The following is a 56,230-nucleotide window of genomic DNA, read 5'->3' on the forward strand; positions in this document are numbered from 1 at the left end:
CGGCCATCCCGCTGGTGTGCGTCGTGCTGTTCTTTGTGTTCGGCGGTGTGGTGGCCGCCGCGCTGCCCGGGCTGATCGGCGCCCTGACGATCGCGGGCGCGCTCGGCATCGTGCGCCTGCTCGCCGAGTTCATGCCCGTGCACTTCTTCGCCCAGCCGGTGGTGACGCTGATGGGCCTGGGCATCGCGGTCGACTACGGGCTGTTCATGGTGAGCCGCTTCCGCGAGGAGATCGCCGAGGGTTACGACACCGAGGCCGCGGTGCGCCGCACGGTGATGACCTCCGGGCGCACCGTCATGTTCTCCGCGGTGATCCTGGTGGCGTCGTCGGTGCCGCTGCTGCTGTTCCCGCAGGGCTTCCTCAAGTCGATCACCTACGCGATCATCGCCTCGGTGATGCTGGCGGCGATCCTGTCGGTCACCGTGCTGGCCGCCGCGCTGGGCATCCTCGGGCCCAACGTCGATGCGCTCGGGGTGCGCACGCTGCTGCGGGTGCCGTTCTTCCGCAACTGGAAGCCGATGCGCGTCTACCTGGAGTGGCTGGCGGAGAAGATGCAGAAGACCAAGACCCGCGCCGAGGTCGAGAAGGGCTTCTGGGGCAAGCTGGTCAACCGGGTGATGAAGCGGCCGATCGCGTTCGCCGCGCCGATCGTGATCGCGATGATCCTGTTGATCATTCCGCTGGGCAGCCTGTCGCTCGGCGGCATCAGCGAGAAATACCTGCCGCCCGACAACTCGGTGCGCCTGGCGCAGGAGGAGTTCGACAGCAACTTCTCGGGGTTCCGCACCGAGCCGTTGACGATCGTGATGGAACGCCAGGACGGCGAGCCGATCACCGATCAGCAGATCGCCGAGGTGCGCAACAAGGCGATGACGGTGCCCGGGTTCATCGCTCCCGACGGCGACACCGCCAAGATGTGGCAGGAGCGCGCCGTCCAGGAGGGCGGATCCGAGGATCCGTCGGTGCGGGTGATCCAGAACGGCCTGGAGAACCGCAACGACGCGGCGAAGAAGATCTCCGAGCTGCGGGCCCTGTCACCGCCGCGGGGCATCACCGTATCCATCGGTGGCACACCGGCTTTGGAGCAGGACAGCATTCACAGCCTGTTCGACAAGCTGCCGCTGATGGTGACGCTGCTGATCGTGACCACGACGATCCTGATGTTCCTGGCGTTCGGATCGGTGGTGCTGCCGATCAAGGCCGCGGTGATGAGCGCGTTGACGCTCGGTTCGACGATGGGTGTGCTCACCTGGATGTTCGTCGACGGGCACGGCTCCGGGCTGATGAACTACACCCCGCAGCCGTTGATGGCGCCGATGATCGGCCTGATCATCGCCGTGATCTGGGGTCTGTCCACCGACTACGAGGTGTTCCTGGTGTCGCGCATGGTGGAGGCCCGGGAACGCGGCATGTCCACCGCCGAGGCGATTCGGATCGGCACCGCGACCACCGGCCGGTTGATCACCGGTGCCGCGCTGGTGCTGGCCGTCGTCGCCGGTGCGTTCGTGTTCTCCGACCTGGTGATGATGAAGTACCTGGCGTTCGGCCTGCTGATCGCGCTGCTGCTGGACGCCACCGTGGTCCGGATGTTCCTGGTGCCCTCGGTGATGAAGCTGCTGGGCGACGACTGCTGGTGGGCGCCGCGCTGGATGAAGCGGATCCAGGAGCGTCTCGGGTTGGGCGAAACCGATCTGCCCGACGAGCGGAAGCGGCCCGCCGTCCGCGAGACCGCGGAGAGCCCGGAGGCGTTGGTGGGTGCCGGCGCGCCGGTGCCGCCTCGCCCGCCGGTGCGGCCGCGGCCACCGCATGACCCCACGCATCCGGCGCCCGAGGGGCCGTCACGCCCGGGGGCGACCACGCGGATCGCCACGCCGCGCTCCGCTCCGTCGGGCGCGGGCACCACCCGGATTCCCGGCGCGCAGAAGGCCGAGGAGCCGCCGACCACGCGGATCGCGATGGCCCGCAACGCCGTACGCAACGTGGTGAACAGCGCGGCCGCCGCCACCCGGCAGGCCGCCAAACCACCGGCTCCGCGGCCGCCGGCCCCGCAGGCGCCGCGAGAGGACCGCGAGATCGAGTCGTGGCTGGGTGAATTACGCGGCACCGCAACGCCTCCCGGCCCGCCGCCGCCGAGCCCGGTCCCGCCTCCTGGCGGTGGGCGGCCGTCGGCCGAGGCCACGCGTGCCATGCCGCGGCCACCGCGGCAGGAGCCCGGCAACGAGCCCACGACCGCGATCCCGGTGCCGCCCAACGCGTCACAGGACGTCGACGATGCCACGACGGCGCTTCGCACTCCGCCGGTGGAGACCTCCCAGGAGGGCAACGGAGATCCCGAGGCCACGGAGAAAATCGACACGCGGGACGACGAGACGCCCAAGCGCCGCGGCGGCGGTGTGAGCGCGCAGGACCTCCTGCGTCGCGAAGGCCGCCTCTAGATCTACGCTTTTCCCGCCCAAAGGGACATTGGGGCGGGAAAGTGCGAGAAGATTTCGCCGTTTCGTCGGTGTCGGCGCGGGGCGAGGGCGCGAGCGCGGAGGGCGCTATTCCTGCGCGGGAACGTCGTCGGGTTCGGCTTCGACCCGGGTGCCTTCCTCGGCGGCCAGCGCGGCTTCTTCGGCCGCCGGGTCACTGGCCGTCAACACCCGCACGGCGCTGTTGAGAAACGCCATCACCGGCACAGCGAGCAACGCCCCGACGATGCCTGCCATCACCCCGCCCGCGGCGATCGCGAGCACGATGGCCAGCGGATGGATCGAGACCGCGCGGCCCATCACCAGCGGCTGCAGCACATGGCCTTCCAGCTGCTGCACGGCGATGACCAGGCCCAGCGTGATCAACGCGTAGATCCAGCCCTTCGCGATCAACGCGACGATCACCGCCAGGAAGCCGGTGATCACGGCACCGACCAGCGGAATGAACGCGCCGAGGAACACCAGCGACGCCAACGGCAGCGCCAGCGGCACCCCCATGATCGCCAGGCCGGTGCCGATCCCCACCGCGTCGACCAGCGCGACCAAAAACGTCGCCCGCACATACCCGATCAGCGAACGGAACCCGGCCTTGCCGGCGTCACGCACCCGGTCGCGGACATGGTCGGGAAAGATCTGGGTGACGAACGCGAAGATGTTGCGCCCGCCGTGCAGCAGAAAGATCAGCGTGAACAGCACGAGCAGCGCACCGGTGACGATCTCGGTCACCGTCGTCGCCGTCGACAGCGCACCGCTGGTCAGCCGCTCCTGGTTGTTGCGCAGCGCTTCCACCGCCGCGGTGCGCATCTGGTCGATCTGCTGGTCGCTGACCCCCAGCGGGCCGTCGGTCAACCAGTTGCCGACGCCGTCGATGCTCTGGGTCACCTGCTCGACGAGCGCCGGCGCCCCCTCGATGAACTGGCTGACGACGAACGTCATGATCCCGCCGACGACCGCGAACCCGCCGAGCAGCATCAGCGCCACCGCGCCGCCGCGGGGCGCACCGCGCCGGTGCAGGAAGTCGACGGCCGGCAGCAACAGCGCGGCCAGGATCGTCGCCAGCGCGACGGGGACGACGATGATCTCGAGCTGCTTGACCACCCAGAGCAGGGCCACGACGGCAGCCGCTATCACCAGCAGTCGCCACGACCATGCCGCGGCTTTACGGACGAGCGGGCTGACCGCCTCGTCATCCACAGATAGACCCGCGGGCATCCCGCTAGCGTAACGGCCGCAGGCGGGCACCCGCCGAACGGCGATCGGTCCCGGAATCCGGCCCGCCACGATCTACCCTGTAGGTCGTGTCTCACGACGCGACGGCGAGCGAGGCGCGCAGCCAGGGGCGCCCCGCACGCGGTAAGTACTGGTGGGTGCGCTGGGCGGTCATCGCCGTCCTGGTCGTCGTCCTCGCCGTCGAACTGGGGCTGGTGTGGGATCAGCTGGCCAAGGCCTGGCACAGCCTGTACACCGCCAAGTGGGCGTGGGTCGCGGCGGCCGTCGGCACCGCGATGGCCTCGATGCACTTCTTCGGTGACATCCAGCGCAAGCTGCTGCGATCGGCGGGTGTTCCGGTGCGGCAGTGGCGATCCCAGGCAGCGTTCTACGGGGGCAACTCGCTGAGCACCACGCTGCCCGGCGGTCCGGTGCTGTCGGCGACGTTCATCTACCGGCAGCAACGCATCTGGGGCGCGACGCCGGTCATCGCGTCGTGGCAGTTGGTGATGTCCGGTGCGCTGCAGGTGATCAGCCTGACCCTGCTCGGGTTGGGCAGCGCGTTCTTTCTCGGCGCGCGGCAGAACCCGTTCTCGCTGATCTTCACGCTGGCCGGGTTCGTCCTGCTGATCGTGTTGGCCCAGGCGGTCGCCTCACGGCCGGACCTGCTCGACGGTATCGGCGTGCGCGTGCTGTCGTGGGTCAACTACCTGCGCACCAAACCGTCGGACAACGGCGTCAAGAAGTGGCGCGAGACGCTGGCCCAGCTCGAGTCGGTCAAGCTGACCCGCCCGCAGCTGGGCGTCGCGTTCGTGTGGTCGATGTTCACCCTGGTGACCGGCGTGGCCACGCTGCTGTTCTCCTGCTACGCCGCCGGTGGCCGGCCCTCACTGCTCGGGGTGGTGGTGGCCTACGTCGCCGCCCGCGCGGTCGGCTCGATACCGCTGATGCCCGGCGGGCTGCTGATGGTCGAGGCGGTGCTGGTGCCCGGGCTGGTGTCGAGCGGGATGACGTTGGCCTCGGCGATCTCGGCCATGCTGATCTACCGGTTGATCAGCTGGGTGTTCATCGCGGCCATCGGCTGGGTGGTGTTCTTCTTCATGTTCCGCACCGAGTCCGAGATCGACCCCGACGCCATCCCCGATGCCGCCCAGGCCTGATTGGAGCCCGCATGCCGCCGCTTGCCGATGAGCAGACCCGCCCCGCGCTGACCGCGCTGGCGACCGACCTCGCCTGCGTCGTCGTGTTCTGCATCCTCGGCAGGCGCAGCCACGCCGAGGGCCTGAACCTGGCCGGGATCGCCGAGACGGCGTGGCCGTTCGTGTCCGGCGCCGCGGCGGGCTGGGTGCTGTCGCGCGGCTGGCGCAAACCGGTCGCCTTGGTGCCCACCGGCGTGGTGGTGTGGGTGTGCACGATCGCGGTGGGACTGCTGCTGCGCAAGGTTACCGGGTCCGGCATCGCGCCGAGTTTCATTGTGGTGGCTTCGATTTCGACCGCGGTGCTGCTACTCGGCTGGCGGGTCGCGGTCGCGGTCATGGTGAGCCGCCGCTGACGCCGACACGGTCAGGGTGGCACGTAACCCGCCGAGCGGGCTGTCGGACAGCTCGATTCGCCCGCCGTGCAGCCCGGCCTGCTGCGCGACGAGCGCCAAACCGAGCCCGGAACCGCCGGGCGCCGCGGTGCTGCCGCGGGCGAACCGGCCCAGCACCGATCGGTGCTCGTCGGCGGGAAGACCGCGCCCGTTGTCGTCGACGACGATCGTCACCGCGGTGTCGTCGCGGTGCGCGGTGAGCACGATGCGCGTCGCCTCGCCATGTCGGATCGCGTTGCGCACCAGGTTGTCCACCGCCAGCCGCAGGCCGCTCGGCCAGCCCCAGACCGAGCCGAGTCGCTCGTCGGCCTCCACCACGATCTGCACGGCGCTGCCCGGTCGGGTGTTCTCGCGCGCGACGCGGTCGAGCAGGTCGGTGACGTCGATGAGCTCGCGGTCCTTGGGCTGCGCCAGCTGGCCCGAGGCCAGCTGACCGAGCGCGGTGATGATCGCCTCCACGCGGCGCTGGGCGCGGGCCAGATCGGCGACCACCTCCTGGCGCTCCTCGGCGGGCAGATCGTGGATGCGCAGGGTGTCCAGATCAGCGCGCATCGCGGTCAGCGGGGTACGCAGTTCGTGCGCGGCGTTGGCGGCGAAGTCCCGGGCGGCCTGCAACGAGTTGCTGGTGGACTCCTGGGCGGCTGCCAGCCGGCGCAGCATCCCCGACATCGCCTCGGACAGCTCCTCGGCTTCGCGCACCCCGTGCACCTCGGGCAGCTTCTCCGTGCCCTTGCCGAGGCGCTTGGTGTGCTCGGTCAGCTTGCGCAGCGGGCGGATCGCCGGTCCCGCGAGCAGCCAGCCCAGCCCGCCCGCGATCGATACGGTGATCGCCCCGACCGCGACGTACCACGGAATCCGCGAGGGGCTCAGCAGGATGGTGTCGGCGCGGATACCCACCGACATGAGAAGCCCGCCCTGCCGCTCGACGGCGATGGTCCGCACCCGATAGTCCACGCCGTTGACTTCGACCGTCTCGGTGCCCGGAGCCAGCCGCGGCAGCTGGAAGCCGCGCTGGAACACCACCTGGCCGGTGGACGCCGACCGGCCCGTCGTCAGCACACCGCGGCGCGGGTCGTCGAGCTGACTCGGCCGCATGCTGGCTTCGATGATCGCGTCGAGCCGCCGGTCCAGTTGGTCCACATCGTTGTTGGCCAGTACCACCGAGGTGAGGACGGTGAACGCGGCGACGACGGTGGCTGCCGCCGCCGCTGCGGCCACCGCCACCCTGGTGCGCAGGGACGCGGAGCGCAGAAGCCGCGGTGCCCGCACCCGTCAGGTCTCGTTCCGCGAGTTCACGACTCGTCCCGCAGCACGTACCCGATCCCGCGAACGGTGTGGATGACCCGCGGCAGCCCCTCGCGTTCGAGCTTGCGCCGCAGATAGGAGATGAACACGTCGGCGACGTTGGTGTCGACCTCGAAGTCGTAGCCCCAGACCAACTCCAGCAGGCGCTGACGGCTCAACACCACGCCGGCGTTCTCGGCCAGCACGGCCAGCAGGTCGAACTCGCGCTTGGTGAGGTCGACGCGTCCGCCGTCGACGAACACCAGCCTGCGTGCGCTGTCGATCGTCAACGGGCCCACGGTCCTCGGCTGCGCCGCCTGCTCGGCGTGACTCGACCGGCGCAGCAGGGCGTGCAGACGCGCCACCAACTCGCCCAGGTCGAACGGTTTGGTCAGGTAATCGTCGGCGCCGGCCTCCAACCCGGCGATGCGGTCGTTGACGGTGTCGCGCGCCGACAGCACACAGATCGGGATGTCGTTGCCCAGCGCGCGCAGCGCGGTCACCACCGCGACGCCGTCCAGTTCCGGCATCTGCACGTCCAGCACCAGCGCGTCGTGCGGTTCGGCGGACAACAGCCGCAGCGCCTCTTTACCGCTTGCCGCGACCCGGACGTCGAAGCCGGAATGACGCAGACCGCGCGCCACCGACGTCCGGACATCCGGGTCGTCGTCGACCATCAGCACGGTGCGGCCCGCGTCGTGCTGCGGCGCGGGCGGCCCAGCCGGCACGCGGATTACGGAGTGTCGGCGATACCGTCACCGTCGATGTCGCCGCAGCGGTGCTTCAGGTCGACCAGCGGCTGGCGGATGTGGGTGAGTTCTGCCTTCACCTGTGGGTTGTTGTTCAGGTACTCCTGGACCTTGGGGCGAACCTCGTCACGCGGCAGGCCCTCGAGGCTGGTGAAGAACCAGTTCACGTCGGGGTGCGTGAACAGATACGCCGACGTCGCGGCCGAGACGCCGGAAGCCACCCCGGCCAGATCGGCCGCGGTGCAGTTCGGCGGCGCGTCGGCCAGAGCCGACGGCGCCACGGTGGCAGCACCGAACAACATCGCACCGGCGATCGCGCCGGTGCCGACCGCGCCAGCTACTGCACGTCGCGCAGAACGGGCCGAGAGCAACATGGGCAAGCTCCTTCATCGGAAGTGGAGTGGCCGTAACCGTGAGCGGTTACCGACATGGACCAACGCTAAAAAGCTAAGCAGAATGTCGGCCGACTTTCCTGTCTTGTGCTCAACCAATCCCAAGAAAGTCTCAAACCCGCAGTTCAGGGCCCCACCTGCACAGGCGCTCGCGTCGCCTGCGGCTACGGCAAGCCCGCGATCGGCGCCGTCGGCAACCGGCCCGAGCCCGGCGTGACCGACGACGCGGCCGGCGACCGCACCGCCGCGGACGTATCGGGCAGCCCGGTATGGTGCGCCGTCGGCAGTGCTCCGGGCAAACTCGGCTGCGGCTGCTGCACGGACTGCTGCGCCTGCTGCAACAGACCCATCATCTGCGGCAGGGTCAGCGGCAGCTTGCATCGGCTGGACAGCGAAGCCAGCGGCTGCTGCAGCTGCTGCAGCTCCTTGGCGACCTTCGGGTTGGCGTCGAAATAGGCCTTGACCGCCCCCAGCGACGCCGGCCCGGCCTGCTGCTGCGAGATCGTGGTCAACGTCTGGTTGGTCTTCGGGTGCTCGTCGAGGTAGTCGCCGATCGAGGTGGCGACCGACCCGATGGTCTTGGCCACCTCGCTGGCGGCGCACGGGTCGGCGCCAGCTGTCGCCGACGGGGCCGACGGCATCGTCAACCCGGCCACCACGGCGCCTCCGACAGCGGCCGCAGCGAACACGGCGGCGAGGCTGCGTCGCAGCGTGCGGTCGGTCGGTCTCATGGGCACTCCTATACGCTTTGCGAACGTTTGCGCTGCCTCGCATAAACCTGCGATCGGCGGCGATGGTGTCCCCCGACGACAAGGCCACCGAAAGGGCGACGAAAAGAGCGGCGATCCTGCCAGCGCACATACTGCCATCCGCTCGGCCGGCGGGGCCCGAAGGGCAGGATTAGAGCCGCTTAAAACGTTGCTGGCAGGTTCTTCGCCCGACCGCGCAATACCACAAGCTGCTGTACGCTCACGCTACGAAACGCCGTGCGGAAATGGGGAGTTCAACATCCAGCAGTTAATGATGCGCTTGAGCAGCACCCTGCGCAGATATCGCTGGGCGGTGTTCGCGGCATGGCTGCTCCTGCTGGTGCCCTCCATCTATCTCGGGATGACCCACGGCGGCCAGCTGACCGGCGGCGGGTTCGAGGTCGACGGCTCCCAGTCGCTGCGCGTGCAGCATGAGCTCGAAGAGCATTTCCCCGACCAGGGCGCCTCACCGTTGGCGCTGGTCGCGGCCCCGCGGGCCGATGCGTCCTACGAGGACATGAACCTGGCGGTCGCCGAGCTGGAGCGGGTGGCCGCCGAGGTACCCAGCGTGACGATCGCGCCCACGCCCCAACAGCCGCCACCGCGACCCGACCGGCCCTACGTCCTCACGTTGCAGCTCGACTTCGAGAACACCGGTGCCGTTGACGTCGCCAAACAGCTTCGCCAGAAGGTCGGCATCGACGGCGAAGAGCCGGGCGAGACGGCCGACGGCAAGGTCAGGCTGTACGTCATCGGCCAAGGCGCACTGGGTGCGGCCGCGTCACAGGCGACCAAACACGACATCGCTCAGGCCGAGCGATGGAACCTTCCGATCGTCCTGATCGTGTTGCTCGCGGTGTTCGGCTCGCTGGCCGCGGCCGCGATGCCGCTGCTGCTGGGCATCTGCACGGTGGTGGTGACGATGGGCCTGGTCTATCTGCTGTCGATGTTCACCACGATGTCGGTGTTCGTCACGTCGACGGTGTCGATGTTCGGCATCGCCGTGGCCATCGACTACTCGCTGTTCATCCTCATGCGGTTCCGGGAGGAACTACGCGCCGGCCGGGATCCCGACCAGGCCGCCGACGCCGCGATGGCCACCTCCGGGCTGGCCGTGGTGCTGTCGGGTTTGACGGTGATCGCGTCGGTGACGGGCATCTACCTGATCGCCACCCCCGTGCTGGTCTCGATGGCCACCGGGGCGATCCTCGCGGTCGCGGTGGCCGTGCTGACCTCGACGACGCTGACTCCTGCGGTGCTGGCGACGTTCGGGCGGGCGGCGGCCAAGCGTTCGTCGTACCTGCACTGGTCCCGCAGACCCGAGACCACCCAGTCGCGGTTCTGGACCCGCTGGACCGGCGCGGTGATGCGTCGTCCATGGCTGTCGGCGCTGGCGGCCTCGGCGCTGCTGCTTATTCTGGCGTTCCCTGCATTCTCAATGTTGCTGGGCAACAGCATGCAGCGGCAGTTCGAGCCGACGCACGAGATCCGCGGCGGCGTCAACGCGGCGGCGGAGGCGTTGGGGCCCGGTGCGCTGGGCCCGGTGCGGGTGCTGGTGAGCTTCCCGGACGGCAACGCGGCTTCGGCGCCGTCCAAGGAGCCGCTCCTCGACTCGATCCGGCAGCGGATGGCGCAGGGCCCCAACGTCGTATCGGTGTCTCCACCGGTGTTCGGTGAGGACTACCGGCACGCGCTGCTCTCGGCGGTGCTTTCCGTCGACCCCGAGGACATGGCGGCCCGCGACGCCGTCGACTGGATGCGTGCGGAGCTGCCGCAGACGCCGGGACTCGACGGCGCCCGCATCGACGTCGGCGGGCCCACGGCGCTGATCAAGGACTTCGACGACCGGGTGTCGGCGACCCAGCCGCTGGTGCTCGTGTTCGTGGCGCTGATCGCGTTCGTGATGTTGCTGGTGGCGATCCGCTCCCCCGTGCTGGCCATCAAGGGCGTGCTGATGACGGTGCTGTCGGTGGCGGCGGCCTACGGCAGCCTCGTCGCGGTGTTCCAGTGGGGGTGGCTGGAGGTGCTCGGCTTCGCGCCGATCTCGTCGCTGGACAGCACCATTCCGCCGCTGGTGCTGGCGATCGCCTTCGGCCTCTCGATGGACTACGAGATCTTCCTGCTGACCCGCATCCGCGAGCGCTACCTGCAGACCCACAACACCCGCGACGCCGTCGCATACGGCGTCAGCACCAGCGCCCGAACCATCACCAGCGCCGCGCTGATCATGATCGCGGTGTTCATCGGTTTCGCGTTCGCGGGCATGCCGCTGGTGGCGCAGCTCGGCGTGGCCTGCGCGGTGGCGATCGCCGTCGACGCGACCGTGGTGCGGCTGGTTCTGGTTCCCGCGCTGATGGCGATGTTCGACGAGTGGAACTGGTGGCTGCCCCGCTGGCTGGACCGGATCCTGCCGTCCGTGGACTTCGAGAAGCCGCTGCCGCAGGTCGAGACGCCCGATCTCGTCATCATCCCCGACGACATCTCCTCGCTCGGCCCATCCGGATCGGACCTGCGCATGGTGGTCAAGTCCGCGGCCCGGCTCAAAACCCTTGCACCCCAGGCGGTTACCGTCGCCGACCCGCTGGCGCTCAGCGGCTGCGAGCCGGTCACCACCAAACTGCGCGTCGCGGAACGGCTCAACGGTGGCGGTCATCGAAACGGCGCGGGCACCAAGTCCGGAACCACGACGCTGCCCACCGCGACGTTGCCGGTTCATCCGGTGACGGTGTGGCGGGGCCGGCTCGCGGTCGCGCTCGACGCGCTGGAAGCGGCATCGGAGTATGACGGCGCTGCGCTCAAACGACGCCGACCCGTGGAGACCACCAACGTTCAGCTGCCCACCGGTGATCGACTCCAGATACCTACCGCGGCCGAGACATTGCGGTTGAAGGGCTACCTGATCATGTGCCGGAACAACGCGCGTGACTTCGCGGAGTTCGCCGAACTGGCCGATGCGTTGGAGATTCGGACGGCTGCACGGGTGCTGGCGGAGATGGACCAGTACTACGCTGGAGATCAGGAAAACGAACAATGGGTGGCCACCCAGTTGGTGCGCCGGCTGGCTGACCCTCGACCCTCCGACGAGCACGACACCGAGGCGTCGAGTCCTGAGGCGGAGGCTGACTGGGCCAGGGTCAGGCAGCGTTGCCTGTCGGTGGCCGTGGCGATGCTGGAGGAGGCGAGGTGACCGTGACATCCGAGATCCGGGACGACAGCCGCGAGACCGCCTCCGAGGCCCCGCAGCGCCCGGTGTTCGACGATCGGCCGGTGGAGTTCTGGCCCACCGCCGCGATCCGCGCCGCGCTGGAGACCGACGACCTCGCCGTCTGGCAGCGCATCGTGGCGGCGATCAAGCGTGACCCGTTCGGCCGTACCGCACGGCAGGTCGAGGAGGTGCTGGAAACCGCTCGCCCGTACGGGCTTTCCAAGGCGCTCACCGAGGTGCTCAGCCGCACCCGCGAGCACATGGAGGCCAACGAGCGCGCAGAGGTGGCCCGCCACATCCGTGCGCTGCTGGAGAAGTCCGGGCTGGGCCAGCAGGAGTTCGCGTCGCGGATCGGTGTGCCCAACGCCGATTTCAACGCGTATCTGCGCGGCGAGGTCAGCCCCACGGCGTCGCTGATGGTGCGGATGAGCAAGCTCGCCGAGCGCTTCGCCAAGATGCGGTCAGCGCGGGCCGATGGACCTTGAGGAGATCCTGCGGAACACCCGCACGGTGGCGATCGTCGGCGCCTCGGCCAACCCGGCGAGGGCAAGCCATGAGGTGTGGACTTACCTGAAGTCCGCCAGCGACTACGAGCTGTATCTGGTCAACCCGACGATCACACAGGTCGACGGCACCCCGGTCTACCCGTCGCTTGCCGACCTGCCGGTCGTGCCCGATCTCGTCGACGTGTTCCGCCGCCGCGAGCATCTGGCCTCGGTGCTCGACGACGCCGTCGCTGTGGGCGCCAAGGTGCTGTGGCTGCAACTGGGTCTGCGCGACGAGCAGGTGGCCCGCGACGGGGTGGCGGCCGGTCTGCAGGTGGTGATGGACCGTTGCCTGAAGGTCGAGCACGCCCGCCTGCTGTCCTGACGGTTTGTGTGCGTTAACGCGTGCTGAGCGCAACAGAACGCACACAAATCGCGGGGTCAGCGGGAATGGATCGGGCGCAGGTCGTCGACCAGCCAGCGCCCGTCGTGCTTGCTCAGCTGCACCCGCAACGCGAGCACCGCGTTCTCGGGCGGCTTACCCGGCGCGTTCTGCGTGCCGCGCAGTATCACCGCGACGCTCGCCGCACTGGGGCCGATCGCCTCCACGCCAGCGGAGACGGTGCTGGCTTGGGCGGAGACGTTCCGGCTGGTCAATTCCTTTGCGACGGTAGCGAATTGGTTCTTGAGCGCTTCGGCGCTCTCAGCTGACATCATGGCGGCCGCGCGGTCGATCGACGCGGCCGGGTTCTGCGGGGTGAACGTCGCGGAGGCTTCGGCGATGCTGGTGGCGATGCCGACCACCTCGTCGGTGTCCGCGTGCAGGGCGCGGTCGGGCACCGTCCACCGGAAATAGCCGACGGCGACGCCGGCGACCACGGCGGCGGTGGCGACCGCGACCACCGCCAGCCGCAGGCCGGGCCCGTCGTCGTCGGTGCCGAGCGTCACCCCGTCGCGGCGGGCGAGCACCACGTTGACCACGACGCCCTCGACGATCAGCAGGCACAGAATCGAGCACACCGACACCCACCACAGCGGCCACCCCAGCGCCACCCCGATGTAGAGCAGCGCCACGATCGCCGCGATCGGAGCGCCGACGTCGAACGCCGCTACCCGCAACACGTTTCTCATCGGATCGGTTCCAGCCGTGAGATCAGCAGGTTGCCGTCCACGTCGGAGACGTCCAGTCGCAGCGTCCAGCGCACGGTGCGCGGCTTGTCGTCACCGGCGTTCTCGCTGACCGACGTCGCCACCACCAGGACGGTGTCGGTGCGCGACGCGAACTCCGACAGCTCGGGCTGCGGCCGCGGCGGCGCGCTGGAGCCGGCCGGCGGCCGGTAGAGCGACTCGACCGCCACCGAGTCGACCTGGCCGCGGGTGTTGGACTGCAGCGTCTGGACCAGCTCGCGGTAGGGCTTGACCGCGGCATCGAAGTCCGCGTTGAGCTGCCCGACGGTGCCTTCGCGCAGCCTGACCATGCTGGTCTCCACGGTGTCCTTGTTCATGTTGATCAACGTGGTGGTCCAGTCGGCGGCGGTCGCCAGCACGCGGGTGCGGTACTGCAACTCCTCGACGTCCTCGCGGTGCTGGGTCCAGATCAGTACGCCGAGCACGACGGCGATCACCGCGATCACTCCCAGCACGGCCGACGCGACGCCGTAGCTGGTGAAGACGGGACCGTCGGCGGTGTCGGTGGGCTGGTCCTCGGGCATGCGCGTGAGGGTACCGGGGGCGGGCCGCGACGAAGGGCTGGCGGTGCCGGGCGGGCGTTCTGGCACCCTGGTGGGGTGACCGTAGAAGCTATTCGATCGGGCATCGACCTGAGCTACGTCGACGCCGACGCCCGCCCGCAAGACGACCTGTTCGGCCATGTGAACGGCCGCTGGCTGGCCGAGTACGAGATGCCGGCCGACCGTGCGACCGACGGCGCGTTCCGCTCGCTTTACGACCGCGCGGAAGAACATGTCCGCGACCTGATCACCGAAGCGGCCGCATCTGGCGCCGCCCCGGGCACCGACGAGCAGCGTATCGGCGACCTCTACGCCAGCTTCATGGACGAGGAGACGATCGCCGCGCGTGGTGTCCGGCCGCTGCTCGACGAACTGGCCGCGATCGACGCCGCCGACAGCCCCGAGGCGCTGGCCCGGGTGCTCGGCGCGCTGCAGCGCACCGGCGTCGGTGGTGGCACGGGTCTCTACGTGAACACGGACGCCAAGGACTCCACCCGATACCTGGTGCACCTCACCCAGTCCGGGCTCGGCCTGCCCGACGAGTCCTACTACCGCGAGGAGCAGCACGCCGAGATCCTGGCCGCCTATCCCGAGCACATCGCCGCGATGTTCGCGCTGGTGTACGGCGACGGCGACCACGACGACACCGCCGCGCGGATCGTGGCGCTGGAGACCAAACTGGCCGCCGCGCACTGGGACGTCGTCAAGCGGCGTGACGCCGACCTGGCCTACAACCTGCGCCGGTTCGCCGACCTGCCCGCCGAGGCCCCCGGCTTCGAATGGGCCGGCTGGCTCACCGCGCTAGGCAGCACACCGGAGAAGACCGCCGAAGTCGTCGTGCGCCAGCCGGACTACCTCACCGCGTTCGCGTCAGCCTGGAGCAGCGCGGGCCTGGACGACTGGAAGGATTGGCTGCGCTGGCGGGTCATCCACGCCCGCGCGTTCCTGCTGACCGACGACCTCGTCGCCGAGGACTTCGCGTTCTACGGCCGCCGGCTCTCGGGCACCGAGCAGATCCGCGACCGGTGGAAGCGCGCCGTGTCGGTGGTGGAGGGCCTGATGGGCGACGCGGTCGGAAAGCTCTACGTGCAAAGGCATTTCCCACCGCACGCCAAGGAGCGGATGGACGAGCTGGTGGCCAACATCCGCGAGGCCTACCGGGTGAGCATCAACTCGCTGGACTGGATGACGCCGCAGACCCGCGAGAAGGCGCTGGCCAAACTCGACAAGTTCACCCCGAAGATCGGCTATCCGGCCAAGTGGCGCGACTATTCGGCGCTGGTGATCACCCGCGACGATCTGTACGGAAACTATCAGCACGGCTACGCCGTCGAGTACGACCGCGAGCTGGCCAAGCTGGGCGGGCCTGTCGACCGCGACGAGTGGTTCATGACCCCGCAGACCGTCAACGCCTACTACAACCCGGGCATGAACGAGATCGTGTTTCCCGCAGCGATTCTGCAGCCGCCGTTCTTCGACGCCGATGCCGACGACGCGGCGAACTACGGCGGCATCGGCGCCGTGATCGGCCACGAGATCGGGCACGGATTCGACGATCAGGGCGCCAAGTACGACGGCGACGGCAACCTGGTGGACTGGTGGACCGACCAGGACCGCACCGAGTTCGGCGCCCGCACCACGAAGCTGATCGAGCAGTACGACGAGTACGTGCCACGCCAGCTGGAAGGACACCAGGGCTCACCCCATGTCCAAGGCGCGTTCACTGTCGGCGAGAACATTGGCGACCTCGGCGGGCTCTCGATCGCGCTGCTGGCCTACCGGCTGTCGCTGAAGGGCGAGGAGGCGCCGGTGATCGACGGGCTGACCGGCGAGCAGCGCGTGTTCTTCGGCTGGGCGCAGGTGTGGCGGACGAAATCGCGTGACGCCGAAGCGATCCGGCGCCTCGCGATCGATCCGCACTCACCGCCGGAGTTCCGTTGCAACGGCGTGATCCGCAACATGGACGCGTTCTACGAGGCGTTCGACGTCACCGAGGACGACGAGCTGTACCTGGCGCCCGAACACCGGGTGCGGATCTGGAACTAAGCCCGCGAGAAGACGCGAAAACCCCCATTTCCGTTCCGAAATGGGGGTTTTCGCGTCTGCTCGGCAGTGAGGGCCGTTAGAACATCTGCCAGTCGGATCCGCCGTCGGGCTGGTTATACCACCCGCCGCTGGTGTTCTTGATGACGACCGGGTCGCCGCTGCCGAAGTTGTCGAAGAACCACTTGGCATCCGCCGGCGCCAGGTTGATGCACCCGTGGCTGACGTTGCTGTTGCCCTGCGCGCCGACCGACCACGGCGCGCTGTGCACGAAGATGCCCTGGTTGTCGATGCGGACGGCGTCCTTGACCTTGAGCTTGTAGCCCTCGGGATCGTCGGTGGGCACCCCGTAGGTGGAGGAGTCCATCACGATCTCGCTGAACTTCTCCAGCACGTAGTACGTGCCGTTGCGAGTCTCGTAACCCTTCTTGCCCATCGACACCGGGAAGGTCTTCACCAACTCGCCGTCGCGCATGATCTCCATCTGCTTGGTCTTGTCGTCGATGGTGGCCACCAGCTGCTCGGGCACACTGAAGCTCGACTTGGTGCCGCCCGCGTCGATGTGGACGACGGTGCCTGCCGGCCAGAAGTCCTGCGGACGCCAGCGCACCTGGGTGTCGCTGGTCCAGTAGAACCGCCCCGGCACCGGCGGATTGGACGAGATGTGGATCGCGTCCTCGGCCATCTTGCGGTTGGCGATGGGCCGCTGGAAGTTGATGTAGATCGGCTTGGCGGCCCCGACGATGGAGCCGTTGACCGGGTTGAAGCTCGGCGGCGCGAACACCGGCTGGCCGGTATAGGGCAGCGGGTTCTGGCCCGCGGGGGTGCCCTCGGGAATCTGTTGCGGGGCGGCCAGCGGATTCGCGGGAAGGAACGGGTTCGGCGCCGGCGCCGGCTCTGCCGGCGGCGCCACTTCGGCCGCGGGCACCGAAGCCGGCCCGGGCGGAGGGGGCGGGAAGGCCGCCGGGTCCGCGGGTGGCGGCGGGGGCGGCGGAACAGGCGCGGCGGCCGGGTCCACCGGCGCGGGCGGCGGCGGTGGTGGGACATCGGGCTGGGCCAGCGCGGATGGGCTGCTGAGCACCATTGCGCCGACCAACCCGGCCGCGAAAACGGCGGTGAGCAGTCGATTCAACATCGGCTGCGGCATACGTGACCTCCCAGTCGCAGAACTTCCGTCCAGTGTGGCACAGCGCCGAGACGCGCCCCGGTCGTCGGGGGGTCGTCAGACCAGCGCCGATGCGCGTATGCGTCGCGCTGACCTGCAGTGTTCATCGGTTCACTGCGGGAAACGTTACGACCCGGTAGTCAGGACCGCACCAGCCGGGCAATCGCCGCCGATGCCTCGGCCAGCTTGGCGTCGGCCTCCTGGCCGCCCTCGGCGACGGCCTGGGCGACGCAGTGCCCGAGGTGCTCGTCAAGCAGGGCCAGCGCCACGGACTGAAGGGCGCTGTTGACGGCGCTGATCTGGGTCAGCACGTCGATGCAGTACTTGTCCTCGTCGATCATCTTGGCGATGCCGCGGATCTGGCCCTCGATGCGGCGCAGCCGCTTGGCGTAGTTGTCTTTCTGCGCCGAGTAGCCGTGCGCAGCGACTTGGGTGGTCTGGTCAGCCATTTGGCCCCCTCAGCATCTGCTGCATCTGGTCGATCTCGGCCTGCTGGGTGTCGATGATGGTCTGGGCCATGCGCTTGGCGTCGACGTTCTCGCCGTTGGCAATCTCGGCCTTGGCCATCTCGACCGCCCCTTCGTGGTGGCTGATCATCGACTCCAGCCACAGGGTGTCGAACTCCTCGCCGGTGAGCTCGCTCAGCTTGGCCATGGTGGCCTCGTCGACCATCCCCTGCATGTCACCGTGGTGCGCGTGACCGTCGCCGGTGGCGGTGTCGGGGTTTTCGTTCCACTGCACCAAGAAGACCCGCAGCGCGTTGATCTCGGGTTGCTGCGCGGCCGAGATCTGCTCGGCCAGCGCGATCACTTCGGGGTTGGTCGAACGTTCGGGCACCAAGGCCGACATCTCGACGGCCTGTTCGTGGTGCGGAATCATGTTGGTGGCGAACGCGACGTCGTCGGCGTTGTAGCCCGCGGGCTGCCCCGTGATGGCCGGGGTGTCGGGAGCCTGATGGTCGGGGTGCCCCTCGGAAGACTCCGACTGGCTACACGAGGACACGAGCAGCGCGGTGGCGAGCGCGACGAAAGCGGCGACAATCCTGGTGGCGAAAGACGTCATGCGGCCAGCGTACCTGATACCCCCTCGGGGTATAAATTGGTTTTGGCAGGATGCCTACCAAAGGCATACTTAAGATCATGCCCACAGGTTCTGACCACGTCACCGAAGCCACCGAGCCCGATATCAAGCCCCGCAGTCGCGATGTCACCGACGGACTCGAGAAGGCGGCGGCCCGCGGCATGTTGCGGGCGGTGGGCATGGGCGACGACGACTTCGCCAAACCCCAGATCGGCGTCGGGTCGTCTTGGAACGAGATCACGCCATGCAACCTGTCGCTGGACCGGCTGGCCAAGGCCGTCAAGGACGGGGTGCACGCCGCGGGCGGCTATCCGCTCGAGTTCGGCACGATCTCGGTGTCCGACGGCATTTCGATGGGCCATGAAGGCATGCACTTTTCGCTGGTGTCCCGCGAGGTGATCGCCGACAGCGTCGAGACCGTCATGCAGGCCGAACGCCTCGACGGCTCGGTGCTGCTGGCCGGCTGCGACAAGTCGCTGCCCGGGATGCTGATGGCCGCCGCGCGGCTCGATCTGGCGTCGGTGTTCCTCTACGCCGGGTCGATCCTGCCGGGCCGCGCCAAGCTGTCGGACGGCACCGAGCGCGAGGTCACGATCATCGACGCGTTCGAGGCGGTTGGCGCGTGCGCGCGTGGCCTGATGCCCCGCGAGGACGTCGACGCGATCGAGCGCGCGATCTGTCCGGGCGAAGGCGCCTGCGGCGGGATGTACACCGCGAACACGATGGCCAGCGCCGCCGAGGCGCTGGGCATGTCGCTGCCGGGCAGCGCGGCGCCGCCGGCCACCGACCGTCGCCGCGACGGGTTCGCCAGGCAAAGCGGTCAGGCGGTCGTGGAGATGCTGCGCCGAGGCATCACCGCCCGCGACATCCTCACCAAGGAGGCGTTCGAGAACGCGATCGCGGTGGTGATGGCCTTCGGCGGGTCGACCAACGCGGTGTTGCACCTGCTGGCCATCGCCCATGAGGCCAACGTCAAGCTGTCACTGGACGACTTCACCCGCATCGGCAACAAGGTGCCGCACCTGGCCGACGTGAAACCGTTCGGCCGCCACGTGATGACCGACGTCGACAACATCGGCGGGGTCCCGGTGGTGATGAAGGCGCTGCTGGATGCCGGTCTGCTGCACGGCGATTGCCTGACGGTGACCGGTGAGACGATGGCGCAGAACCTCGCCCACATCACGCCGCCGGACCCGGACGGCAAAGTGCTTCGGGCGCTGGGTGATCCGATCCATCCCACCGGGGGCATCACGATCCTGCACGGCTCGCTGGCGCCGGAGGGCGCGGTGGTGAAGTCGGCGGGCTTCGACTCCGACGTGTTCGAGGGCACCGCCCGCGTGTTCGAGCGCGAACGCGCGGCGCTGGATGCGTTGGAGGACGGCACGATTCAGCCGGGGGATGTGGTGGTCATCCGCTACGAGGGTCCCAAGGGCGGACCGGGCATGCGTGAGATGCTCGCGATCACCGGCGCGATCAAGGGCGCCGGTCTCGGCAAGGACGTGCTGCTGATGACCGACGGCCGGTTCTCCGGCGGCACGACCGGATTGTGCGTCGGCCACATCGCCCCCGAGGCGGTCGACGGCGGACCCATCGCGTTCCTGCGGGACGGTGACCGCGTCCGGCTCGACGTCGCCAAGGGCACGCTCGACGTGCTCGTGGATCCTGCCGAATTCGAGGCGCGCAACGCAGGTTTCGAGCCGCTGCCGCCGCGCTACACCTCCGGCGTGCTGGCCAAGTACACCAAGCTGGTCGGTTCGGCCGCCGTCGGCGCCGTTTGCACTTAGGAACTGCGGCGAGGTTTAACCGGGCCGCCGCCGGGCATTGCACCTGCATGGCAAATCGCACACCGGGCATCTGGCCGGGTCTGTTGTTCGGACTGGGCTTCGGCGGCTTCATCGACGGGATCGTGCTGCACGAGATCCTGCAGTGGCATCACATGATCAGCCACGCCGAGTCACCGGACACCCTGGCCGGTCTGCAGCTCAACGTGGTGGCGGACGGCTTCTTCCATGTCGGCACCTGGCTGCTGGTGATGACCGGCTCGCTCCTGACCCTGCGGTCTTGGCGGCGCGGTGAGCTGGCGCCGAACTGGTCGTTCCACGTCGGGCTGCTTCTCGCGGGCTGGGGCATCTTCAATCTGGTCGAGGGCCTGATCAACCATCATCTGCTGAACGTGCACCACGTCCGCGACGACCTCGGGGCCCCGCTGTCCTGGGACATCGGGTTCCTGCTGTCCGGGGTCCTGCTGATCGGAGTCGGCTGGCTGTTGCACCGCCGCGGGGTGCGTCACCTCGCCGAGCCCCCGGTGACCTCGGCCCGCCCGTGACGTCACTTTCCTGACCGCCCCCACCTCCTACAATGGCGCCGTACCGGCGTATTGCGGCAGCAGGAGGTGAGGGGTTTGTCCCCGGCGTTCCCCGACGCCGCGGTGCTCGAGCACGCGCTGGACCTGGCCGCGCGTGCCCCGTCGGTCCGAAACACGCAGCCGTGGCGGTGGCACGTCGACCGCCACGGTGTCCAGCTGTTCGCCGACTGGGAGCGCAGTCTCGGCACCAGCGACGCCGACCGACGCGATGTGGTGCTCAGCTGCGGCGCCGTCCTGCACCACTGCGCGGTGGCGTTCTCCGCCGCGGGCTGGTCGAGCCGGATCCACCGTTTTCCCGAAGACGGATTGCTTGCCACCCTCGCGCTCGGACAGCGGACCCCGGGGAGCGGCAGCCTCGAGCTGGCCGAGGCAATCGGGCGCCGCCGCGCCGACCGGCGGCCTTACCGCGGTGAGTTGCCCGCCGGCACGCTCGAACTGCTGACGCTGCGAGCGGAGCGCTTCGCCGTGCGGGTGGCCGCAGTGCCCGGCATTCGGTGGGCCCGACTCGGCGAGGCCGAGTTCGCGCTGCGCTACGGTGGCGACGCTGCTGGGCATGCCGGTGACGACGCCGTGATGCTGGTGCTGGCCACCGATTCCGACGGCGACGCGGCGCGGCTGCGTGCCGACGAGGCGCTCAGCGATCTGACGCTGGCGGCGGCCGCTCTGGGGCTGGCCTCGTGTCCACTGACCGAACCCCTGCGCGACACGCGCAACCGCCTGGCGCTGGCCTGCGAGGTGTTCGACGCCGAGGCCCACCCGCAGGCGTTGATCCGGGTCGGTATGTCCGCCGCCGATGACCCACTGCCGCCGGTCGACCGACGATCCGTCGCGGAGACAACGACTTTCGACCTGAACTGAGCCCGTCAGCGGCTGCGCACCGCGAGCACCCTCTTGCGCAGACCCTTGGTCGCGGTGTCCATCAACCCCTGCGCCCCCTTGCGGACCAGGAATCCGGGCAGCGGAACCGTCGTCTCGACCGTCAGCTCCAGTCGCACGCGGGTGCGGTCTCCGTCCGGGGTCAGGGTGTAGCGACCGTCCTGCGCCTTCTGTTGCGAGGCACTGACCAGCGTCCAGCTGACGCCGTCGTCGTGCACCTTATAGTCGAGTATCTGTTCGTCGCTGATGCCGACGATCTTGACCACCTGGCGCGATCGCTTCGGCCGGCCCTGCTCGTCGCGTTCGAGGATTTCGACCCGCTCGTGGGCCGAGGACCAATCCGGCAGCGTCTCGAGGTCGTAGAGCACGGCGAGGATCTCCTCCGGCGTCGCCTCGATGACGATCTCGCGGGACTCGGTGATGGCCATGTCGGCGATTAGCCCGCCGTCGGCGGGTCGAAACGCGCACTCACGGGCGTCCACCCGCGGGCGGCGACGGCGCGCTGTCCTGACCGGCCGCCGCGACGGCGAGGCGTTCGATCCGCCGCAGCGCCTCGGCCAGCACCGGCAGATAGGCCGGCGCCCACAGCGGCGCGCTCATCCAGGCCCGGCAGCGCTGATCGCCGGGTTCGACTCCGTGCCGGGTGGCCGGCACTCCGGCCACCCGCCACCCCCACATCCGTCCCGGATCCAAATCGCTGATGGTGAACGGCAACGGAACCCCGACCGGCGTCCACACCCGCCCGGTGGCCCCGAGTTCGAAGCCCGGCCCGTCCAGCGCGGCGCCGGACACCGTCGGACCCCAGCGCGGCCAGGCGTCGAGGTCGACGAGGATCTGCCACACGGTGTCCGCGGGCGCCGGGATGTCTCTGCTCACCGTCCACATTCCGGCGGTGTACCCACTACGTCACGATCGCGATCGCGAAGCCGTCCCAGCCCTTGGTTCCGACGGTCTGGATCGCGGCCGTCTCCAGCCGTGGGTGCTTGCCCATCATCTCCAGCATGTCGCGCACGGCCTTGGCCTGATGGTCGTCCGGTGCGGGTTCCAGCACCCGGCCGAAGCGAGCGATGTTGTCCACCACGATGATTGCGCCGGGGTTGGCAAGCTTGATCGCCCACTCGACGTAGCCGACGTTGTTCTCCTTGTCGGCGTCGATGAACACCATGTCGAACCTCTCGCCGCGGCCGGCCAGCGTGGGCAGCGTGTCCAGCGCGGCACCGACGATGATCTCGACCCGATCGGCCACGCCCGCGTGGGCCAGGTTCTCGCGCGCCACCTCGGCGTGCGCGGGCTCGTACTCGAGCGTGACGACGCGACCGGCCGGCCCGACGCCGCGCGCCAGGTTGATGGTGCTGTAGCCGGCGAGTGTCCCGATCTCCAGCACGCGGGACGCCCGCGTCGCCGTCGCGAGCAGAGACAGCAGCTTGCCGTGTTGGGCCGACACCTCGATCGCGGGCATGCCTGCCGCGGCGGTCGACTCGCGCGCCGCGGTCAGCGCCGCGTCTTCGGTGTGCAACACGCGAGTGAACAGTTCGTCGAGGGCTTTCGGATCCGGATCCGCCACCCGACCGACGTTAGCCCATCGGGGTCAGGGCCTCAGGAAGACGTCGTCCAGCGTCACGGTGCGCAGCCGGCGCCCGCGGATGAGTTCGACGAGTTGGTCGTAGACCTGCGTGACGGGTTCGTGGTTGAGGTGGCCGACCACGATGGTCTGCGGGGTGAAGAATTGCTCGGCCATCCGGAGGACTTCGTCGGCAGGGATCCACGCGTGGTCCTTCAGGTCGCCCGACCACAGCGTCGTGGCGGTGTAGCCCAGTTCACCCGCCACCTTGTCGACGTGCTCGTTGTGCGCGCCGTACGGCGGTCGATAGTAGGGCCGGACATCGACTCCGTATGTCTTCCAGAGGAAGTCGTGGTTGTGGCGGAACTGCTCGGCGACATCGGTCAGCGGCAGCTTGGTCAGGTCCGGATGTGACCACGTGTGGTTGGCCAGCTGGATCTGCCCGCCGTCGACCAACGGCCGCAACAGGTCGACGTGGTCGGTCCACGACCGGTAGATGCCGTTGACGAAGTACGTCAGCCGCACGCCGGTGTCCTTGGCGAACTGGGTGTAGGCGTGAACCACCTCGCTGCTGACCCCGTCGTCGACGGTCAGCGCCAGCAGATCCCCGTCCCCGGGCAGGATGCTGAGCACCCCGTGCGGCAGTGCGATGCGGGCGGTCTTCGGCGGGGGCGGCAACAGTCTCGGGGCCGGTTTCGACGCTTCGGCCGCCACCCCCGCCACCTGCGGGCGACCGTCCGTGGCGCACCTGCTCAGACCGATCGCGCCCAGCGTCGCCACCGACAGACCCGCGATGAAGTGGCGCCGGTTGATCTCGGTCCCGGCGCGGGGGATGCGGGAGCGGCCGCTCATCGCCACTACTGTCCCGCGATCAGACGCAGAAGCGTCTCATTGCGCGGCGTGTCGCCACCTTGGGCCCGGCTCGCCGCTGGAATGTGGCGGAACTAGCGCTGCGGGACCGCGGTGGGCTTGATCGGTGCGGGCAGCGCGGTCTGCCCCATCAGGTACTGGTCGACGCCGGCCGCGGCGGCGCGGCCCTCGGCGATCGCCCATACGATCAGCGACTGGCCACGGCCCATGTCGCCGGCCACGAACACCCCGGGCACCGAGGTGGCGAAGTTGGCGTCGCGCGCGACGTTTCCGCGTTCGGTGAACTCCACGCCGAGATCGGTCAGGAGGCCGGCCCGTTCGGGTCCGACAAACCCCATGGCCAGCAGCACCAGATCGGCCTCCAGCGTGAACTCGGTGCCGTCGACCTTGACGAACTTGCCGTCTTCCATGCGGACCTCGTGGCCGCGCAGCCCGGTGACCTTTCCGCCGTTGCCGACGAATTCCTCGGTGTTGACCGAGTACACCCGCTCGCCGCCCTCCTCGTGCGCCGAGGACACCCGGTACATCAGCGGGTAGACCGGCCACGGCGTCGACTCGGCGCGGGTGTCCGGCGGGCGGGGCATGATCTCGAACTGGTGCACGCTCGTCGCGCCCTGCCGGTGCGCGGTGCCCAGGCAGTCGGCGCCGGTGTCGCCGCCGCCGATGATGACGACCTTCTTGCCCTTGGCGGTGATCGGCGGTTCCCCGTCCGGCCCCGTCACGGGATCGCCGTGCTGGACCCGGTTGGCCCACGGCAGGTACTCCATCGCCTGATGGATGCCGTCGAGCTCGCGGCCCGGGATCGGCAGATCGCGCCACGCTGTCGCGCCGCCGGCCAGCACCACCGCGTCGAAGTCCTTGCGCAGCTGCTGGGCCGTGAGGTCCACGCCGACGTTGACCCTCGGACAGAACTCGGTGCCCTCGGCGATCATCTGCTCCAGACGACGGTCGATGTGGCGCTTCTCCATCTTGAATTCCGGGATGCCGTAGCGCAGCAGGCCGCCGATGCGGTCGTCGCGCTCGAACACCGTCACGGCGTGACCGGCGCGGGTGAGCTGCTGGGCGGCGGCCAGGCCGGCCGGACCCGAGCCGACGACGGCGACGGTCTTGCCGGTACGCACAGCGGGCGGCAGCGGCACCACCCAACCCTCCTCGAAGGCCTTGTCGATGATCTCGACCTCGACCTGCTTGATGGTGACCGGATCCTGGTTGATGCCGAGCACACACGAGCCCTCGCACGGCGCGGGACACAGCCGTCCGGTGAACTCCGGGAAGTTGTTGGTGGCGTGCAGACGCTCGATCGCGTCGCGCCAGCGGCCGGTGCGGACCAGGTCGTTCCATTCGGGGATCAGGTTCCCGAGCGGACAACCGTTGTGGCAGAACGGAATCCCGCAGTCCATGCAGCGCGCCGCCTGCTCCTGCAGCGCGTCGTGGGAGAAGTCCTCGTACACCTCTTTCCAGTCGAGCAGGCGCAGCGGGACCGGCCGGCGCGGCGGGGTCTCGCGTCGGGTGTGCTTGAGGAAGCCGCGCGGATCAGCCACTTGCGGCCGCCATGATCGCTTCGGCAATTCCGTTCTCGTCAGCGCCGGTCCGTTCGGCGTCGGCGATCGCTTCCAGCACCCGCCGGTAGTCGCGGGGCATCACCTTGGTGAAGTGCTTCACGTGGGCGCTCCAGTCGTCGAGGATGCGCTGCCCGACAGCGGAATCGGTGGCGTCCACGTGGGCCTGGATCATGCCCTGCAGGTACTCCAGGTCCTCGTCGTCGAGGTCCTCGAGGTCCACCATCTCGGCGTTGAGGTTCTGCGGCAGCTTGTTGTCCGGGTCGTAGACGTAGGCGATGCCACCGGACATGCCGGCCGCGAAGTTGCGGCCGGTGGGGCCGAGGACGACCACCCGTCCGCCGGTCATGTACTCGCAGCCGTGGTCGCCGACGCCTTCGACGACCGCATGCGCGCCGGAGTTACGCACCGCGAACCGCTCCCCCACCTGACCGCGCAGAAACACCTGCCCGTTGGTGGCGCCGAACAGGATCACGTTGCCTGCGATGATGTTGTCCTCGGCGACGTAGTCGGCCGGCGCGTTGTCGGATGGCCGCACGACGATGCGGCCGCCCGAAAGCCCCTTGCCGACATAGTCGTTGGCGTCGCCGTACACCCGCAGCGTGATGCCCTTCGGAACGAACGCGCCGAAGCTGTTGCCCGCCGACCCGTCGAACGTGATATCGATGGTTCCGTCCTGAAGCCCCTGCCCGCCGTAGGCTTTGGTGACCTCGTGGCCGAGCATGGTGCCGACGGTGCGGTTGACGTTGGCGATCGTCGTCGAAAAACGAACGGGCGAAGCGGCATCTAAGGCTTCGCGGCACATCACGATCAGCTGCTGGTCGAGCGCCTTGTCCAGGCCGTGGTCCTGACGTGAGCTGCAGTACAGGTCCTGGTTCATGAACGCCGACTCGGGCTGGTGCAGCACCGGTGTCAGGTCCAGTTTGTGGGCCTTCCAGTGCTCGGCGGCCTTGGTGGTATCCAGTGCGTCGACCTGGCCGACCATCTCGTTGACGGTGCGGAAGCCCAACTGCGCCATCAGCTCGCGCACTTCCTCGGCGATGAACAGGAAGAAGTTCTCGACGAACTCCGGCTTGCCGGTGAAGCGTTGCCGCAGGATCGGGTTCTGCGTCGCCACCCCGACCGGGCAGGTGTCGAGGTGACACACCCGCATCATGATGCAGCCCGACACCACCAGGGGCGCGGTGGCGAAGCCGAACTCCTCGGCGCCGAGCAACGCTGCGATCACCACGTCGCGCCCGGTCTTGAGCTGGCCGTCGACCTGGACCACGATGCGGTCGCGAAGACCGTTGAGCAGCAACGTCTGCTGCGTCTCGGCCAAGCCGAGCTCCCACGGCGCACCCGCGTGCTTCATCGACGTCAGCGGCGTCGCTCCGGTTCCGCCGTCGTGGCCGGAGATCAGCACCACGTCGGCGTGCGCCTTCGAGACACCCGCTGCGACGGTGCCGACGCCCGTCTCGCTGACCAGCTTGACATGCACGCGAGCCTGCGGGTTGGCGTTCTTGAGGTCGTGGATCAGCTGGGCCAGATCCTCGATCGAGTAGATGTCGTGGTGCGGCGGGGGCGAGATCAGGCCCACACCGGGCGTGGAGTGCCGCACCTCGGCCACCCACGGGTAGACCTTGTTACCCGGAAGCTGGCCGCCCTCACCGGGTTTGGCTCCCTGGGCCATCTTGATCTGGATGTCGGTGCAGTTGGTCAGGTAGTGGCTGGTGACACCGAACCGGCCGGACGCCACCTGCTTGATGGCGCTGCGCCGCCAGTCGCCGTTCTCGTCGCGGTCGAACCGGCTGATGTGCTCACCGCCCTCACCTGAATTCGACCGGCCGCCAAGGCGGTTCATGGCGATGGCCAGCGTCTCGTGCGCCTCGGCGGAGATCGACCCGTAGCTCATCGCACCGGTCGAGAACCGCTTGACGATCTCGCTGGCCGGCTCCACCTCATCCAGCGGCACCGGCGAGCGGACGCCGTCTTTGAACTTGAGCAGCCCGCGTAGCGAGGCCATCCGTTCGCTCTGGTCGTCGACCAGCTTGGTGTACTCCTTGAAGATCGAGTACTGGCCGGTGCGGGTGGAGTGCTGCAGCTTGAACACGGTGTCGGGATTGAACAGGTGGTATTCACCCTCACGCCGCCACTGGTATTCGCCGCCGACCTCGAGTTCGCGGTGCGCCCACTCGGTGGGCTGGTCGAGGTAGGCCAGCCGGTGGCGGGCGGCCACGTCGTCGGCGATGTCGTCGAGGTCGATGCCGCCGACCGGGCACGTCAGCCCCGTGAAGTACTCGTCGAGCACCTGCTGGCTGATGCCGATGGCCTGGAACAGCTGCGCCCCGGTGTAGGAGGCCAGCGTCGAGATGCCCATCTTGGACATCACCTTCAGCACACCCTTGCCCGCGGCCTTGACGTAGTTCTTCTTGGCCGTCTCGCTGTCGAGCTCGGTCAGCACACCACGGTCGACCATGTCCTCGATCGACTCGAACACCATGTACGGGTTGATCGCGGCGGCACCGAATCCGACCAGGCACGCCATGTGGTGCACCTCGCGCGCGTCGCCGCATTCGACGACCAAGCCGACCTGGGTGCGGGTGCGGTCGCGCACCAGGTGATGGTGCACGGCCGACACGGCCAACAGCGACGGGATCGGCGCCATCTGCTCGTTGGACTCGCGGTCGGACAGCACGATGATTCGGGCGCCGTCGCGGATGGCCGCCGACACCTTGGCGCGCACGTTGTCGAGCGCTTCCTTGAGGCCCTGGCCGCCCCGGTTCACCGGGAACAGGCAGCGGATCACGGCGGTGGACAGGCCGTGGCGGCGGCCGTCGATCTCCTGCTCGGGGTCGAGGTTGACCAGCTTGGCCAGCTCGTGGTTGCGGATGATCGGCTGCGACAGCACGATCTGGCGGCACGACTCCGGTCCCGGGTTCAGCAGGTCGCCCTCCGGGCCCATCGCACCCTGCAGGCTGGTCACCACCTCTTCGCGGATCGCGTCCAGCGGCGGGTTGGTGACCTGGGCGAACATCTGGTGGAAGTAGTCGAACAACATCCGCGGCCGCGCGGACAGCACCGCGATCGGGGTGTCGGTGCCCATCGAGCCGATCGGCTCGGCGCCGGTGCGGGCCATCGGCGCGACGAGCAGGTTGAGTTCCTCGTAGGTGTAGCCGAAAGCCTGCTGGCGCAACACCACTCGGTGGTGCGGCATCCGCACATAGTCGCCCTGCGGCAGCTCGTCGAGACGAAACAGGCCTTGGTCGAGCCATTCCTGATAGGGATGCTCGGCGGCGAGTTCGGCCTTGATCTCCTCGTCGTCGACGATGCGGCCCTGGGCGGTGTCGACCAGGAACATTCGGCCGGGCTGCAGCCGCATCTTGCGCACCACGGTCGACGGGTCCAGGTTGAGCACGCCGGCCTCCGACGCCATCACGACGAGGCCGTCGGCGGTCACCCAGATCCGTGACGGCCGAAGGCCGTTGCGGTCCAGCACCGCGCCGATCACGGTCCCGTCGGTGAAACACACCGACGCCGGGCCGTCCCACGGCTCCATCAACGAGTCGTGGAACTCGTAGAACGCCCGGCGAGCCGGATCCATCGACTCGTGACGCTCCCAGGCCTCCGGGATCATCATCAGCACCGCGTGCGGAAGGCTGCGGCCCCCCAGGTGCAGCAACTCCAGCACCTCGTCGAACCGCGCGGTGTCGGACGCGCCGGGGGTGCAGACCGGGGTGATCTTCTCCAGGTCGGACCCGAACAGATCGGTGCGGATCAGCGCCTCGCGGGCGCGCATCCAGTTCTCGTTGCCGGTGACGGTGTTGATCTCGCCGTTGTGGGCGATGCGTCGGAACGGGTGCGCCAGCGGCCACGACGGAAACGTGTTGGTGGAGAACCGCGAGTGCACGATGCCCAGCGCACTGGTGAGCCGCTCGTCCTGCAGATCCAGGTAGAACGCCTTGAGCTGCGGCGTGGTCAGCATGCCCTTGTAGACGAAGGTCTGCCCGGAAAGACTTGGGAAGTAGACGGTTTCGCGCCCGGGCCCGTCCTGGCCGGGGCCGCGGGTGCCCAACTCGTGTTCGGCGCGCTTGCGCACCACGTAGGCGCGACGCTCCAAGTCCATGCCGGAGGCGCCCGCGATGAACAGTTGGCGAAACGTCGGCATCGCGTCGCGCGCCAGGGCCCCCAACGAGGACTCGTCGGTGGGCACCTCGCGCCAGCCCAGCACCTGAAGCCCTTCGGCCTCGGCGATCTTCTCGACGGCCTCACAGGCCGCCGCGGCGTCCTTGGACGACTGCGGCAGGAACGCGATGCCCGTCGCGTAGCTGCCGTAGGGGGGCAGTTCGAAAGCCCCCTGTTCCTTCAGAACAGCCCGCAGGAACTCATCGGGCACCTGCAGCAGGATGCCCGCCCCGTCGCCGGTGTGCGGCTCTGCGCCCTGGGCACCGCGGTGCTCCAGGTTCAACAGCGCGGTGATGGCCTTGTCGACGATGTCGCGACTGCGACGACCGTGCATGTCGGCCACCATGGCCACGCCGCACGCATCGTGCTCGAACGCGGGGTTGTAGAGCCCTTGAATCCTGGGCGTCATTCCCACCTATCCCTTTTCCGCACGCCTTGAAGCTGTTTTCACGGCGGCCGTACAGCGGCGTTGCGGCCGGCCTGCGAGGGGCGCCTCCGTGCTGCACCGAACGACGGCCTTATCCCAACTCGCTTAAGTGGAGAAAACGATATGACAAACCATGCCTGACATGCCAACTTAGTGGACCCTAACCACCCGGTGGCCGCTCGTTGGACCCGTCGTCTGCCTGCCGCCGTCGTATCAGCGAATACCGTTGCAGCTCTGTACTTTTCGATTAGATAAGCCGAGGGCCGCCGTGTCAAGGGACTGGACAATCCTAACTTTTCGCAGGTCTTCTGATTTGCTGTGAGACTCAGCCCACACCTACAGGCTGGGTGAACTTCATCACAGACCCTTTGCGCAAAGCCTAGTCAGATTCTTAGAGAACGGCGCGCACGCTCGCTTCGGGCGACAAATCCAGCCTTCGCAGCAGTTGCGCGTTGATTGCCACCACCACGGTGGACGCCGACATCAGCAGCGCGCCGACCGACATCGGCATCACAAAGCCCACCGGCGCCAGCACACCGGCCGCCAACGGCACCGCGATCAGGTTGTATCCGGCTGCCCACCAAAGGTTTTGCTTCATCTTGCGATACGCCGCCTTGGACAGCTCGATCACCGAGAGCACTGACCGCGGATCGGAACTGGCGAGGATCACCCCTGCCGAGGCGATCGCCACATCGGTGCCCGCACCGATCGCGATACCGACGTCCGCCTGCGCCAGCGCCGGTGCGTCGTTGACCCCGTCACCGACCATCGCGACCTTGAGCCCTTCGGCTTGCAGCGACGCCACCTTGGCGGCCTTGTCCTCGGGCCGGACCCCGGCGAAGACCCGGTCGATGCCCAGTTGGGCAGCCACCGAGTCGGCGACCGCCTGCGCGTCACCGGTGATCATCATCACCTTGATGCCGAGCCGGTGCAGCGCGTCCACGGCCTGCCGCGACTCCTCGCGCACCTCGTCGGCCAAGGCCAACGCGCCCACGGGGGTCCCGTCGACGAGCACGTGCAGGATCGTCGCGCCCTGCTCGCGCCACCGCTGTACCTCGGGCAGCTCTTCTTGATCGGCTTCGGATAGCAGCCGTGGGCCCCCGACCTGGACCGTGCGGCCGTCCACCCGCGCGCTGACGCCGACGGCGGGCGAGGACGTGAAGTCCGACCAGGCAGGCAGGTTCAGCGCGCGCCGACGGGCGGTCTCCACGATCGCCCTGGCCAGCGGGTGCTCGGAATCGGCCTCGGCGGCGGCGGCGAGCGCAACCACCTCGTCGTCGGAATGGCCCGCCGCGGTCACAACGGCGATCACCGTGGGCTCGCCCTTCGTCAGCGTGCCGGTCTTGTCGAACAGCACCGCGCCCACCGTGCGCATGCTCTCCAACGCGAGCCTGTCCTTGACCAGCACGCCGCCCCGCGCGGCGCGTTCGGTCGCGATCGAGACCACCAGGGGGATCGCCAGCCCCAGCGCGTGCGGGCAGGCGATCACCAGCACCGTGATCGTGCGGATGACCGCAAGCTGGGGTACACCGACGAAACCCCAGACCACCGCGGTGATCGCGGCCGCCCCCAGCGCGAACCAGAACAGCCAGCCCGCGGCGACGTCGGCGATTCGCTGCGCCCGTGACGACGAGTTCTGCGCCTCGGTCACCAGCCGCTGGATGCCTGCGAGCGCGGTGTCGTCGCCCACGGCGGTCACCTTCACCCGCAGCCCCGAGTCGGTGGCGACGGTGCCCGCGACCACGTGATCGCCGACGCCGCGGCGCACCGGCCGCGATTCGCCGGTGACCATCGACTCGTCGACGTCCGCGGTGCCGTCGACGATCTCGCCGTCGGCGGGCACGCTGCCGCCGGGCCGCACGATCACGACGTCGCCGGTGCGCAGGTCGGCGGGCGCGACGAGCTCGACATCGTCACCCACCACCCGTTCGGCCTCGTCGGGCAGCAGCGCCGCCAGCGAATCGAGCGCGGAAGTGGTCTGCGCCAGCGAGCGCATCTCGATCCAGTGGCCGAACAGCATGATCACGATCAGCAGCGCCAGCTCCCACCAGAAGTCGAGCTGGTGGTGCAGCAGGCCCAGGCTCGCACCCCATGACGACAGGAACGCGACGGTCAGCGCCAGGCCGATCAGCAACATCATTCCCGGTGTGCGGGAACGGATTTCACTGATGGCACCGGTGAGGAACGGACGGCCACCCCAGAGGTACATCACCGTGCCCAGCACCGGTGATACCCACCGCGCCCCGGCCACGTCGGGCACCGAATAGCCGAGGATCATCGCGAACATCTCCGACAGCCCGGCCGTCGGGATCGCAAGCACCAGCATGATCCAGAACAGCCGCCGGAACTGCGCGACGTGATCCGCGTGACCACCGTGCCCGCCATGACCGCCGTGTTCGCCGTGTTGGGTCCTCGCCGGCTGGGAGGCGGCGTGGCCGACGTGGGTGTCGTGTTGGGTCATGGCGATACTCTATACCCCCTAGGGGTATATGGCCAGACCTGAGCGGTCAGGCTGGTTCGCGATGTCATACCCGCTGTGTACCCCGCTCGGCCGGTTCGGCGTGGTGACGCGCGAAGAGGGGCCGCACCGCTGCGTGGCCTCGATCCCCGTGGGCGGGGCCGTCAACCCGCTGACCGCCGCGCCGACCATCGCGCCGCTGGCGATGCTCGTGGATCACGTCGGAGGCCTGGTCAACCACCACCGCCGCGAAGCCGACGAGTGGACGGTCACCAGCGAGTTGTCGTTGGAGTTGATCCCCGAGGCGGTGGACGTCGTCGCGTCGGCACCCGATGTGCCGGTGGTCGCGACGGCCCGACCGTTCGGCCCCAAGGATGAGGTCGCGCTGGGTCTGTGCGAGTTCACCCACCGCGACGTCGTCCTGGCCACCGCGACCGTGCGCTCCTTCTTCATCCGCGCGGCCGGCCGGGTCTCGAAATTCCCCGACGGTCCGACAGGCCCGCCGCCGCCCGTCCCACTCGCCGAGAAGATGGCCGTCACCGTGGCCGAAGGGGGCGGCGCCGGACAAGTGCTTGCGCAGGCATCCGATCCGGTGCTCAACAACAGCCTCGGCATCGTGCACGGCGGCGTTTCGGCCATGGCGCTCGAGATGGTCGCCTCGGCGGCGCTCAACGCCAGCCGCCCGCACGAACCGCTGCGCACGGCGTCGCTGCGGGTCAACTTCCTGCGCGAGTTCCGCAGTGGTGCCCAATCTCGTTACGTGGGAACCACTTTGCGGGTCGGACGCCGCACCGGCGTCGCCGAGGCGCAAGCGCTGCACGCCGACGGTCCGCCGGCGATCATCGCGCGGGTCACCGCCTACCGCTAGAAAGCCGGTGTTCGGTGCCCGGTTCGACTAGCATCCGCACCATGCCCGATCCCCCCGAAACCGGCGGTGGACTAGGCGGATTCATCCGGCGGTCGGGGTATCTGCGCAAGTGGCTGATCCTGGGAATCGCGATCGGTGTCATCGCCGGCCTCGGTGCGGTGACGTTCTATCTGGCCCTCGACTACGCGGGGCGATTCCTGCTCGGCTACCTGGCCGGCTACGACATCCCCAAGCCGATCGGCGACGGCGGCGACCCCGGCTCACCGGGGTTCGAACGGCCGTGGGCGATCCCCTTGGTGGCGTTCGGCGGCGCGCTGGTGTCGGCGGTGCTGGTGGCGAAGTTCGCGCCCGAGGCCGAAGGCCACGGCACCGACAGCGCGATCGAGGCCGTGCACACCGACCCGCGCGCCATCCGGGGCCGGGCGATCGTGGTCAAAACGATCGCCAGCGCGCTGACCATCGGGTCGGGCGGGTCCGGCGGCCGGGAAGGCCCCGCCGCACAGATCTCGGCGGGCTTCGGGTCGTTGCTCACCCGGTGGCTGAACCTGCCGTATGAGGACGGCCGGATCGCGGTGTCGCTGGGTATCGGCTCGGGCATCGGGGCGATATTCGGTGCGCCGCTTGGCGGTGCGGTGCTGGCCGCGTCGATCGTCTACCGCGAGGATTTTGACTTCAAGGCGTTGATCCCCGGGTTCATCACCTCGGCGACGGCCTACGCCGTGCTCGGTTCGATCCTCGGGTTCGATCCGCTGTTCGGGTTCATGGCCCCCGACTTTCGCTTCGACCATCCGCTGGATCTGACGTGGTTTCTGGTAATCGGCGTCGTCGCGGCGTTCTTCGGTTACCTGTACGCCCGGATGTTCTACGGAACGGTCGCGGTGACGGCGAAGCTGCCCGGCCACAAGGTGATCAAGCCCGCGCTCGGGGGCCTGGCGGTCGGCCTGCTGGCGTTGGTGATCCCGCAGATCCTGGCCAGCGGCTACGGCTGGGCGCAGAAGGCCGGGGCCGCCGACACCCTGCTGGCCATGCCGCTGTGGATCGTGCTGCTGTTGCCGTTGGCCAAGATCGTGGCGACCTCGCTGTCGATCGGCACGGGCGGCTCGGGCGGCATCTTCGGACCCGGTGTCGTCATCGGTGCGTTCGTCGGCGCGGCGATCTGGCGCCTCGGGCACGACCTCGGGCTGCCCGGAATACCCGACAGCCCAGCCGTTTTCGTCATCGTCGGGATGATGGCCTGCTTCGGCAGCGTCGCGCACGCGCCGCTGGCGGTGATGATCATGGTCGCCGAGATGACCGGGTCCTTCTCCGTCATCCCGTGCGCGATGGTCGCCGTCGGAATCTCCTACCTGCTGATCCTGCGCACCGACGTGTCGATCTATCAGGCGCAACGCTCCAACCGCGACGCCGCCGCCGCGCCACGCCGCTCCGAATAGGTTGCTGACGTCGCTATTTGAGTTTGCGGAGACCTCCAGGTACTTGCGTAATCACAGGTGAAAAATATTTCTGAAAAGCCTATTGATCTTGGCGAACTCCACCTAACATTGGTGCTTGTCACGTACAGCCGCTGGTGGGCCGGGGGGTAGCCAGCACAATAGCGGCCGATAGCCGCTCGACGGTTGGCGACCGGGGATGTGGATGGGGGACCCCGGTCGCCAATCTCGTCTGTCTACTTCTTTTTCGCACTCCGCGCCGCGCCCTTTTCGGTGCGGGCCCCGCGGTTGGCGAGTTCGCCACCGGAGTTCTCCAGGTGCGCCCGGATGAACCACTGGAACTTCTCCAGCTCACCGGTGTGCCCGATGAGCATGTCCTGCGACACCAGGTCGAGGTCCTCCAGCATGTCGATGCACTTGCGGGTGTCCTCGATGACCCCGCTGTAGACGAGGTCGAGGGCCGCCAGGTGGGCCTGCGCGGTGTCTCGTTCCACCGAGTAGTCGTCCCAGGTGCGGTCCTTGAGGATCGCGCCGGGCGTGCCCAGCGGTGACCTCCCCAGCGCGGCGATGCGCTCGGCCGCTTCGTCGGCGTAGGCGCGTACGAGCGCCACCTGCGGGTCGATCATCTCGTGCACGCCGATGAAGTTCGGCCCGACGACGTTCCAGTGCACGTGCTTGAGCGTCAGATGCAGATCGTTGTAGGTGCTCAGCTGCTTCTGCAACAGGTCGGCCACCTTGTCGGCGTCGCGCTCGTTCATGCCCGGAATGGTGTATCCACTCATCGATATCGCTCCTTCACATCATCGGTCGTCGTGCGCCGAGTACCCACGCGGCAGAACAGGTAACCGAAGCGGGCTAGGGTCACCGGCGTGAAGACGCTGCGCCTTGTGCTGGCCGTCGTGACGGCGACGACGATGACGTGGGCCGGCACCGCGGACGCGGCGGCCATCGCCACACCCAACTGGTCGGGACTGGACGCCCGTGCCTACGCGACCCCGATACCGCCCGCAGGCCGGCTGATCGATTTCCGTCCGCTGGATCCGGCGCTCTCGGTCGCCGGAGCGGCTACGGCGTACCGGTTCCTGTACTCGACGACCAACCAGCACGACCAGCCGGCGGTGGGCACCGCCGCCCTCTTCACACCGAAAACCGCCCCGCCACAAGGTGGATGGCCCGTCATCGCCTGGGCCCACGGCACCGTCGGCCTCGGCGACGACTGCACACCGTCAGCCCGGCCACGAAGCTCGCGCGACGACGAGTACCTGACGCACTGGCTGCAGCAGGGGTATGCGGTGGTGGCCGCCGACTACGTCGGCCTGGGCACGCCCGGGCTGATGAGCTACCTCAACGGCGCGAGCACCGCGCACGGGATCGTCGACGCGGTGATCGCCGCGCACCACATGAACCTGCCGCTGTCGCCGAAATGGGCGGTGGTCGGGCAGTCGCAGGGTGGTGCCGCCGCCATCGACACCGCCGCCCGGGCATCCGAATTCAGCGTGGGCTCGGGCCTGGACTACCGCGGGGTCGTGGCGACCGGCACCCCCGCCAACGTCTCGACGTTGGTCAAGCAGGCCGGGCCCGACATGACCGTGCCGCCCAACCTCGACCCGATCGCCAATGCCTACGCCGCATACATCATCGCGGCGTTGCGGGAGGCGAACCCGGGATTGGGCATCGACAGCGCACTGACGCCGGCCGCGCGCGCCGCGGCCGACCAAGCCGAGACAGCGTGCGTGCGCGACCTGGCGGACGCGCTCGCCGATATGACGGTGCCCGGGTTCTTCGCCGCCCCGATGTCGTCGTTGCCCGGCTTCGACGAGGTCGTCGACGGCTACATGGGCACACCGCAATCCGGATTCGACCGGCCGATCTTCCTCGGGGTGGGCCTGCAAGACCACGACGTGCCCCCGGACCTGACGCTGAGGTTTTACGGCCGGTTGGTCGGCAACGGTCAAGACGTCGTCCTCAAGGTCTACCCCGACGACGACCACAGCAGCACGGTGCTGGCGTCGACGGCGGACTCGACGCCGTTTCTGCAGCGCGTGTTCGCCGACTGAGCCGAGCTAGATCGCGCGAAGTCGCGGGATCGCCTGGCGCGGGCCGAACCGCGGCAGCACCGCCATGCCGCTGACCTCCAGCAGCCGCACGGCACGGTGGCGGTGGGGCCGCAGCGGCGCGAGAAGTTCGACCATGGCGGCGTCGTCGATCGGATGGCCGAGCAGGCTCCAACCGATCATCTTGGCGAGGTGAAAGTCCCCGACCGACAACGCGTCGGCGTCGCCGAACGCCCGCTGGACGGTCTCGGCTGCCGTCCACTCCCCGACACCGGGCAGCGACATCAGCGCGGCGCGCGCCTGCTCGGGCGGGCGGGCGGCCAGCCGCTCCAGCGCGTCCGCCCGCTGGGCGCAGCCCACGATCGTGCGGGCCCGGCGCGGGTCCACGTTGGCCTTGTGGAACTCCCACGACGGGATGCGCCGCCACACCTCGGCGGGCGGCGGGACCCGTAGATGGGCGGGCGCGGGACCCGGTGCGGGCGTGCCGTACCTGGTGACCAGCGTCCGCCAGGCCCGGCGCGCGTCCTTGCCGTACACCCGCTGCTCGAGAACCGCCGGGATCAGCGCTTCGAGCACCCGGTCGGTGCGGCCCAGCCGCAGATGTGGCACCCTCCGGTGCGCCGCGGCGATGGTGGGCTCCTCGGGCGCGAACCCCGAGCTGTCGTCCTGGCTGCCCAGCAGGGCAGGCAAAGTTTCGGCGAATTCCGTTGCGCCGCTTCCCCATGCCTCGCACTCGACGGTGTCGGGCGCGGATCTGGTGATGCGGGCGGTGACCGGGCCGCTGCGCATCAGGCTGGTGCGCCAGATCGCGCCGTCGGGCGCGTCGTGATAGCACGGGTCCGACCGGCCACGGCGCAACGGCGACAGCGTCAGGTCGGGACTGACCGGCCCGTCGAAGACCACCCGGCGCACGACGCTGACCGAGCTGTGCACCGCTTCAGGCTAGGCGATGGTGATGTCGGCCTTGTCGGGGTAGAACGCGACGTGTCCGGCGATGGCCGCCACGGCGGGATAGGGCTGCCGGTAGGTCCAGATCGCGTCGTCGACGGTGTCGCCCGCCGCGGTGACGACGTGGTAGTAGCCGGCCTCACCCTTGTACGGGCAGTACGTCTGCGTGCCGCTGGACACAAGCCGCTCGGACACGACGTCGACCCGCGGGATGTACTGCACCGGCGGGTACGTCGACTCCCGCAGCGTCAGCGCGTTCTCCGTCTCGGCGACGACTTCGCCTGCGACCCGAACGGTGACCCGCCTGCCAGTCGGCTCGATGGTGATCGGATGCGACGCGGTGGGTTCCAGTACAGGGCGATCGCTCATGTTTCCACGGTGGCTACGATCGCGACATGAGTCAACAAGGGCCGCCGTCCGCGCAGGCTTCGATCACCATCAACGCCGATCCCGCGGAGGTGTACGCGCTGATCACCGATCTGCCGACGCTTGCGTCGCTGGCCGAGGAGACCCACGCCATGGAGTGGTCGAAGGGCGACCGTGCGCAGCCCGGCGCGGTGTTCAAGGGACAGAACCGCAACGGTTCCAGGACGTGGACCACGACCTGCACGGTCACCGAGGCCGAACCGGGTCGGACGTTCGCCTTCGACGTCCGGTCGCTGGCGGTGCCCGTCGCGCACTGGCGCTACGACATCGTCGCCGGCGACGGCGGCTGCACGGTGACCGAGCGGACGTGGGACAAGAGGCCCGGCTGGTTTCGCAAGCCGGCGAGCATGGCCACCGGCGTCAAAAACCGCGACGCGGCCAACGCCGAGCACATCCGCGTGACGTTGCGGCGATTGAAAGAGAAGGCCGAAAGCGTGCGCACCGCCTGATGACCGAGTTGCAGCGCCGCGGCGCGGTGTTCGTGTTGACCCTGGGCTCCGACGAGAACCGCTTTCATCCGGACCTGTTGACCCGGATCAACGCCGCGCTCGACGAGATCGAGGCCGCCGAAGGGCCCAAGGCGGTGGTCACCACGGGCGTCGGCAAGTTCTACTCCAACGGCCTGGACCTGGATTTCATGGCGGCCAATCCCGGCGCGGCCGAAGCGAACCTGGCCGAGGTGCACGCGTTGTTCGCGCGGGTGTTGGCTTTTCCCGCACCGATCGTCGCCGCCGTGCAGGGCCACGCGTTCGCCGCGGGCGCGATGCTGGCGCTGGCGCACGATCTGATCGTGATGCGCGGTGATCGCGGCTTCTTCTGCCTGCCCGAGGTCGATCTGGGCATCCCGTTCACCGCGGGGATGAACGCCCTGATCCGGGCGCGGTTGCCGATCGCCACCGCGCACGAAGCGATGACGACGGGGCGTCGCTACGGCGGCGAGGATGCCCGCGAGGCCGGCATCGTCGCGGCCACCGCGGGCGAGAACGAGGTGCTCGACGTCGCGCTCGCGCGGGCCGAGGAACGCGCGGCCAAGGCGGGCGCGGTCTTCGGCACGATCAAGGCGCGGCTCTACGGCGAGGTGATCGCCGAACTGAAGGCAGGCTAGACATTAAGCGCCGAATCTGAACTTGTGCACGCGAATTCTGTGATTTCCGTGCATCAACTTCAGCTTCGAACCAGGCTCAGAACGCGTAGCGGTGGTATTGCGCCATGTAGCGCAATGACGGCACGGCCCGCATCGCGTTGGACACCGCGCGGTAGTACCAGGCCACCCCGTCGAACGACGGGGAGTCGAACGGTGAAACCCACGCCAGCAGCCGCACTCCCGGCACCGCGTCGACGATGTCGTCGGGTTTGTCGACGCCCCAGCGCAGCGTCGCGCCCGCGCGGCGCACCACCGCGTTCATCCACTGCGCCCGGATACCGAGCCGGCTGAACGCGTCGAATTGCAGTTCTCCGGAAGGGAATCGGTCCACGATACGGCGCAGCAGCGCGATGCCGTCGGACGGTTCGAGATACATGGTGAGACCCTCGGCGATCATCAGCGCCGGCCGGTCGGTGGGGATGGCGGCGAGCCAGTCCGGGTCGGTGACCGAGGCGGGCACGACGTGGTAGTGGTCGCGGGCCGGGTAGAGCGCCCGGCGCAACTCGGCGACGTCGGGGTAGTCGACGTCGTACCACTCGACGCCGGGGCCGGGGTCCAGCCGGAACGCCCGCGCATCCAGTCCGCAGCCCAGGTGCAGCACGACGGCCTCGGGATGCACCGCGAGGCACTGCCGCGCCCAGAGGTCGAAGTGTGCCGTGCGGGTGGTCACCGACGGCGAATTGGTCGTAGTGATCGACGTTTTCGACCAGTCGTAGTCGATGCGGTCGACGATGTCTCTGGCGAACCGGTCGCCGAGGATCGGTTTCGGCAGGTCGGCGTCGAGCGCCTTGGCGTAGAGCGTGGCCAGCATGGTCTGCGGGGCACCGGACAGATCGACGTGCAGCTTCTCACCCACCCGTTCGAGGCTAGCGCCCGCGCGTCAACCCGCTTTGCTCGCCCGCCTCGCGTCGCGTAGACCAGCCCAGAACTTGGCGGCCTCCCGAATGGATTCCTCGACCGGCCTTGGCTGCCAACCCAATTCACGTCTGGCCTTGCTGCAGTCGACCGGCGCCTCCGCGCGCATCAGCCGCAACGAGTTCAGCGACAGCTTCTCGTCAGTGCCGCGCAACCGCGCCTTGACGCTGCCGAGCGTGGCCAGCAGGTAGGCCATCGGCAACGGAATCGATTTGGTTGGCGGGTCCATTCCCGCGGCCTCCGCGGCGATCCTGATCACCTCGGCGTTGGTGATCATCTTCTCCGAGATCAGGTAGCGCTCGCCGACGCGGCCGTGCTCGGCGGCCAACAGCATCGCGCGGGCGGCGTCGTCCACGCCGACGGCTTCGAGTTCGATGCCGCGCAACACGAACGGGATCTTGCCGAACGCCGCGCCGGCGATGATGGCGCCGTGCGGGGTGCGACCCCAGTCGCCGGCGCCGTACGTCGTCGACACGCACATCGCCACCGCGGGCAACCCGTGCTCGCGCGCATATCGCAGCACCATGTTCTCGGCCTGCACCCGGGACCGCACATACGGCGTCAGCCCGCGGTCGGAGACGACGTCGTTCTCGTCGGCGACGCGGCCGCGGCGCCGGCCCACCGTCGCATAGCTGGAGGTGTAGACGAACCGGCGCAGGTTGGCGTTCTTGGCCACCTCCAACACGTTTCGGGTGCCGTCGACGTTGGTGTGAAACAGCGGCGCCGGGTCGCGCAGCCACCCCCGGGTGTCCACGACGCAGTAGTAGACGTCGTCGCAGCCGTCCATCGCCTCGGCCAACGTGTCGTTGTCCCAGATGTCGCCGAGGAATCTCTGCACCGGCAGGTCGTCGATGCCGATCGTGTTGGCGGTCGGGCGCACCATCGCGCGCACCTGGTGGCCGTCGCCGACAAGCAACCGGGTGACGTGCGAGCCGAGGAAGCCGTTGGCGCCGATGACGAGCTTGGGTGCTGAGTTCATTCGGCACCGCCGTACTGCCGCATCCAGTTTCGCGCCTCGTCGGTCAGCGTGCCGAGTTCCTCGGCCTTGCGGCACCACTTCACCGCGGCCTTGACGAACCGCAGCGGGTTGTAGATGTCCTCCTGGCGGCGCCACAACCCGTCGCCGGCGTAGGTGATGATCGAGATGTTGGTGGCGCTGATGACGGTGCCGTCGCCCGGGTCACGCATCGGGTTGTCGAGTTCGCAGATGACGCGGCCGGTCGGCTCGTCGAAGACCGTCCACAGCGACGGGAACGACGTCATGTGGTTGCCGGGGAAGCTCTCCATCGTCTTCCAGATCCAGGCGCGCACCTCTTCGCGGCCCCGCATCGTGCCCGCGGCGTGCTCGACGTACTCGACGTCGGGGGTGTACTGCGCGACCCACGGGTCCCAGTCGCGGGTCTGCGCGGCGCGGTCCACGGTCGCCTCGAACTGTTCGAACGCTGCAGCCATTTCCTCCCGGCTGAACACCTTGCCTGTCACGCCAAAACTAGAACACGTTCTACTGGGTTTGTCGAGCGTCAGTGGACGCTGAGCACCCGACGGTCGCCGATCGGGCCCTGCAACGGCACCTCGAGCGTGCCGAACACCGCGATCTGGATGCATGCCCGGCCGACGGCCTCGGGCAGGGTTCCGCCGCTGAGCTCGACGGTGACGGTGTCGGCGGTTTCGTGCGTCTTCGCCGTCACGCCATAGCACTGCGGGGTGCCCGTGGTGAAGTGCAGCGCCAGCGTGTCGGCGCCGGCACGGCTCCACGCCTCGACGGGCATCGGGTGCGGATCGACGATCGCGGGGTTGTCGGTGAACAGCACCCCTGGTCGCGGAGGCACCTCGGGCGGTTGCACCGTTGTCGGCTCGGCCGTCGCCACGGGCGCCAGGCAGATGGCCAGGGCCGCCGCGTACACCACGGTGAGGGCGCGCATCCCCCCACGGTAATGGCCGGCGGATGAAGTCGGCGAGCACAATGGTTACAGGCTGAAACGACAGTGAAGGAGAAAGCGTGACCACAACGCGGAAGGCCATCCTGGCCGGCGGCTGCTTCTGGGGCATGCAGGACCTGATCCGCAAGCAGCCCGGTGTGCTCTCGACCCGCGTCGGCTACACCGGCGGCGAGAACGCCAACCCCACCTACCGCAACCACCCCGGACACGCCGAGGCCATCGAGATCATCTACGACCCGGCGCAGACCGACTACCGCACGCTGTTGGAGTTCTTCTTCCAGATCCACGATCCGACCACCAAAGACCGGCAGGGCAACGACATCGGGACCAGCTACCGGTCGGCGATCTTCTACCTCGATGACGAGCAGAAGCAGATCGCGCTGGACACCATCGCCGACGTCGACGCGTCGGGGCTGTGGCCCGGCAAGGTCGTCACCGAGGTGACAGCGGCCGGCGAGTTCTGGGAGGCCGAGCCCGAACACCAGGACTACCTGGAGCGGTTCCCCAACGGGTACACCTGCCACTTCCCGCGGCCCAACTGGAAGCTCCCGAAGCGCGCGAAGGCGACGCCGTAGGGCTCGTCAGCCGCGGCGGTGCACGATCATGCGCCCGCCGTCCTTCGGGGTGAACGCCACGCCGCGGGAGTGCCATTTCGCGCCCGGCGCCGTCGTCGTCTCGAGCACGAAATGGCGCAGGACGGTCCGGAGCACGACATCCATCTCGACGTTGGCGAACGCCGCACCGACACAGCGGCGGGTGCCGCCGCCGAACGGGATCCAAGCGAACATCGACGGTCGGTTGCCGAGGAACCGCTGCGGGTCGAACCGCTCCGGTGCGGGGAACTCGTCGGCGCGCTCATGCATCAGCAGAATGCTGGTCAGGACCGTATGACCCCGCGGCACAACCCATTCCCCGAGCTCGAATGTCGGCGAGTAGACGTGACGTCCGGCGAAGTCGATGATGGTGCGGTTGCGCTGAACCTCCAGGATGGTGGCCTGACGGTACTCGTTGACGTCGGTCTCGACTTCCCCGACCAGCTTGGTCAGCACGTCGGGGTGGCGGGTGATCCGCTCGAACGCCCAAGCCAGGGTGGCGGCCGTCGTCTCGTGTCCGGCAGCCAGCAGCGTCAGCAGCTCGTCGCCGATCTCCTGGCGCGACATCGCCGAACCGTCCTCGTAGGTGCTGCGCAGCAGCAGCGCCAGGACGTCGTTGCGGTCATCGAAGCAGGGGTCGGCCGTCACCTCGTCGATCAGCCGGTTGATGACGACGTCGTACTGGCGCCGGTACTCGGCCAGCCGGCCCCACGGGCTGTAACGCCCGTACGTCCGTTTCGGCGTGGGCAGGCTCACGACGCGCGAACCGAGGGTGACCCAGGGCGGGATGATGCGGCGCAGGTCATGGAGGCGTTCCCCGTCGGCGCCGAACACCGCGCGCAGGATCGCGTTGAGCGTGATGCGCATCATCGGCTCGAGCGTCTCGAACGCCTGACCCTCCGGCCAGTTCACCGACTCGCGCAGCGTCTCCTCTTCGAAGATCTTCTCGTAGTTCTTGATGCTCTTGCCGTGAAAGGGCGGGGTCAGCAGTCGGCGCCGGCGGCGGTGCTCGGCGCCGTCGAGCGCGAACACCGATCCGGACCCCAGCACCCGCGACAGGTTGGGCTGCACGTTGCCGAGGTCGTCGGGGTTGGCGGTGAACACCTGCTTGGCCAGCTGCGGGTCGGCGACCACCACCGTCTGCCCGAAGATCGGGATGTTGAGGCTGAACACATCGCCGTAGCGGCGGTGCATCTGGTGCACGGTCCAGCGGCGGTTGGCGATGAACGCCAGACCCTGCAGTGTCACGGGAAGCCGCGGACCCGGCGGCAGTTTCACGGCGCGGGCCGGCGCTTCGACGGTCGACGATTCGCTCATGTCACTCCCAGCCGGCGTCGTCACGTCGACGCCTCGTTTGGTACAAGCATGTACCGCAGGTGTGTGTAGTACGGTACCGCTTGGTACCACCGACCGCAAGACCTCAGGGGGACGATGTGACGACGACGCTCGACGAGGGTGCGTCCGACTCGCGTCCTGCCGTCCTGTTCCGCGACCGGCTGCTCGACGGCATGGCCGAGTCGATCGCCGAACGCGGTTACCGCGACACCACGGTCGCGGACATCGTCCGGCACGCGCACACCTCGAAACGCACGTTCTACGAGCAGTTCTCCAGCAAGGCCGAGTGCCTCATCGAACTGGCGCGGCGAAACAACGAGATGCTGATCGCCAGCATCCGCGCCGCGGTCGATCCCGCGGCCGACTGGCGCGAGCAGATCCGCAGCGCGGTCACCGCGTACGTCGACCACATCGCGGCCCGGCCCGCGGTGACGCTGAGCTGGATCAGGGAGGCGCCCGCGCTCGGCGACGTGGCCGCGCCGCTGCACCGCCAGGCGATGGCGAACCTCACCGAGATGCTGGTCGATCTCAGCGACAGTCCCGGCTTCCGTCGCGCGGGGATTTCACCGATCCCCCGCCCGCTTGCGCTCATCCTGCTCGGCGGGCTGCGGGAGCTGACCGCGCTGTTCGTCGAGGACGGCCGCGACGTGCGCGGCATCGTCGAGCCGGCGATCACCGCGTCGACGGCGATCCTCGGTCCGGCTTTGTCCGCCGATACTGAAGATATGCACGCGAATCGGCAGCACGAATTCCGCGCATGAGTTCAGTTTCGACGAGGATCACTTCAGAATCAGCCGCGCGGACTTCTCCAACCGCGCGGCGATGTCGGCGTAGGAGGCATAGCCCATCCCGGCGCGCACCAGCGCTCCCGAGCACAGCATCTCCAGCGAGTCGATGACGTCGGGGTCGATGTCCGGTCCGAGGGCGGCGGCGAGCCGCTCGCGGATATCGAAGCCGATGCGTTGGCGCAGCACCTCCACGTCGGGGTCCTTGCCGAGCAGCGCGGTGGTCACCGCGCCGGCGAACTCGGGCTCGTCGGCGACCAGCAACGCGATGTGACGCAGCACCTCAGTGACCCGGGACGCCGGGTCCGCCGACTCCTGCGCCGTCGGCGGCGAGGCGGCCAGCCGGCGCCAAAACACCTCGGCGACAAGGTGTTCCTTCGAAGAGAAGTAGGTGTAGGCGGTGGCGGCCCCGACCCCGGCCTCGGCGGCCACCCGCCGCACCGTGAGGGCCGCGAACCCCTCGCGGCACAGCAGCTCGAGTGCGGCCCGACCCAGCCGGTCGACGGTCTCGGCTTGCCTTGCGGTCAGACGGCGCCGAGTCGCCTCAAGAGCCGTGTCAGACACATGTCCGGACGCTACTACAACGCCCATGCACCAGCAACGAACCGACCCGATAGGTTAGACCCCGATGAGCAACACCGACACCGCGCTTCCACCGTCCGCCGCACGCCTTTTCGCTCTCGCCGAGGAGGTCACCGGCTTCATGCCCGCCGACGAGGGCCGCGCGCTCTACGACACCGCGCTGCGGTTTCTGGGCGACGGCGTCGGCGTGGAGATCGGCACCTACTGCGGCAAGTCGACGTTGCTGCTCGGCGCCGCGGCTCAGCAGAGCGGGGGGCTGCTCTACACCGTCGACCATCACCACGGCTCCGAGGAGCACCAACCGGGCTGGGAGTACCACGACGCGTCGATGGTCGACCCGGTCACCGGGCTGTTCGACACGTTGCCGACGCTGCGTCACACGCTCGACGCCGCCGGCCTGGACGACCACGTCGTGGCGATCGTCGCGAAATCACCTGTGGCAGCGCGTGGTTGGCGAACACCGCTACGCCTGTTGTTCATCGACGGCGGCCACACCGAGGAGGCCGCGCAACGCGACTTCGACGGCTGGGCCAAGTGGGTCGAGGTCGGCGGGGCGCTGGTCATCCACGACGTGTTCCCCGATCCCGCCGACGGCGGCCAGGCGCCATACCACGTCTACCGTCGCGCGTTGGACACCGGCGACTTCCGTGAGGTCTCGGCCACCGGGTCGATGCGGGTGCTGGAGCGCATCTCCGGCGTTCCCGGCCAGGTGCCCGCTACCGGCCGCTGGTAGCGCAGGCGCAGGCGTACTCGCCCTCCAACCCGCGCGGCAGGTCGGTGCCGCGGAAGATGCCGTTGGCGGCGGTGGTGCGCGACAGCGCGTCGGCGGCCAGGATCACCGCGGCGCCGGTCCAGGTGGAGCGTTCGACCGGCCACCGCTTGCCGTCGGCGTAGACCAGGCCCGTCCAGTAGGAGCCGTCGTCGTCGCGCAGATGCTGCATGGCGCCGAACTGCTGGTGCGCACGGGCCGAATCCCCCATCCCGTCCAAAGCCATGACCAGCTCACAGGTTTCGGCGCCGGTCACCCAGGGCCGATCCTCGACACAGCGGATCCCGAGGCCGGGCACCACGAAGTCGTCCCACCGCTCGGCGATGCGCGCGCTGGCCTGTACGCCGCGCACGGCGCCACCGAGCACCGGGTAGTACCACTCCATCGACCACCGGTCCTTCAGCACGAACGCCTCGGGGTGGTGGGCGATCGCGTGACCGAGTCGCCCGACGGCCACCTCCCATTCCGGCTGCGGATCGTCGAAGTAGTCCGCCAGCGCCAGCGCACACCGGATGCTGTGGTGGATGCTCGCGCAGCCGGTGAGCAGCGCATCGGGTTCAAGGCCGGACGGGCTTCTGGCCCAAGAGATCTGGCCGCCGTCGAGCTGCATGTCGATGACGAAGTCGATGGCCTTGCGCACCACCGGCCACATGGTCTCGGCGAACCGGCGGTCCCGGGTGATCAGCACGTGATGCCACACGCCGGTGGCGATGTAGGCGCAGAAGTTGCTGTCGCTGTTGGCGTCCTCGACCACGCCGTTGCGCACCTGAAGGGGCCACGAGCCGTCGGCGCGTTGGTGGACCCGGCACCACTCGAACGCGGCGCGGGCCGGCTCGAGCAGCCCCGCCGCCGTCAGCGCCATCGCGTTCTCGACGTGGTCCCACGGATCGGTGTGGCCGCCGTCGAACCACGGGAGGGCGCCGGACGGTTCCTGTATCGCGGCGATCGACTCCGCAGTCTGTCGACACTGCGCAGGCGTCAAGACACCGCGCACGCCAGGGACGTCGGCGAGATCATCTCGCAGCAACGGGTACCCCCGGCTTCCTGAAGTACAGCGCCACGCTCTTGCCGATCAGCGGATTGAGCACCGACTCCGCGGTGCGGGTGAGCCACGGCCGGCTGACCATGTCCCACACCAGCAGGCGATGATAGGCCGCCACCGCGGGATGATTCGAATTCTCCGTTCCCACAGCGCACTTCAGCCACCAGTACGGGGAGTGCAGCGCGTGGGCGTGGTGGGTGTGGGTGAGCCGAAGACCGTGGGCCAGCACCTTGTCACGCAGCCTGTCGGCGTGGTAGATCCGCACGTGCCCACCCTCGTTCGCGTGGTACTCGTCGGACAGCATCCAGCAGATCTTCTCGGGCAGCCATCGCGGCACGGTGATCGCCAGTGCGCCCCCCGGCGCCAGCACGCGCACCAGTTCGGAGATCGCCCTGTCGTCCTCGGGCACGTGCTCGAGAATCTCCGAGGCGATGACGCAGTCGAAAGTACCGTCCGCATAAGGCAAGTCGAGCGCGTCACCCTTGACCGCCTCGGCCTTGGCGGTGGCGGGCACCTCACCCTGCTCGCGCATGGCGGTCAGGATCTCGTCGACGTCGTTGAGGTCGGAGGCGTTCTGGTCGAACGCGATGACGTCGGCGCCGCGGCGGTACGCCTCGAAGCTGTGGCGCCCCGCGCCGCACCCGACGTCGATCAGCTTGGTGCCCGGACCGACACCGAGCCGGTCGAAGTCGACGGTCAGCATGCGCTGACCCGCTCACACGCCCGCTCGTAGACCGCAACGGTCTGTGCTGCAACGGATTCCCAGCTGAACACGTCCAACGCGCGACGCCGCCCGGCCTCGCCCAGACGGCGCAGTTCCTGCGGTGAATCCAGCAGTTCGCCGAGCACCTTGGTGAGCTCGTCGACGTCGGCGGGCCGGACCAACCGGGCACATTCGCCGTCGGGGCCGACGACCTCGGGCAGCGCGCCGGCACGGCTGGCGACGATCGGCGTGCCGCTGGCCATGGCCTCCACCGCGGGCAGCGAGAAACCCTCGTAAAGCGAAGGGATACAGGCGACTTCGGCCGAAGCCAGCAGTTCGGCCAGCTCCGCGTCGGACAGCCCGCTCGAGCTGTGCACGATGTCGGAGATGCCCAGCTCGGCGATCAGCTTCTCGGTCGGCCCGTTGGGTTCGAGCTTGGCCACCAGTTGCAGTTCGAGGTCGCGTTCCACGCGCAGCCGCGCGACGGCATGCAGCAGATGGCTGACGCCTTTGAGCGGCACGTCGGCGCTGGCGATCGCGATGATGCGGTTGCGCACCCGGCGCTGCGCCGGTTTGAACATCTCGGTGTCCACGCCCAGCGGCACCACGTTCAGCTGGCGCGGCGCCACCCCGAAGTCCTCGGCGATGTCGGCCGCCGACGTGGACGACACGGTCAGGATCTCGGGGATCTCGCGGGCGATCTGCTTCTGCATCTCGGCGAAGCCGTACCAGCGCCGCACCAGCGGCTTGCGCCACCACGGCGCGGCCGCGACGTCGAGAACCCGATCCCGGGTGATCGGGTGGTGCACCGTGGCCACCACGGGAAGGCCCATCTCGGCGATCTTTCGCAACCCGGTGCCGAGGCACTGGTTGTCGTGCACCACGTCGAACTCGTCGAGGCGTTCGGCCAGGGCCCGGGCGGCGCGCAGGCTGAACGTGCGCGGTTCGGGGAAGCCGGCCGTCCACGTTGTGAGCAGCTCGAGCAGATCGATGCGGGTCTTGATCTCGTTCGGCCACGGGATGCGGAACGGGTCGGGCTCGCGATACAGGTCCAGGCTGGGCACCTTGGTCAGCCGCACGCGGGGGTCCAGCCCCTCGGGATAGGGCTGGCCGGAGAACAACTCCACGTCGTGGCCCAACTCGACCAGCCCGCGGCTGAGGTAACGCACGTAGACCCCCTGCCCGCCACAGTGGGTCTTGCTCCGGTACGACAACAAGGCGATGCGCATGCTCAACTCACGATGCGCTGCGGCGGAGATATCCGAGGTCGGCGGCCAGGACAAAACGTGTCACGCAACAACTCCGAACCCTCTGGACATGTGTCCAGACTATAGTTTGACGTGCTATCGGACGCAAAGCGGCCGCACTGCTCTGACTATCACAGCCGTCGGGGACGGCGATTTCCGGCCTCCCGATTCCACCGCTTGGCCACGGGGTATCCGCCGACAATGAGCAGGCATATCGAGGCCACCTTCGAGATCGGTAGCTGGGACGAGACGCCGTTCGAGGACGGCGACGAGGGCACCAAACTCACCGAGGCGCTGGTGGCCAAACGCTACGACGGCGACATCAAGGGCACGTCCACCACCAAGTGGCTGCTGGCCTACGCGCCGGACAAGTCGGCGCTCTACGTCGGCATCGAACATCTCACCGGCAGCGTCGGCGGCATGACGGGCGGCCTGGTGCTGTTGCACGACGGCACCTATCGCGACGGGGTGGCCAGCGCGGAACTGCGCATCGCATCGGGCTCGGGTGAACTGGCCAACGCGGCGGGCACCGGCAGCTTCCGCGCCGATCCGGGCGGGTCCATCACGCTGGACCTCGACGGTCTCGACACCGCGATCGCGGAGGGCTCGCGGGAAAACCGCGTCTGATCCCCGGCGCCCGGCCGTGCTCACCTGCCGCGCGAAACGGCGTGAGCACCATACGATGTCGTGACCGGGTGAGTTCGACGGGGGGAAGGCGATGGAGGCGTTCGAGAAGCTGGTCTCGATGCTGGACTATCCGATGTTCGTCGTGACCACCCGCGCCGGTGAGCAGCGAGCGGGCTGCCTGATCGGGTTCAGCAGCCAGGTCAGCATCGAGCCGGCCCGGTTCCTGGTCGGGCTGTCCAAGCGCAACCACACCTTCCGCGTCGCACAGGATGCGTCGCATCTGGCGGTGCACCTGCTGCCGCGACGCCACCGCGACCTGGCCCGGTTGTTCGGTAGCGAGACCGGCGACGACACCGACAAGTTCGCGCGCTGCTCGTGGCACCCCGGCCCCCATGACCTGCCGGTCCTCGACGACGCGGCGGGCTGGTTCGTGGGTGAGGTGCTCAACCGCTATGACCTGGGCGACCACGTCGGGCACCTCTTGGAGCCGGTCGCGGGCAGCGCCCCGGAGCGCTTCGACGAGCTCGTCACCTTCGCCGACGTGCGGGATCTGGAACCCGGTCACGAGGCCTGAACCTTCCCGCGAGTGTGGGGTTTGCGCACGAGAAACGCGCTGCGGCGTGCGGGTAACCCACGTTCGGCGGGAGCCTGCCGGCGTCAGGCGGCGTCAGATTGCGGAACCGGGCACCTCCGCGGGCCCTTAAGATTGGCTGCGTGCTATCGGCCGATCGGCGTGACGTGAGGCTTCGCCCTGTCCACGCAGCGGCGCGGCGTTTGCTGTCGATGTGCCAGCACACTGTCATCCGACGCGCCGACACCGAAGGGTCGTAGCCGGTGCACCGCCTCGTCGCGCTGTCGGCAGCACTGCTGCTGGCGCTGGCCGGCGCGCCCGTCGCCGGGGCGCTCGAACCGCCGACGATCGACCCGGCCGCCCTACCGCCCGACGAGACGGGCCCCGACCAGCCCACCGAGCAGCGCCGCGCGTGCACCGCGCCCGCGGTGTTCCCAGACTCCAACTTCGCCGACAAACCGTGGGCCAGCGACTACCTGCGGCTCGCCGAGGCGCAGAGATTCGCAACGGGCGCGGGCGTAACTGTCGCGGTGATCGACACCGGAGTGAACGGTTCGCCGCGGGTGCCTGCCGAGCCCGGCGGGGATTTCGTGGACCAGGCGGGCAACGGCATGTCGGACTGCGACGCCCACGGCACGCTCACCGCCTCGATCGTGGCGGGCAGGCCGGCCCCCACCGACGGGTTCATCGGGGTGGCGCCCGATGCCCGCATCCTGTCGCTGCGCCAGACGTCGGCGGCGTTTCAGCCGGTGGGGGCCCGCACCGATCCCAACGACCCCAACACCACGCAGACCGCGGGGTCGCTGCGCAGCCTGGCCCGTGCCGTCGTGCACGCGGCCAACCTCGGCGCGCAGGTCATCAACATCAGCGAAGCCGCCTGCTACAAGGTCACCCGCCCGATCGACGAAGCGAGCCTCGGCGCCGCGATCAACTACGCGGTCAATGTCAAGGGTGCGGTCGTCATCGTCGCCGCAGGCAACACGGGCCAGGACTGCACACAGAACCCACCGCCGGATCCGGCGCTGCCCGCCGATCCGCGCGGTTGGGAGCGGGTGCAGACCATCGTCAGCCCGGCCTGGTACTCGCCGCTGGTGCTGACGGTCGGTGGCATCGCCCAAAACGGGCAACCGAGCAGCTTCTCGATGTCGGGGCCGTGGCTGGGCGCCGCGGCACCCGCGGAGAACCTGACCGCGCTCGGCTACGACGGCAACCCGGTCAACGCGCTGCACGGCGAGGACGGCCTGATCCCGATCGGCGGCACGTCGTTCGCGGCGGCCTACGTCTCGGGACTGGCCGCCCTGCTCAGGCAACGCTTCCCCGAGCTGACGCCCGCCCAGATCATCAACCGGATCACCGCGACCGCCCGGCATCCGGGCGGCGGGGTGGACAACTACGTCGGTGCCGGCGTCATCGACCCGGTGGCGGCGCTGACCTGGGAGGTGCCCGCCGGGCCTGAGCGAGCGCCCTACCGGGTCAAGGAGATTCCGCCGCCGGTGCACGTTCCGCCGCCGGATCGCGGACCGATCACCGCGGTCGTCGTCGCGGGGGCGGCTCTGGCGCTTGCCATCGGGCTCGGCGCCCTTGCCCGACGCGCGTTGAGGCGCAGATGAACAAGATCCGGACCCTCTTCGGGCTGCGCGTCACGACCGGACACGCCGTCTGGGCCGCGGTGTTGGCGCCGGCCGCCGTCGTGTTGTTCGCCCAGCTCGACCTGCTGTGGTTGGGCGTCACGCTGGCGGTGCTCATCGTGCTTGCCGCGGTGGTGACGATCCGCGGCAGGCGCATCACCGGCTGGGTGGCGGCCGTCGTGGCGTGGCGGCGACGGCACCGCAACGTGCCGGACCGGCCGTCGGAGCCGGCCGTCGGCGCGACCGTGCTGCCCGGTGATCACGTCGCCGTGCGCTGGCACGACGAACGGCTGATGGCGGCGATCGAACTCGTTCCCCGGCCGTTCACGCCGACGGTGATCGTCAACGGCGAGGCCAAGACCGACGATGTGGTCGACACCCTGCTCGTCGAACGTCTGCTGGCCGCGCACTGCCCCGACCTCGAAGCCGACGTGGTGTCGGCCGGCTACCGGGTCGGCAAGACGGCCCCGGCGACGCTGGTGTCCCTCTACGAACAGGTGGTCGGGCCGTACCCGGCGCCCGCCAACCGGCGCACCTGGGTGGTGCTGCGCGCCGATCCGGAACACACCCGCAAGTCCTCGCAGCGGCGGGAGGCCGGAGTGGCGGGACTGGCCCGCTACCTGGTGTCCTCGGCGACCCGCATCGCAGACCAGTTGGCCGGCAACGGAATCGATGCACGCGTCGTGCGCAGCTTCGATGCGTTCGACCACGCCACCGAGATCAGCTTCGAGCGCGAAACCTGGTCGGCGATCAAGGGACGCAGCGCGTTCACCGCGGCCTACAGCGCTCCTGGCGGCCCGGATGTGTGGTGGTCGGCGCGCGCCGATCACACCATCACCCGGGTTCGGTTACGGCCGGGCTCCGCGCCGAGGACTACGGTGTTGTTGACGACATTGGCCAATCCAGCCACGCCACGGGGGTTTTCGTGTCTGTACGGTGGCCAGCGTGCCGCGTTCCACGGCATCACCCCGGTCACCGACCGCCATCACGAGCTGCCGATCGGCTCGGCGGGCGTGCTGGTCGGTGAGACCGCGGACCGCTACCCGGTATACATGCCGTTCGACGACGTCGACGCCAGCATCAACCTCGGTGACGCTCGGCTGTTGACCCAGTTCATCGTGCGCTCGGCCGCGGCTGGTGCGGTGGTCACGCTGTTGCCGCAGTTCAGCGAGTTCGCCGGGTTCGTCAACGGCCGCATCGGCGACGTGGCCAAGGTCGCGTGGCCGAATGCGACCACCTATCTCGGGCCGCACGCCGGTGTTGGTCGAGTCGTGTTGCGCGACAGCTTCATCGGTACTCCGCGCCATCACCAACTGCCGATCCGATTGATCAACCCGCGTGAGGAAAGCCGCTACCAGATGGCGCTGAGGACGGAGGGGTAGCCATGTCAGCAGAAGTGCGAGTCGACCCCGCGAGCCTCAGGGCGCAGGCGGCGACGATGCGCCGGCTCACATGGTCGATCCCCACGGTGCATCCGGTACCGCCGGACGCGTTGCCGCTGGCCAAGGACGCCGTCGACAACCTCAACGAGATCGCCCGGGTGCTCACCGGTTACCAGAACTGGGCCGAAGCCGAAAACCGCCACATCGCAGAGATGTTGGACGACGCCGCGGCGGCTTACGCGCGGGTCGACGACACCTTCGGGGACAGGCTCGACGACCCGGGCCGCCGGGCGGCGATCGAGGAGATCGCGCTGCCCACAGCGTCGACCCCGCTTCCCGCGCTCCCCGATGGTCCGACGACGCCGCGTCAGCTGAGCGCAGGTGAATACAGTGACGTCAAGAAGACGCACGGCGATCTGAACGCCGGTGATCACGGTGCGTCGCTGCAGATGGCCGAGGTGCAGTGGGGGCTCGCATCGGCGTTCGTCGAGAGCCACGCCGCACCGCGCGAGGTCACAAACTGGGAAGGTGCCGCCGCGGACACGGCGCACGCCAGGATGACCGCGTTCAGCGCCTGGCTGCACGACCTGTCCGCGGCTTGGCAGCGGCTCGCGCAGGCGGCGGCCAAGGTGGGGGCGTCACACCGGAACGCCACCAATCAACACATCCCCATCTTCACCAGATACGTTGCGCTGGAGGCACAGCTGGCCCAGGCCGCCGCCGGCGCCGATGTGGACGCCATCGTCGACGAGCTGGGAGAGCTGCAGCGGCTCTCCGACGAGGTGCGTGAGGAGTACGCCAGGAACGCGACGGTGGACCCGGTGCGCCTCGAGGATCCGCCCGGTGCCGGTCGCGGTGGTGGCTCAGCGGGCGCGGGCGGGGCCCAGCCGGGCGGCGCGGCCACCGGCGGTCCCGATGCGACGGCCGAGCACTCGCTCGCGGGGCCGACGCCCGCCGCAGCCGGCCAGCCCGGCCGTGGCGTGCCCGCGAGCGGCGCTACCCCATCGGGTGGCGGGTCGCCGTCGGACGGCGGCGCTGCGGGTGGTGCGCCGGACAGCGCGCCCGGCGCCACGCCCACGGTCGCGTCGAAACCTCTGGCCGACCCGAGCCTGCGCCCCGCCGCGACCGCAGGCGGGGGTTCCGGAGGAGCCGGTGCAGGTGGCGGTGCAGGTGGTGGCAAAGGTGTTGGGGCGCAGTCGCTGTCACCTGCGGTGACGGCCGAGACCGTGGCTCCCGCACCGGTTCCGGTGACGTCGGCCGCGGCGGGCGCTGCTCCTGGGCCGTCGGCGACCGGACCGATGGCGGGCGGCATGGGAATGGCACCCATGCACGGTGGCGTCGGCGCAGGGCAAGGTAGGGAAAAGCGTCGCAACCCCGACTTGGCGCCCGACGAGGAGCTCTACACCGAGGACCGGCCCTGGACCGAGGCCGTGATCGGGAACCGTCGGCGCCGGGGGGACGGCGGGGAGAACAAGGAACGTCAGTGACCGACGAGATGCATCCGCAGGTCGCCGCTGTCTTGGCGCAGGCGCAGCGGTTGCAGTCGATCATGGATGATCAACTCGACCGGATGAACAGCCAAACCTTCACGGCCACAGATGAATCCGGTACCGTTGAGGTGACCTTGGACGGCCACCACCAGCTCAGGGCGGTGCATTTCGTCGAGGGGCTGATCGGGGTTGGGGCCGAAGAGCTCGAGCACAGGCTCAACGAGGCGCTGCGGAATGCCGCCGCCGCGGCCAGCGCTTCCCTCGATGCCGATCGCGAGCGAATCGACACGATGGTCGCCGAGGTCGCCGGAAACGCATCCGAGTTCGCCTAACGCACACCCTCTTTGACGTAGACCACCCGCAGTACATGGGCCACCTCGGGACCCATCACCGCCTCAGCGAGGTCGCAGAAGGTCGCGACGAACTGCGGGCCGTGCGGCGGCTGGGCGTCGCAGAGGTGGTGCGCGATCTCGTGTAGCACGACGAGTTCCCGCAACGCCCAGTTGCTGCGACGCTCCGGAACGGCGATGACGGCCCCGGCGTCGGTGCGTTCGTAGTGCGCCGCCGACAGGCCGCGTCGCGCGCGGACCGTCAACGGCGGACCGCCCGGCCAGCGACCCCGAACCGCGGGCAGGCTCAGCACGTCGTCGACATAGCGCTGCACCGCCGACACCGAGCCGAACCGCCCCTCGGGGGGAAGCGTCAACTGTGTGCCGAAGAACTCCACCACCGGGTTGCCGCGCTCGCTGGCCCGGTCGAACAGGGTGCGCACGAAATCCTCTGCGGCATAGACCTTCGCGCGCTGAGAGTCGCGGGGCGTCACTTCTCAAGCGCAGAGCGGGCACCCGCGAGTTCCGGGCTGGCGCCCAAGCGGGCCCGCCTGCCCGCACGGTCACCGGCCCGCCGCGCCGCCGACGAGTACCCCGCCGTCGCGCTGGTGGCTCGCCAGGTGCCGCGGGCTTCGGAGGTCTCCCGGTAGAAGTCGCGGAGTTCGATGTCCTTGTCCCGCAGGGCAAGAGCGGTGCTCGGTCGGCTGTCGCGGCTCTTGGTGGCTTCCCTGCGGGCCTCCTCGCGGGCCTGCGCCAGGCGCTGGCCGATGCGGGCGCCGAAAGCCAGCTGAAAGTTGATCCGTGCGGTGATGGTGGGTGTCGGGCGGTGCGCACCCGAGGCGATGTAGGCCTGCGACGCCTTGACCATCTGCATCACCAGGCTGGCGTAGAGCGCGTGGCTGGTGTCGATGTCCTCGGGAAAGCCATAGGCGTGCACGAAGGTCGAGTTGGAGGCGACGTCACACTTCACGTCGTTGGCGTGGGCGATG

The 56,230-nt window shown here is 69.0% G+C and carries 55 protein-coding genes (2 of these 55 only partly in view); 24 read left to right on the forward strand and 31 right to left on the reverse strand.

What is annotated here, in order from left to right; all coding sequences use genetic code 11:
• Nucleotides 1-2,435 carry the 3' portion of a trehalose monomycolate exporter MmpL3 gene (locus tag G6N28_RS10375; RefSeq protein ID WP_163899975.1) on the forward strand. It extends 574 nt beyond the left edge of the window, so 2,435 of the gene's 3,009 nt are visible here — the last part of the coding sequence; its start codon lies off the left edge, out of view; it ends in the stop codon at nt 2,433-2,435.
• 105 nt (nt 2,436-2,540) lie between these two features.
• Here the strand turns inward: G6N28_RS10375 and G6N28_RS10380 are convergent, their stop codons facing one another.
• A complete protein-coding gene (locus G6N28_RS10380; protein WP_163899977.1) occupies nt 2,541-3,683 on the reverse strand; it encodes an AI-2E family transporter in 1,143 nt (380 codons plus the stop codon).
• Between the two features lie 86 nt (nt 3,684-3,769).
• Here G6N28_RS10380 and G6N28_RS10385 point away from each other — a divergent pair, with 86 nt between their 5' ends.
• Both G6N28_RS10385 and G6N28_RS10390 read left to right on the forward strand, forming a co-directional pair.
• The gene (locus tag G6N28_RS10385; protein ID WP_163899979.1) at nt 3,770-4,840 is read left to right on the forward strand and encodes a lysylphosphatidylglycerol synthase transmembrane domain-containing protein; all 1,071 of its coding nucleotides are present in this window, start codon (nt 3,770-3,772) and stop codon (nt 4,838-4,840) included.
• 11 nt (nt 4,841-4,851) lie between these two features.
• Nucleotides 4,852-5,232, forward strand: a complete 381-nt coding sequence (locus G6N28_RS10390) for a DUF3054 domain-containing protein (protein ID WP_163899981.1) — start codon at nt 4,852-4,854, stop codon at nt 5,230-5,232.
• Here the strand turns inward: G6N28_RS10390 and G6N28_RS10395 are convergent.
• From G6N28_RS10395 to G6N28_RS10410, 4 genes are all read right to left on the reverse strand, one after another.
• Nucleotides 5,185-6,540, reverse strand: a complete 1,356-nt coding sequence (locus G6N28_RS10395; protein WP_163899983.1) for a HAMP domain-containing sensor histidine kinase — start codon at nt 6,538-6,540, stop codon at nt 5,185-5,187. The two genes, G6N28_RS10390 and G6N28_RS10395, sit on opposite strands and share 48 nt — an antisense overlap.
• A 23-nt stretch (nt 6,541-6,563) precedes the next feature.
• Nucleotides 6,564-7,232, reverse strand: coding sequence for a response regulator transcription factor (locus tag G6N28_RS10400; RefSeq protein WP_179962186.1), 669 nt, complete (start codon nt 7,230-7,232; stop codon nt 6,564-6,566).
• A gap of 56 nt (nt 7,233-7,288) precedes the next feature.
• Nucleotides 7,289-7,678, reverse strand: coding sequence for a heme-binding protein (locus G6N28_RS10405; RefSeq protein ID WP_163899985.1), 390 nt, complete (start codon nt 7,676-7,678; stop codon nt 7,289-7,291).
• A gap of 182 nt (nt 7,679-7,860) precedes the next feature.
• On the reverse strand, nt 7,861-8,427 hold the full coding sequence (locus G6N28_RS10410; RefSeq protein WP_163899987.1) for a hemophore: 567 nt from the start codon (nt 8,425-8,427) through the stop codon (nt 7,861-7,863).
• A 289-nt stretch (nt 8,428-8,716) separates the two neighbouring features.
• On the opposite strand from G6N28_RS10410, the gene G6N28_RS10415 reads away from it, so the two are divergent.
• The 3 genes from G6N28_RS10415 to G6N28_RS10425 are packed head-to-tail and all read left to right on the forward strand — an operon-like array spanning nt 8,717 to nt 12,520.
• A complete protein-coding gene (locus G6N28_RS10415) occupies nt 8,717-11,632 on the forward strand; it encodes an MMPL family transporter (protein ID WP_163899989.1) in 2,916 nt (971 codons plus the stop codon).
• Complete coding sequence (locus G6N28_RS10420) at nt 11,629-12,135, forward strand: helix-turn-helix domain-containing protein (RefSeq protein ID WP_407664949.1); 507 nt, start codon at nt 11,629-11,631, stop codon at nt 12,133-12,135. The genes G6N28_RS10415 and G6N28_RS10420 overlap by 4 nt, the downstream gene beginning before the upstream one ends.
• Nucleotides 12,125-12,520 carry a CoA-binding protein gene (locus G6N28_RS10425; RefSeq protein WP_163899991.1) on the forward strand — a complete coding sequence of 132 codons (396 nt, stop codon included), beginning with the start codon at nt 12,125-12,127 and terminating at the stop codon, nt 12,518-12,520. The genes G6N28_RS10420 and G6N28_RS10425 overlap by 11 nt, the downstream gene beginning before the upstream one ends.
• Nucleotides 12,521-12,576: 56 nt before the next feature.
• Here the strand turns inward: G6N28_RS10425 and G6N28_RS10430 are convergent, their stop codons facing one another.
• On the reverse strand, nt 12,577-13,266 hold the full coding sequence (locus G6N28_RS10430) for a hypothetical protein (protein ID WP_163899993.1): 690 nt from the start codon (nt 13,264-13,266) through the stop codon (nt 12,577-12,579).
• Nucleotides 13,263-13,847, reverse strand: coding sequence for an Rv1363c family protein (locus G6N28_RS10435; RefSeq protein ID WP_163899995.1), 585 nt, complete (start codon nt 13,845-13,847; stop codon nt 13,263-13,265). Before G6N28_RS10435 ends, G6N28_RS10430 begins: the two co-directional genes overlap by 4 nt.
• A 75-nt stretch (nt 13,848-13,922) precedes the next feature.
• Between G6N28_RS10435 and G6N28_RS10440 the strand changes: the two genes are divergently transcribed.
• A complete protein-coding gene (locus G6N28_RS10440) occupies nt 13,923-15,911 on the forward strand; it encodes a M13 family metallopeptidase (protein WP_163899997.1) in 1,989 nt (662 codons plus the stop codon).
• A 76-nt stretch (nt 15,912-15,987) separates the two neighbouring features.
• On the opposite strand, the gene G6N28_RS10445 is transcribed toward G6N28_RS10440, so the two are convergent.
• The 3 genes from G6N28_RS10445 to G6N28_RS10455 form a co-directional block, all read right to left on the reverse strand.
• Entirely contained in the window at nt 15,988-17,055 is a 1,068-nt protein-coding gene (locus tag G6N28_RS10445) for a L,D-transpeptidase (protein WP_163899999.1), read from the reverse strand.
• A gap of 158 nt (nt 17,056-17,213) precedes the next feature.
• Complete coding sequence (ricR, locus tag G6N28_RS10450; protein ID WP_163900001.1) at nt 17,214-17,522, reverse strand: copper-sensing transcriptional repressor RicR; 309 nt, start codon at nt 17,520-17,522, stop codon at nt 17,214-17,216.
• Nucleotides 17,515-18,135: a DUF305 domain-containing protein gene (locus G6N28_RS10455; protein ID WP_163900003.1), complete on the reverse strand. Its 621-nt coding sequence runs from the start codon at nt 18,133-18,135 to the stop codon at nt 17,515-17,517. Before G6N28_RS10455 ends, ricR begins: the two co-directional genes overlap by 8 nt.
• A gap of 77 nt (nt 18,136-18,212) precedes the next feature.
• Here G6N28_RS10455 and ilvD point away from each other — a divergent pair, with 77 nt between their 5' ends.
• The 3 genes from ilvD (at nt 18,213) to G6N28_RS10470 (ending at nt 21,376) form a co-directional block, all read left to right on the forward strand.
• Nucleotides 18,213-19,937, forward strand: coding sequence for a dihydroxy-acid dehydratase (gene ilvD, locus G6N28_RS10460; protein ID WP_163900005.1), 1,725 nt, complete (start codon nt 18,213-18,215; stop codon nt 19,935-19,937).
• A 47-nt stretch (nt 19,938-19,984) separates the two neighbouring features.
• Nucleotides 19,985-20,479 carry a DUF2243 domain-containing protein gene (locus tag G6N28_RS10465; RefSeq protein ID WP_163900007.1) on the forward strand — a complete coding sequence of 165 codons (495 nt, stop codon included), beginning with the start codon at nt 19,985-19,987 and terminating at the stop codon, nt 20,477-20,479.
• Between the two features lie 66 nt (nt 20,480-20,545).
• A complete protein-coding gene (locus G6N28_RS10470) occupies nt 20,546-21,376 on the forward strand; it encodes a nitroreductase (protein ID WP_308207199.1) in 831 nt (276 codons plus the stop codon).
• Between the two features lie 5 nt (nt 21,377-21,381).
• Here G6N28_RS10470 and G6N28_RS10475 read toward each other — a convergent pair whose 3' ends face one another.
• The 7 genes from G6N28_RS10475 to G6N28_RS10505 all read right to left on the reverse strand — a co-directional run bounded on the left by G6N28_RS10475 (nt 21,382) and on the right by G6N28_RS10505 (nt 32,436).
• Nucleotides 21,382-21,822 (reverse strand): SRPBCC family protein, encoded by a 441-nt coding sequence (locus G6N28_RS10475; protein ID WP_163900011.1) that lies wholly within the window; start codon nt 21,820-21,822, stop codon nt 21,382-21,384.
• 40 nt (nt 21,823-21,862) lie between these two features.
• Nucleotides 21,863-22,279 (reverse strand): SRPBCC family protein, encoded by a 417-nt coding sequence (locus tag G6N28_RS10480; RefSeq protein ID WP_128110393.1) that lies wholly within the window; start codon nt 22,277-22,279, stop codon nt 21,863-21,865.
• A 16-nt stretch (nt 22,280-22,295) separates the two neighbouring features.
• Nucleotides 22,296-22,958, reverse strand: coding sequence for an O-methyltransferase (locus G6N28_RS10485; protein WP_163900013.1), 663 nt, complete (start codon nt 22,956-22,958; stop codon nt 22,296-22,298).
• 24 nt (nt 22,959-22,982) lie between these two features.
• On the reverse strand, nt 22,983-23,768 hold the full coding sequence (locus G6N28_RS10490; RefSeq protein WP_163906087.1) for a polysaccharide deacetylase family protein: 786 nt from the start codon (nt 23,766-23,768) through the stop codon (nt 22,983-22,985).
• A gap of 131 nt (nt 23,769-23,899) precedes the next feature.
• Nucleotides 23,900-25,366 (reverse strand): glutamate synthase subunit beta, encoded by a 1,467-nt coding sequence (locus tag G6N28_RS10495; protein ID WP_163900015.1) that lies wholly within the window; start codon nt 25,364-25,366, stop codon nt 23,900-23,902.
• Entirely contained in the window at nt 25,359-29,957 is a 4,599-nt protein-coding gene (gene gltB / locus G6N28_RS10500) for a glutamate synthase large subunit (protein WP_163900017.1), read from the reverse strand. The genes G6N28_RS10495 and gltB overlap by 8 nt, the downstream gene beginning before the upstream one ends.
• A 409-nt stretch (nt 29,958-30,366) precedes the next feature.
• Complete coding sequence (locus tag G6N28_RS10505) at nt 30,367-32,436, reverse strand: heavy metal translocating P-type ATPase (protein WP_163900019.1); 2,070 nt, start codon at nt 32,434-32,436, stop codon at nt 30,367-30,369.
• A gap of 61 nt (nt 32,437-32,497) precedes the next feature.
• On the opposite strand from G6N28_RS10505, the gene G6N28_RS10510 reads away from it, so the two are divergent.
• Together G6N28_RS10510 and G6N28_RS10515 are read left to right on the forward strand one after the other, a co-directional pair.
• Nucleotides 32,498-33,301 carry a PaaI family thioesterase gene (locus G6N28_RS10510; RefSeq protein WP_163900021.1) on the forward strand — a complete coding sequence of 268 codons (804 nt, stop codon included), beginning with the start codon at nt 32,498-32,500 and terminating at the stop codon, nt 33,299-33,301.
• Nucleotides 33,302-33,342: 41 nt separating this feature from the next.
• Entirely contained in the window at nt 33,343-34,734 is a 1,392-nt protein-coding gene (locus G6N28_RS10515) for a chloride channel protein (RefSeq protein WP_163900023.1), read from the forward strand.
• Nucleotides 34,735-34,967: 233 nt separating this feature from the next.
• Here the strand turns inward: G6N28_RS10515 and G6N28_RS10520 are convergent, their stop codons facing one another.
• A complete protein-coding gene (locus G6N28_RS10520) occupies nt 34,968-35,513 on the reverse strand; it encodes a Dps family protein (RefSeq protein WP_163900025.1) in 546 nt (181 codons plus the stop codon).
• A gap of 132 nt (nt 35,514-35,645) precedes the next feature.
• Between G6N28_RS10520 and G6N28_RS10525 the strand changes: the two genes are divergently transcribed.
• Complete coding sequence (locus G6N28_RS10525) at nt 35,646-36,788, forward strand: prolyl oligopeptidase family serine peptidase (protein WP_163906089.1); 1,143 nt, start codon at nt 35,646-35,648, stop codon at nt 36,786-36,788.
• Nucleotides 36,789-36,794: 6 nt separating this feature from the next.
• Here the strand turns inward: G6N28_RS10525 and G6N28_RS10530 are convergent, their stop codons facing one another.
• Both G6N28_RS10530 and G6N28_RS10535 read right to left on the reverse strand, forming a co-directional pair.
• On the reverse strand, nt 36,795-37,718 hold the full coding sequence (locus G6N28_RS10530) for a DNA-3-methyladenine glycosylase family protein (protein ID WP_163900027.1): 924 nt from the start codon (nt 37,716-37,718) through the stop codon (nt 36,795-36,797).
• Nucleotides 37,719-37,727: 9 nt separating this feature from the next.
• Nucleotides 37,728-38,102: a DUF427 domain-containing protein gene (locus G6N28_RS10535; RefSeq protein ID WP_163900030.1), complete on the reverse strand. Its 375-nt coding sequence runs from the start codon at nt 38,100-38,102 to the stop codon at nt 37,728-37,730.
• A gap of 26 nt (nt 38,103-38,128) precedes the next feature.
• Here G6N28_RS10535 and G6N28_RS10540 point away from each other — a divergent pair, with 26 nt between their 5' ends.
• Together G6N28_RS10540 and G6N28_RS10545 are read left to right on the forward strand one after the other, a co-directional pair.
• Nucleotides 38,129-38,608, forward strand: coding sequence for an SRPBCC family protein (locus G6N28_RS10540; RefSeq protein ID WP_163900032.1), 480 nt, complete (start codon nt 38,129-38,131; stop codon nt 38,606-38,608).
• A complete protein-coding gene (locus G6N28_RS10545) occupies nt 38,608-39,264 on the forward strand; it encodes an enoyl-CoA hydratase-related protein (protein WP_163900034.1) in 657 nt (218 codons plus the stop codon). Before G6N28_RS10540 ends, G6N28_RS10545 begins: the two co-directional genes overlap by 1 nt.
• Before the next feature lie 76 nt (nt 39,265-39,340).
• Here G6N28_RS10545 and G6N28_RS10550 read toward each other — a convergent pair whose 3' ends face one another.
• The 4 genes from G6N28_RS10550 to G6N28_RS10565 all read right to left on the reverse strand — a co-directional run bounded on the left by G6N28_RS10550 (nt 39,341) and on the right by G6N28_RS10565 (nt 42,140).
• Nucleotides 39,341-40,114, reverse strand: a complete 774-nt coding sequence (locus G6N28_RS10550) for a class I SAM-dependent methyltransferase (protein WP_163906091.1) — start codon at nt 40,112-40,114, stop codon at nt 39,341-39,343.
• 69 nt (nt 40,115-40,183) lie between these two features.
• Complete coding sequence (locus G6N28_RS10555; protein ID WP_163900035.1) at nt 40,184-41,197, reverse strand: NAD-dependent epimerase/dehydratase family protein; 1,014 nt, start codon at nt 41,195-41,197, stop codon at nt 40,184-40,186.
• Nucleotides 41,194-41,700: a nuclear transport factor 2 family protein gene (locus G6N28_RS10560; protein ID WP_163900036.1), complete on the reverse strand. Its 507-nt coding sequence runs from the start codon at nt 41,698-41,700 to the stop codon at nt 41,194-41,196. Before G6N28_RS10560 ends, G6N28_RS10555 begins: the two co-directional genes overlap by 4 nt.
• A 38-nt stretch (nt 41,701-41,738) precedes the next feature.
• The gene (locus tag G6N28_RS10565; RefSeq protein WP_163900038.1) at nt 41,739-42,140 is read right to left on the reverse strand and encodes a hypothetical protein; all 402 of its coding nucleotides are present in this window, start codon (nt 42,138-42,140) and stop codon (nt 41,739-41,741) included.
• A gap of 125 nt (nt 42,141-42,265) precedes the next feature.
• Here G6N28_RS10565 and msrA point away from each other — a divergent pair, with 125 nt between their 5' ends.
• On the forward strand, nt 42,266-42,733 hold the full coding sequence (msrA, locus tag G6N28_RS10570) for a peptide-methionine (S)-S-oxide reductase MsrA (RefSeq protein WP_276001068.1): 468 nt from the start codon (nt 42,266-42,268) through the stop codon (nt 42,731-42,733).
• A gap of 6 nt (nt 42,734-42,739) precedes the next feature.
• On the opposite strand, the gene G6N28_RS10575 is transcribed toward msrA, so the two are convergent.
• Nucleotides 42,740-44,068: a cytochrome P450 gene (locus G6N28_RS10575; RefSeq protein ID WP_163900040.1), complete on the reverse strand. Its 1,329-nt coding sequence runs from the start codon at nt 44,066-44,068 to the stop codon at nt 42,740-42,742.
• A gap of 116 nt (nt 44,069-44,184) precedes the next feature.
• On the opposite strand from G6N28_RS10575, the gene G6N28_RS10580 reads away from it, so the two are divergent.
• Entirely contained in the window at nt 44,185-44,847 is a 663-nt protein-coding gene (locus G6N28_RS10580) for a TetR/AcrR family transcriptional regulator (RefSeq protein ID WP_407664950.1), read from the forward strand.
• 18 nt (nt 44,848-44,865) lie between these two features.
• On the opposite strand, the gene G6N28_RS10585 is transcribed toward G6N28_RS10580, so the two are convergent.
• Nucleotides 44,866-45,435 carry a TetR/AcrR family transcriptional regulator gene (locus G6N28_RS10585; protein ID WP_163900042.1) on the reverse strand — a complete coding sequence of 190 codons (570 nt, stop codon included), beginning with the start codon at nt 45,433-45,435 and terminating at the stop codon, nt 44,866-44,868.
• A gap of 64 nt (nt 45,436-45,499) precedes the next feature.
• Between G6N28_RS10585 and G6N28_RS10590 the strand changes: the two genes are divergently transcribed.
• Nucleotides 45,500-46,186 carry a class I SAM-dependent methyltransferase gene (locus G6N28_RS10590; RefSeq protein WP_163900043.1) on the forward strand — a complete coding sequence of 229 codons (687 nt, stop codon included), beginning with the start codon at nt 45,500-45,502 and terminating at the stop codon, nt 46,184-46,186.
• Here the strand turns inward: G6N28_RS10590 and G6N28_RS10595 are convergent.
• Genes G6N28_RS10595 through G6N28_RS10605 form a run of 3 tightly spaced genes read right to left on the reverse strand, consistent with a single transcriptional unit; the run spans nt 46,170 to nt 49,196 of the window.
• Complete coding sequence (locus G6N28_RS10595; protein WP_163900045.1) at nt 46,170-47,249, reverse strand: MMP endo-(1,4)-3-O-methyl-alpha-D-mannosidase; 1,080 nt, start codon at nt 47,247-47,249, stop codon at nt 46,170-46,172. The two genes, G6N28_RS10590 and G6N28_RS10595, sit on opposite strands and share 17 nt — an antisense overlap.
• Complete coding sequence (locus G6N28_RS10600; RefSeq protein WP_163900047.1) at nt 47,236-47,967, reverse strand: class I SAM-dependent methyltransferase; 732 nt, start codon at nt 47,965-47,967, stop codon at nt 47,236-47,238. Before G6N28_RS10600 ends, G6N28_RS10595 begins: the two co-directional genes overlap by 14 nt.
• Complete coding sequence (locus G6N28_RS10605; RefSeq protein ID WP_163900050.1) at nt 47,961-49,196, reverse strand: MMP alpha-(1->4)-mannosyltransferase; 1,236 nt, start codon at nt 49,194-49,196, stop codon at nt 47,961-47,963. The genes G6N28_RS10600 and G6N28_RS10605 overlap by 7 nt, the downstream gene beginning before the upstream one ends.
• Nucleotides 49,197-49,415: 219 nt before the next feature.
• Between G6N28_RS10605 and G6N28_RS10610 the strand changes: the two genes are divergently transcribed.
• The 6 genes from G6N28_RS10610 to G6N28_RS10635 all read left to right on the forward strand — a co-directional run bounded on the left by G6N28_RS10610 (nt 49,416) and on the right by G6N28_RS10635 (nt 55,244).
• A complete protein-coding gene (locus G6N28_RS10610) occupies nt 49,416-49,841 on the forward strand; it encodes a DUF3224 domain-containing protein (protein WP_163900052.1) in 426 nt (141 codons plus the stop codon).
• Nucleotides 49,842-49,932: 91 nt separating this feature from the next.
• The gene (locus tag G6N28_RS10615; protein WP_163900054.1) at nt 49,933-50,415 is read left to right on the forward strand and encodes a flavin reductase family protein; all 483 of its coding nucleotides are present in this window, start codon (nt 49,933-49,935) and stop codon (nt 50,413-50,415) included.
• 260 nt (nt 50,416-50,675) lie between these two features.
• Complete coding sequence (mycP, locus tag G6N28_RS10620) at nt 50,676-52,022, forward strand: type VII secretion-associated serine protease mycosin (protein WP_163900056.1); 1,347 nt, start codon at nt 50,676-50,678, stop codon at nt 52,020-52,022.
• Nucleotides 52,019-53,422 (forward strand): type VII secretion protein EccE, encoded by a 1,404-nt coding sequence (gene eccE / locus G6N28_RS10625; protein WP_163900058.1) that lies wholly within the window; start codon nt 52,019-52,021, stop codon nt 53,420-53,422. Before mycP ends, eccE begins: the two co-directional genes overlap by 4 nt.
• Before the next feature lie 2 nt (nt 53,423-53,424).
• Nucleotides 53,425-54,909: a PPE domain-containing protein gene (locus tag G6N28_RS10630; RefSeq protein ID WP_163900061.1), complete on the forward strand. Its 1,485-nt coding sequence runs from the start codon at nt 53,425-53,427 to the stop codon at nt 54,907-54,909.
• A complete protein-coding gene (locus tag G6N28_RS10635) occupies nt 54,906-55,244 on the forward strand; it encodes a YbaB/EbfC family nucleoid-associated protein (protein WP_235674537.1) in 339 nt (112 codons plus the stop codon). Before G6N28_RS10630 ends, G6N28_RS10635 begins: the two co-directional genes overlap by 4 nt.
• On the opposite strand, the gene G6N28_RS10640 is transcribed toward G6N28_RS10635, so the two are convergent.
• Nucleotides 55,241-55,735: a TIGR04338 family metallohydrolase gene (locus tag G6N28_RS10640; RefSeq protein ID WP_163900063.1), complete on the reverse strand. Its 495-nt coding sequence runs from the start codon at nt 55,733-55,735 to the stop codon at nt 55,241-55,243. The genes G6N28_RS10635 and G6N28_RS10640 overlap by 4 nt on opposite strands.
• On the reverse strand, nt 55,732-56,230 hold the 3' portion of the coding sequence (locus G6N28_RS10645; protein WP_163900065.1) for a DUF2786 domain-containing protein. The gene runs 251 nt beyond the window's last position; only the last 499 of its 750 coding nucleotides appear in the window; the start codon falls outside the window, past its right edge — the gene reads right to left on this strand; its stop codon occupies nt 55,732-55,734. Before G6N28_RS10645 ends, G6N28_RS10640 begins: the two co-directional genes overlap by 4 nt.

This window comes from Mycolicibacterium pulveris (genome assembly GCF_010725725.1).
GTDB lineage: Bacteria > Actinomycetota > Actinomycetes > Mycobacteriales > Mycobacteriaceae > Mycobacterium > Mycobacterium pulveris.

Bases quoted from the DNA above. Each gene is read 5' to 3' on its own strand.
- G6N28_RS10555 (WP_163900035.1), bottom strand. From the start codon at position 41,197: ATGAACTCAGCACCCAAGCTCGTCATCGGCGCCAACGGCTTCCTCGGC.
- G6N28_RS10605 (WP_163900050.1), bottom strand. From the start codon at position 49,196: ATGCGCATCGCCTTGTTGTCGTACCGGAGCAAGACCCACTGTGGCGGG.
- G6N28_RS10565 (WP_163900038.1), bottom strand. From the start codon at position 42,140: ATGCGCGCCCTCACCGTGGTGTACGCGGCGGCCCTGGCCATCTGCCTG.
- G6N28_RS10415 (WP_163899989.1), top strand. From the start codon at position 8,717: ATGATGCGCTTGAGCAGCACCCTGCGCAGATATCGCTGGGCGGTGTTC.
- G6N28_RS10410 (WP_163899987.1), bottom strand. From the start codon at position 8,427: ATGAGACCGACCGACCGCACGCTGCGACGCAGCCTCGCCGCCGTGTTC.
- ilvD (WP_163900005.1), top strand. From the start codon at position 18,213: ATGCCCACAGGTTCTGACCACGTCACCGAAGCCACCGAGCCCGATATC.
- G6N28_RS10525 (WP_163906089.1), top strand. From the start codon at position 35,646: ATGACGTGGGCCGGCACCGCGGACGCGGCGGCCATCGCCACACCCAAC.
- G6N28_RS10425 (WP_163899991.1), top strand. From the start codon at position 12,125: ATGGACCTTGAGGAGATCCTGCGGAACACCCGCACGGTGGCGATCGTC.
- G6N28_RS10505 (WP_163900019.1), bottom strand. From the start codon at position 32,436: ATGACCCAACACGACACCCACGTCGGCCACGCCGCCTCCCAGCCGGCG.
- G6N28_RS10400 (WP_179962186.1), bottom strand. From the start codon at position 7,232: ATGGTCGACGACGACCCGGATGTCCGGACGTCGGTGGCGCGCGGTCTG.
- G6N28_RS10515 (WP_163900023.1), top strand. From the start codon at position 33,343: ATGCCCGATCCCCCCGAAACCGGCGGTGGACTAGGCGGATTCATCCGG.
- G6N28_RS10575 (WP_163900040.1), bottom strand. From the start codon at position 44,068: ATGAGCGAATCGTCGACCGTCGAAGCGCCGGCCCGCGCCGTGAAACTG.
- G6N28_RS10615 (WP_163900054.1), top strand. From the start codon at position 49,933: ATGGAGGCGTTCGAGAAGCTGGTCTCGATGCTGGACTATCCGATGTTC.
- G6N28_RS10430 (WP_163899993.1), bottom strand. From the start codon at position 13,266: ATGAGAAACGTGTTGCGGGTAGCGGCGTTCGACGTCGGCGCTCCGATC.
- G6N28_RS10600 (WP_163900047.1), bottom strand. From the start codon at position 47,967: ATGCTGACCGTCGACTTCGACCGGCTCGGTGTCGGTCCGGGCACCAAG.
- G6N28_RS10590 (WP_163900043.1), top strand. From the start codon at position 45,500: ATGAGCAACACCGACACCGCGCTTCCACCGTCCGCCGCACGCCTTTTC.
- G6N28_RS10405 (WP_163899985.1), bottom strand. From the start codon at position 7,678: ATGTTGCTCTCGGCCCGTTCTGCGCGACGTGCAGTAGCTGGCGCGGTC.
- G6N28_RS10540 (WP_163900032.1), top strand. From the start codon at position 38,129: ATGAGTCAACAAGGGCCGCCGTCCGCGCAGGCTTCGATCACCATCAAC.
- eccE (WP_163900058.1), top strand. From the start codon at position 52,019: ATGAACAAGATCCGGACCCTCTTCGGGCTGCGCGTCACGACCGGACAC.
- G6N28_RS10510 (WP_163900021.1), top strand. From the start codon at position 32,498: ATGTCATACCCGCTGTGTACCCCGCTCGGCCGGTTCGGCGTGGTGACG.
- msrA (WP_276001068.1), top strand. From the start codon at position 42,266: ATGCAGGACCTGATCCGCAAGCAGCCCGGTGTGCTCTCGACCCGCGTC.
- G6N28_RS10480 (WP_128110393.1), bottom strand. From the start codon at position 22,279: ATGTGGACGGTGAGCAGAGACATCCCGGCGCCCGCGGACACCGTGTGG.
- G6N28_RS10630 (WP_163900061.1), top strand. From the start codon at position 53,425: ATGTCAGCAGAAGTGCGAGTCGACCCCGCGAGCCTCAGGGCGCAGGCG.
- ricR (WP_163900001.1), bottom strand. From the start codon at position 17,522: ATGGCTGACCAGACCACCCAAGTCGCTGCGCACGGCTACTCGGCGCAG.
- G6N28_RS10390 (WP_163899981.1), top strand. From the start codon at position 4,852: ATGCCGCCGCTTGCCGATGAGCAGACCCGCCCCGCGCTGACCGCGCTG.
- G6N28_RS10465 (WP_163900007.1), top strand. From the start codon at position 19,985: ATGGCAAATCGCACACCGGGCATCTGGCCGGGTCTGTTGTTCGGACTG.
- G6N28_RS10475 (WP_163900011.1), bottom strand. From the start codon at position 21,822: ATGGCCATCACCGAGTCCCGCGAGATCGTCATCGAGGCGACGCCGGAG.
- G6N28_RS10535 (WP_163900030.1), bottom strand. From the start codon at position 38,102: ATGAGCGATCGCCCTGTACTGGAACCCACCGCGTCGCATCCGATCACC.
- G6N28_RS10435 (WP_163899995.1), bottom strand. From the start codon at position 13,847: ATGCCCGAGGACCAGCCCACCGACACCGCCGACGGTCCCGTCTTCACC.
- G6N28_RS10610 (WP_163900052.1), top strand. From the start codon at position 49,416: ATGAGCAGGCATATCGAGGCCACCTTCGAGATCGGTAGCTGGGACGAG.
- G6N28_RS10455 (WP_163900003.1), bottom strand. From the start codon at position 18,135: ATGACGTCTTTCGCCACCAGGATTGTCGCCGCTTTCGTCGCGCTCGCC.
- G6N28_RS10545 (WP_163900034.1), top strand. From the start codon at position 38,608: ATGACCGAGTTGCAGCGCCGCGGCGCGGTGTTCGTGTTGACCCTGGGC.
- gltB (WP_163900017.1), bottom strand. From the start codon at position 29,957: ATGACGCCCAGGATTCAAGGGCTCTACAACCCCGCGTTCGAGCACGAT.
- G6N28_RS10445 (WP_163899999.1), bottom strand. From the start codon at position 17,055: ATGCCGCAGCCGATGTTGAATCGACTGCTCACCGCCGTTTTCGCGGCC.
- G6N28_RS10550 (WP_163906091.1), bottom strand. From the start codon at position 40,114: ATGCTGGCCACGCTCTACGCCAAGGCGCTCGACGCCGACCTGCCGAAA.
- G6N28_RS10520 (WP_163900025.1), bottom strand. From the start codon at position 35,513: ATGAGTGGATACACCATTCCGGGCATGAACGAGCGCGACGCCGACAAG.
- G6N28_RS10380 (WP_163899977.1), bottom strand. From the start codon at position 3,683: ATGCCCGCGGGTCTATCTGTGGATGACGAGGCGGTCAGCCCGCTCGTC.